This window comes from Bifidobacterium stellenboschense (genome assembly GCF_000741785.1).
Lineage (GTDB): Bacteria > Actinomycetota > Actinomycetes > Actinomycetales > Bifidobacteriaceae > Bifidobacterium > Bifidobacterium stellenboschense.
This window is the reverse complement of the sequence record NZ_JGZP01000011.1, coordinates 109,210-154,584: the sequence shown is the minus strand read 5'-3', so window position 1 is coordinate 154,584 and position 45,375 is coordinate 109,210. Positions and strand designations below refer to the sequence as shown.

Annotated in this window: 30 protein-coding genes and 1 pseudogene (1 of these 31 only partly in view); 11 read left to right on the top strand and 20 right to left on the bottom strand. The window is 65.8% G+C overall.

Annotated features, from left to right (window positions below; all coding sequences use genetic code 11):
* On the top strand, positions 1-1,804 hold a 1,804-nt coding region (locus tag BSTEL_RS12320; RefSeq protein WP_034527789.1), incomplete at its 5' end, for a WD40 repeat domain-containing protein.
* A 247-nt stretch (positions 1,805-2,051) separates the two neighbouring features.
* Here the strand turns inward: BSTEL_RS12320 and BSTEL_RS04900 are convergent.
* The 3 genes from BSTEL_RS04900 to BSTEL_RS11405 all read right to left on the bottom strand — a co-directional run bounded on the left by BSTEL_RS04900 (position 2,052) and on the right by BSTEL_RS11405 (position 6,195).
* The gene (locus BSTEL_RS04900; RefSeq protein ID WP_034527787.1) at positions 2,052-4,073 is read right to left on the bottom strand and encodes a zinc ribbon domain-containing protein; all 2,022 of its coding nucleotides are present in this window, start codon (positions 4,071-4,073) and stop codon (positions 2,052-2,054) included.
* A gap of 27 nt (positions 4,074-4,100) precedes the next feature.
* On the bottom strand, positions 4,101-4,763 hold the full coding sequence (locus BSTEL_RS04895; protein ID WP_162178979.1) for a zinc ribbon domain-containing protein: 663 nt from the start codon (positions 4,761-4,763) through the stop codon (positions 4,101-4,103).
* An 82-nt stretch (positions 4,764-4,845) separates the two neighbouring features.
* Positions 4,846-6,195, bottom strand: a complete 1,350-nt coding sequence (locus tag BSTEL_RS11405) for a zinc ribbon domain-containing protein (protein ID WP_156963168.1) — start codon at positions 6,193-6,195, stop codon at positions 4,846-4,848.
* Between the two features lie 146 nt (positions 6,196-6,341).
* Here BSTEL_RS11405 and BSTEL_RS04885 point away from each other — a divergent pair, with 146 nt between their 5' ends.
* Positions 6,342-8,198: a tubulin-like doman-containing protein gene (locus tag BSTEL_RS04885; RefSeq protein WP_034527783.1), complete on the top strand. Its 1,857-nt coding sequence runs from the start codon at positions 6,342-6,344 to the stop codon at positions 8,196-8,198.
* Between the two features lie 25 nt (positions 8,199-8,223).
* Here BSTEL_RS04885 and BSTEL_RS04880 read toward each other — a convergent pair whose 3' ends face one another.
* Both BSTEL_RS04880 and BSTEL_RS12100 read right to left on the bottom strand, forming a co-directional pair.
* Positions 8,224-9,465: a zinc ribbon domain-containing protein gene (locus BSTEL_RS04880; protein WP_034527781.1), complete on the bottom strand. Its 1,242-nt coding sequence runs from the start codon at positions 9,463-9,465 to the stop codon at positions 8,224-8,226.
* Positions 9,466-9,500: 35 nt separating this feature from the next.
* Entirely contained in the window at positions 9,501-10,007 is a 507-nt protein-coding gene (locus BSTEL_RS12100; protein ID WP_034527779.1) for a hypothetical protein, read from the bottom strand.
* Positions 10,008-10,239: 232 nt separating this feature from the next.
* Here BSTEL_RS12100 and BSTEL_RS04870 point away from each other — a divergent pair, with 232 nt between their 5' ends.
* Positions 10,240-11,397 (top strand): zinc ribbon domain-containing protein, encoded by a 1,158-nt coding sequence (locus BSTEL_RS04870; protein WP_156963167.1) that lies wholly within the window; start codon positions 10,240-10,242, stop codon positions 11,395-11,397.
* Between the two features lie 31 nt (positions 11,398-11,428).
* Positions 11,429-12,469 (top strand): hypothetical protein, encoded by a 1,041-nt coding sequence (locus tag BSTEL_RS04865; RefSeq protein ID WP_034527775.1) that lies wholly within the window; start codon positions 11,429-11,431, stop codon positions 12,467-12,469.
* Between the two features lie 28 nt (positions 12,470-12,497).
* Here BSTEL_RS04865 and BSTEL_RS11400 read toward each other — a convergent pair whose 3' ends face one another.
* The 13 genes from BSTEL_RS11400 to BSTEL_RS04805 all read right to left on the bottom strand — a co-directional run bounded on the left by BSTEL_RS11400 (position 12,498) and on the right by BSTEL_RS04805 (position 32,260).
* Positions 12,498-14,354 carry a tetratricopeptide repeat protein gene (locus BSTEL_RS11400; protein ID WP_051922856.1) on the bottom strand — a complete coding sequence of 619 codons (1,857 nt, stop codon included), beginning with the start codon at positions 14,352-14,354 and terminating at the stop codon, positions 12,498-12,500.
* Positions 14,355-14,429: 75 nt separating this feature from the next.
* Positions 14,430-14,960 (bottom strand): hypothetical protein, encoded by a 531-nt coding sequence (locus BSTEL_RS04855; RefSeq protein ID WP_156963166.1) that lies wholly within the window; start codon positions 14,958-14,960, stop codon positions 14,430-14,432.
* A 395-nt stretch (positions 14,961-15,355) separates the two neighbouring features.
* Positions 15,356-18,262 (bottom strand): GAP1-N2 domain-containing protein, encoded by a 2,907-nt coding sequence (locus BSTEL_RS04850; RefSeq protein ID WP_034527772.1) that lies wholly within the window; start codon positions 18,260-18,262, stop codon positions 15,356-15,358.
* A 36-nt stretch (positions 18,263-18,298) separates the two neighbouring features.
* Positions 18,299-19,495, bottom strand: a complete 1,197-nt coding sequence (locus BSTEL_RS04845) for a P-loop NTPase family protein (protein WP_034527771.1) — start codon at positions 19,493-19,495, stop codon at positions 18,299-18,301.
* A gap of 50 nt (positions 19,496-19,545) precedes the next feature.
* Positions 19,546-22,680, bottom strand: coding sequence for a zinc ribbon domain-containing protein (locus BSTEL_RS04840; RefSeq protein WP_034527770.1), 3,135 nt, complete (start codon positions 22,678-22,680; stop codon positions 19,546-19,548).
* A gap of 6 nt (positions 22,681-22,686) precedes the next feature.
* On the bottom strand, positions 22,687-24,831 hold the full coding sequence (locus BSTEL_RS04835; RefSeq protein WP_051922855.1) for an Hsp70 family protein: 2,145 nt from the start codon (positions 24,829-24,831) through the stop codon (positions 22,687-22,689).
* A gap of 32 nt (positions 24,832-24,863) precedes the next feature.
* Complete coding sequence (locus tag BSTEL_RS04830) at positions 24,864-26,522, bottom strand: Hsp70 family protein (RefSeq protein ID WP_034527769.1); 1,659 nt, start codon at positions 26,520-26,522, stop codon at positions 24,864-24,866.
* Between the two features lie 123 nt (positions 26,523-26,645).
* Positions 26,646-27,638: a hypothetical protein gene (locus tag BSTEL_RS12095; RefSeq protein WP_156963165.1), complete on the bottom strand. Its 993-nt coding sequence runs from the start codon at positions 27,636-27,638 to the stop codon at positions 26,646-26,648.
* A 30-nt stretch (positions 27,639-27,668) separates the two neighbouring features.
* Positions 27,669-29,873 carry a TRAFAC clade GTPase domain-containing protein gene (locus BSTEL_RS12715; protein WP_034527765.1) on the bottom strand — a complete coding sequence of 735 codons (2,205 nt, stop codon included), beginning with the start codon at positions 29,871-29,873 and terminating at the stop codon, positions 27,669-27,671.
* A gap of 48 nt (positions 29,874-29,921) precedes the next feature.
* The gene (locus BSTEL_RS04815; RefSeq protein ID WP_034527763.1) at positions 29,922-30,221 is read right to left on the bottom strand and encodes a hypothetical protein; all 300 of its coding nucleotides are present in this window, start codon (positions 30,219-30,221) and stop codon (positions 29,922-29,924) included.
* Positions 30,222-30,261: 40 nt separating this feature from the next.
* Positions 30,262-30,411, bottom strand: coding sequence for a hypothetical protein (locus BSTEL_RS12090; protein WP_156963164.1), 150 nt, complete (start codon positions 30,409-30,411; stop codon positions 30,262-30,264).
* Positions 30,412-30,612: 201 nt separating this feature from the next.
* On the bottom strand, positions 30,613-31,557 hold the full coding sequence (locus tag BSTEL_RS04810) for a hypothetical protein (RefSeq protein ID WP_156963163.1): 945 nt from the start codon (positions 31,555-31,557) through the stop codon (positions 30,613-30,615).
* A gap of 385 nt (positions 31,558-31,942) precedes the next feature.
* The gene (locus BSTEL_RS04805) at positions 31,943-32,260 is read right to left on the bottom strand and encodes a hypothetical protein (protein WP_156963162.1); all 318 of its coding nucleotides are present in this window, start codon (positions 32,258-32,260) and stop codon (positions 31,943-31,945) included.
* Between BSTEL_RS04805 and BSTEL_RS12710 the strand changes: the two genes are divergently transcribed.
* The 3 genes from BSTEL_RS12710 to BSTEL_RS04790 all read left to right on the top strand — a co-directional run bounded on the left by BSTEL_RS12710 (position 32,238) and on the right by BSTEL_RS04790 (position 36,040).
* Complete coding sequence (locus tag BSTEL_RS12710; RefSeq protein WP_238567629.1) at positions 32,238-33,230, top strand: hypothetical protein; 993 nt, start codon at positions 32,238-32,240, stop codon at positions 33,228-33,230. The two genes, BSTEL_RS04805 and BSTEL_RS12710, sit on opposite strands and share 23 nt — an antisense overlap.
* A 58-nt stretch (positions 33,231-33,288) precedes the next feature.
* Complete coding sequence (locus tag BSTEL_RS04795) at positions 33,289-34,320, top strand: PPK2 family polyphosphate kinase (protein WP_034527758.1); 1,032 nt, start codon at positions 33,289-33,291, stop codon at positions 34,318-34,320.
* Between the two features lie 124 nt (positions 34,321-34,444).
* Positions 34,445-36,040, top strand: a complete 1,596-nt coding sequence (locus BSTEL_RS04790) for a hypothetical protein (RefSeq protein WP_162178978.1) — start codon at positions 34,445-34,447, stop codon at positions 36,038-36,040.
* Positions 36,041-36,148: 108 nt separating this feature from the next.
* On the opposite strand, the gene BSTEL_RS04785 is transcribed toward BSTEL_RS04790, so the two are convergent.
* Positions 36,149-36,790, bottom strand: coding sequence for a hypothetical protein (locus tag BSTEL_RS04785; protein ID WP_034527754.1), 642 nt, complete (start codon positions 36,788-36,790; stop codon positions 36,149-36,151).
* Between the two features lie 423 nt (positions 36,791-37,213).
* Complete coding sequence (locus BSTEL_RS04780) at positions 37,214-37,927, bottom strand: helix-turn-helix domain-containing protein (protein ID WP_051922854.1); 714 nt, start codon at positions 37,925-37,927, stop codon at positions 37,214-37,216.
* 2,081 nt (positions 37,928-40,008) lie between these two features.
* Between BSTEL_RS04780 and BSTEL_RS04775 the strand changes: the two genes are divergently transcribed.
* The 4 genes and pseudogenes from BSTEL_RS04775 to mtrB all read left to right on the top strand — a co-directional run.
* On the top strand, positions 40,009-42,579 hold the full coding sequence (locus BSTEL_RS04775) for a DEAD/DEAH box helicase (protein WP_034527881.1): 2,571 nt from the start codon (positions 40,009-40,011) through the stop codon (positions 42,577-42,579).
* Positions 42,576-43,958, top strand: a complete 1,383-nt coding sequence (locus BSTEL_RS04770) for a replication-associated recombination protein A (protein ID WP_034527752.1) — start codon at positions 42,576-42,578, stop codon at positions 43,956-43,958. Before BSTEL_RS04775 ends, BSTEL_RS04770 begins: the two co-directional genes overlap by 4 nt.
* A gap of 130 nt (positions 43,959-44,088) precedes the next feature.
* A pseudogene (gene mtrA, locus BSTEL_RS04765) lies at positions 44,089-44,801 on the top strand (MtrAB system response regulator MtrA); the annotation flags it as partial.
* A gap of 23 nt (positions 44,802-44,824) precedes the next feature.
* A protein-coding gene (mtrB, locus tag BSTEL_RS04760) for an MtrAB system histidine kinase MtrB (protein WP_084686112.1) crosses the window boundary here: on the top strand, positions 44,825-45,375 show its start. The gene runs 1,216 nt beyond the window's last position; 551 of the gene's 1,767 nt are visible here — the first part of the coding sequence; the start codon lies at positions 44,825-44,827; its stop codon lies off the right edge, out of view.

Sequence of the window (45,375 nt, the reverse complement as noted above, 5' to 3'; positions counted from 1 at the left end):
ATCCGTCGCCGCCCGCTACCTCACGCAATCCATCCGCCGCGGCGTCATCCTGCGCGTGCTCGCCGTGCTCGCCGCGATCGCGATCGTCTGCGCCGGCGTGAGCGGCGCGACGTTCGCGACCCGCATGCGCCAGATCGACGAGGCCAACGCCCAGGCGAACGAGGAATCACGGCGATGGGACGCCCTGCGCGACGCGCTCGACGACGACCCGTACACGGCGATGAGGACCGTGCTCGCCCAACCGCACGACACGGCCACGATGCGCGGAAGCATGTATGTCGCCACAATGCGCATGGTGCTCGCCACGCATGTGCCCGACGACCACGGGGACGCCACGGACCAGCGGTTCGCCGGATACGACTTCCCGGACGCACTCGACACGCGCACGCCCGACGCGCTCGCCGACGCGGGCGTAGGCGCCGCATCTGACGGCAAGACGCGCGGATACGCCGTCTCACCCGACGGGCTCGAAGTCGCCGCACTGGGCGGCACCGACGTGCGCATCCTCGACGCGCGACGCGGCGGCACGATGATGACGCTCACCGGCGCGGACCTTACGGAGACCACGTCGATGGCATGGAGCGAGGACGGGTCGGCGCTCGCCGTACGCTCCTCCGACGGGAAGGCGACCGTGTGGAAGGTGCGCGCGAGCACGACGGTCGTCAGGGACACCGGATCATGGTTCATGGACGGCGCCGCACTGGGCGGTACGGGTGCCGGTTCCGCTGCGGGCGCGGGTGGGACGAGCGGCAACGGGAGCCGCGCCGCGCTGCTCGCGCGCGACGGGCGTGTCACGCTCGTCGACACGGCGAAAGGCCGCGTGGTCTCGGACGCCACGCGCGTGCCGGTCGACGTGGGCGTCGCCATCGCAACCGCCCCGGACGCCGCCGACACCGCGGTCGTCGCCGGCACGAAGGACGGGAGCACCGTGCTGTACCGGGTCACGTTCGATGATGGTGCGGATGGTGCCGGTGGTGGTTCCGGTGACGTGGGGAAGACGACCCGGATCGACGTGCCCGACGGCTGCGCGCCGGGTGCGCTCGCCGTGCTGCCCGGCGGCCGCGAGATCGCCATCGGATGCGGCGCGCAGGTCGACGTGATCGGCGTGCGCGGCGGCGGACCGTCGCGCACGATCGTCAACGATGCGGGCGCGGAGGTGACCGCCCTGCGCGCGGACGGCGAGGGACGCCTGTTCGTCGGATTCGACGGCGGCACGCTCGCCGTCGTGGAGGCGGGGGCGTCCACGCTGATCCTGCCGGGCGCCGCCGCCTCGGATGTGGGCAGCATCGGTATCTGCCTGGGCGGCACCGCGCGCGCCATCGCCGTGTCCGGAAGCAAGGCGCTGTTCGTCGGCGACGGCACGCCCGCACAGCTCTGCTCGCGCGGCATCTCCCGTTCGAAGACCGGCGACGGCGGGGCGAACGGCGTGGACGCCGCACGCCGCGACGATGACCCGTGGACGATGCACATCGGCATGACCGATTTCGCGTCGCTCACCGACGCGCACCAATCGCGCGCCGTCGCCGCCGCGCCGGACGGGAACGCATTCGCCGCGGGACTGGCCGACGGGTCGGTCATGTTCGCCCGCTACGACATGCAGACCGGCCCCCTCGTACGCGAGATTCCCGGCGAAGTGCGCGCCGTCGTGTACGCGCCCGACGGCAAGCGGGTCATCGCCGCCACGCGCGACGGGGTGATCTACACCGTCGCCGCGCCGGACGCGGGGGAGTACGAGGGCGTGACGCTGCGCGAGCAGGTGCAGGAGCGGCTGGACCGGGCGCGGAAGCTCGGGCTGACGCGGTAGTTCCCCGTGGTTCGTCGGGGCGAAACGATTCGGTCATACGGGGCATGGACGTTTCGCTCCGGTCGCCAGCAAGGCATGTGCAACCGCCAGCGAAGTTGAGTGGCGGGTATTTCCTCCCATCCAACCTGGAAACCGGGATGATGCCGGTTGAGTGGAAGGCGGTTTCTTCCACTCAGGTTGGAAAGCCCATATGACCATGCCTGCACAGATCGGGCACGCCACAATCGGAGAGGACCCTATCGTTGCCTTATCGGACGCATTTCGCGCCGCACTGGGTACAGAACGCCATCTCCCGCTTCAGCTTCGCGCCGCACTGACCGCAGAATTTGTAATCGCGTGACGTGGTTGACTTCGGAACGGGTGCAGCTGCGGGTTGAGGCAGGGGGACGGGCGGCATCTGCGATTGCGGCGTGAACGGTGTCGTGTTCCCGGACGTGCTCGAAGTCGCATTGTCAGGCGCGGCGGCGGATACGGGAGCTGGCACACGCATGGGTACGGATGCGGGGGCTGGTGCGGGCAGGGGTGCGGATGCAGGCACTGGAGAGGCAGGGACCGCCGGGGATGCGGCAGGATTCGCGGATGCCTCGGGATTCGCGGGTGCGGCGGGTGTGGCAGACGTGGCCGGCGCGGCGGATGCCGCGGGAGTCTTCCTGGGTTGCATGGTCGTGTTTTCGGACCGCGCCTGCGCCGTCATGGTCTGCCACGTCGGCGCCGTGGTCGCCGCGGGCGTCGCATTGCCGCCGAGCGCGCCGAACAGGCGTTTCGCCGTGGTCGTCCCCGCGTCGAACCACAGATCGTTGTACAGCAGGTACAGTCTGCCGAGGAAGGTGCGTGACTGCTGGTAGACGGCGGCCTTATAGTCCTCCGTGATCGGGGCGTCCCGATTCGCGCTGAGCATGCCGGGCCGCAGCAGCCATTCGTACGAGTAGTCGGCGATGGTGAGCGGCAGGTTCAGCGCCTCGTCCTGGAACGTCGGCGTGTATTTGCCGTGTTCCGACTCATACCGGTCGCGGAAGAACCGGTACATGTCGTCGTCGTTGGACAGCAACGTCGCTATGCTGCGTGAACTGGCGTCGTAGGCCATCGACAGTACGGCGACCAAGGCCAGCATGGCCAGCGTGAACACGATCCATCCGATGAACCCGTGCATGTTCTCGGCGCGCAGGTCCGCAAGAATACCGTTCAACTGGTCGGCGGACATGTACCCGTACTCCTCGAGTATGGATCCGGTGCCGTAATCCGTGTACCTGTCCGGCAGGATGATCGATCCGGCCGTGTACCCGGCGTAGGAGCCGGATGGTTTGAATCCGAAATAGAGCACGCCGATGAGTCCGATCACCGGGGGAACGAATGCCGCGTACTTCCAACGCTGCTGGAACATCGGCAGCAGCGGATGCCATTCGCCGATGGTCCATTCCTGTGGCGTGAACGGTTTCGTCGGTTTCATGTGGTTTTCGGCGAGTGCGGAGGCGGTATCCGTCTCGGATGCCGGCGTCGTCGGCGATGCCTGATCCGCGTCGGCCGATGTCGGGGCCGCCGGCTGTACAGCGGATGCCGCCGGACCGGTGGATGTTTCGTTGGACGTCTCGCCGGTCGTCGCGTCGGGCGCCTTGGCGGTCGCGGGCGTCCGTGTCGGCACCGACAGATGGATCCGCACGACGGGCCCCTGCGACGGCAGCGGCACCGCATGCGTGTCGGGTTGCGCGGACTGCGGAGACGGTTGTGGTGGTTGCGGGGATGGAACCGGGCGAGTTGGTTGTGTCGCGGTCTGTGCGGTCTGCGTGGGTTGCGTGGTCTGGTTGCGGTTCGCCTGTTCGATGACATCCTGGACCCATGTCTTGAGCTGTTTCATCTGGTCGATGTGACGGACCACGCCGTCCACGTTCGCCCATCGGATGAATTCGAACGTGGCGCGCTGCGCCTGCTCGTCGATCTGGAGGTACGCGGTGAACTCGCCATTGCCGGTGGTGCGCAGGTGGAACGCGTAGTAGATCCATTGGACGCCGTCGTCGGTCTCCTTCGCGACCTGCAGATTGTCGCCGAGCGGGGACTCCTTCAGCAGCGGCTTGACGTCGCTCCACTTGGCCTGGCACGGGTAGGTGAACCTGTGTTCGATCAACGCCTGCTGCTCCTGATAGGTGCCGCGGCTGAACACGTTGCGGTTCAACGCGGTGTTCGCCTTGCGTTTCAGGATCTCCCATACGAGGCAGATGGCGAAGAGTCCGACGAAGATGAGCACGCCGAGGGCGGTGCTGCCGCTGTCATTCATGATGAACTCCTTTGCTGTTCGCGTCGATCAGGCGACGCGTGCGCCGCACCGCGTGCAGAACGTCATGTCGTGTTGCAGTTGCGCGCCGCATTGGCCGCAGAATTTGCGATCATGCGCTGGGGTCGTCGGCGACGGGCCGTGCGTCGCGGCGGTGGGCGTGGTGGGCGTGGAGGGCGGCAACGGTGCGGTCTTCGTCCGTGCGGCCTGCGGCGTCCAGCCCGGCAGAGGCGCCGGAGCGGCGTCCGCACGTGGGGATGCGGCAGGTTCCGGCAGCGGTACCGGTGCGGGAGGTCGTATCGGCGATGCCGTGGAGGTGGACTTCGGCCCAGCCGGAGACGGCGTTTCGGCAGTGGCAGGACCGTTCGATCGCGAGCGGTCCCCGTCGCGCGCCGCGGTCGCCTTGGCGAGTTCCGCTTCGAGTTCGGCGATCTTCTTGTGGCGGTCGTCCTCCATGCTTTTGCCGAAGACGAGCATGCCGATACCGGCGAGCCATGCGGCGCCGGTTCCGATCCACAGCCACACGTAGACCGTGTTCGCATACTCGTATCCCACGTATGACAGCACCGTGCCCACGATGGCCGCGCCGAGCGCGGCGAACGCGCTTTTGTACGTGTTCTCGCCACGCGCCTTGTCGAGCTCCTCGCGGATGGTGTTGACGCCGCGCACCGGCTTGCCGTCATCGTCCGTCATCATTCCTCCTTCGTCGTGGATGCTCCGGGATGTACTGTCGGAACGGATATGTCGCGCATCAGGCCGGTCGGGATACGAGATCTCAGCCGAGATCCTCGAGCGTGGGCGGGATCTTCTCGGTCAACGGGTCGCGCACGTCGCGATGCTCGTCGGAGTATTTGAGCTGCACGCCGATGATGTGGTCCGCGTAGACGATCTCCTTGATGTAGTACACGTAGCCGCCCTTGTAGTAGCTCACGTAGATCGACGGGTCCGCGTTGAGGTCGTAGGTGATCGGTACGCCTGCGTCCGCCTCCAGCCGCGCCATCTCGCCCGCCGCGGAGCCGGTCGTGTTGGCGGAGCGCCACGTGGTGATCGTCACGCCCGAACCGGCGAACGTGAACCCGGTGCCGTCGGACGTGGTGCCGGTCTTGCGGAAGTTGTCCGGCACGCTGATCGCGTAGCGGCCCGCCGCGTTCTCGTAGCGTTTCAACGTGGAGGAGGGCGCGGTGTCCGCGTCGTTGGCGGTCGAGTCGCCGGAATCGTCCGAGTCGCCGCCGCGGTTGCGGTAGATGTAGCGGATGATGAGCAGGGACGGGTCGTCGTTCGCCTCGTCGACGATGTCCGTCACGGAACGCTTGCACATGTCCGGCGTGTACGTGACCTTCACCTTCGAGCCGCTCGCGGTGACCGTGCGGGCGCGCTTGCCGGAGAAGTCGAACGTGTTGTCCGCCATCGTCTCGCCGCTGGCGTCCTTGAGCGTGATGCGCGCCTTCGGATCGTCGAAGCGCGTGGACGAGCCGTCCGAACACGTGGAGGTGACGAGGATCGTCACGACGAGGTCGTTGCCGGAGCGCTCCACCGACACGACCTGCATGTCCGGCGTGGAGTCGCACGAGGCGTCCGTCGTCCCGCCGGAGCCGGAGCCGGAACCGGACGTACTGCCGGTCCCGTCCGACGAGGACGACGCGGTGGACACCGGCGACGAATGGGCATCGCGGTACATCGACACGCCGAAGACGACGCCGACGGCGAGCAGGATCGCGGCGACGGCGGCACCGATCGCGACGAGCATCTTCTGGCCGTTGCTCCACGGCTGCTTCGCGACGGTCGCCGCCGGCATCGGCGGACGGATCGGCTGCGAGGATTGCGGCTGCGACAAGGTCGTCGGCGACGGCGACATGGCCGGCTGCGGCGCGGGATAGACGTACCGGTCCCCGTTCGGGACGGTGGACGCCGTCGGCGATGGAGCGGGCACGTAGTGGTTCCGCGCGCCGTCGACCACCGTGGCGTCCGCGTCCGTGCCGACCGGCTGCGTCGGCTGGCCGCACTCCGTGCAGAACCGGTTGCCCGCTGCGATCGTCGCCCCACATCTCGAACAGATCACGAATCCGCCCTCCTCCGCGAGTTTTCCTCTGGATTCCAGTATAGGCGGCTGCGGGCGTTCGCACATGGTCCGGACGATGGTACGATTGGCGTGTTTCCGGCCAATGGGCCGCTCCGTTTTCTTGCGATGACGCACGTCGCGCCACGGTATGCCACGTTGCGTCAAGTGGTCCGCCGTCGGAGCGACGCGGGGATCGGAAAGGAGCCGCGATAATGACGTTCGACTCGCTGGATGTGTCCGGCGGAGGCGTGTTCGACGTTTTCGACGGGACGATGAAATACGTTCACGACGATTCCGTGACGTTGGCCATCGGATTGGGGGACGCGGGCACCTGGGCGTTGCGTTCGCTCAAACGGGAGATGTTCCTGCGGTTCCGCTCTCCGGGTCCGTTCGACCGCACGCGGTTCCTCGCCGTCACCGCCGACTGGTTCATGCAGGGCGGTGCAAGCTCGCCCATGGCCTTGCGCGAATATGACACCGATGACCCGGAGGGGAGCGAATACTTGGACATCGGGATCAGCGAGTACTTCCCCGAGTGGTTCCGCGATGACCGCGCCCGTTACGAACGTGACCCACGGTTCCGGGATTGGCTTGACTTCGATGACATGGCGGCCCGGTTGGACGGTCTGTCGTACGAGTCCACCGACGGGAGCCGTCGGATGGGCCGGTTCCTCATGATTCTCGCGGCCGAGGGGTTCGTGCGGCATGTGCAACGGGTCGTCGCCTCGGCGATGCGTGGTCTCGACGCCTCGACGCCGATCAGGGTGATCGTGGTCGCCGGGCTCGACGAGGGCACCGGCTCGGGCGTGCTGATGGACGCCTGCCATCTGGTCCGCAAGGCTCTGGAGGCGTATCCGCGGGTGGAATCGCACGGGTTCCTGCTCGTGCACGAGCCCGATGTGAGGCATCTTCACGAGGCGGGAGCGTGCCGGGTCGATGCGGAGCGGACGCTGTGGGAGATGCTCGACCGCATGCGCGACGATGGCCGTCACACGGCGTGGCGGCAGGCGTACTCCGAAGGCGGTTCGCTGGCCGTGGATACGACGATGCCTCCGTTCGACCGGTGCCATCTGGTCGTGCGGAGCGGCGTCGACGAATGGAGCCGGGTGCTCCGTCCCTCTGCGCCGTACGATCGTCTGGCGGATTGCCTGATCGACATGCTGATACGGGATGACGGCGGCGGAAGCGACGCGGGCGCCGATGATCCGGCCGTGGACGTGATGACGGTCGCCGACGTGATGCTGCCGTATTCGATGATGCTCTCGGATCTGCTGGAACGGCCGGTCGCCATGTTGGACGATCTGAGCGAGGGGAAGGGCATGCCCGCCGAGGAATACCGGCGGTTCCAGAAGACGATCGGCATCGACCCCGACCATCGCCCGGATCGCGAGGCCACGGTCATCCATCTCGGAGAGCTCGGCGATTTCGTTCTCCCCGAGGTCCGGCTGCCCGGAGACGCCGACATGTTCCTTGGGGCGGCGGGTGAGCTTTCCCAGACGTTCAAGGAGTATCGGAAGAACGTCCACGAATGGTCCGAGGTCCTGGACAAGAGAGGGACACTCGATTCGACGTGGCCGTACGATGCGGCCCGACGCATCGTCGCCGGCACGCCGGTCGACGATGCCGCCGTCGCCCACGACCTGCTGTGGGCGCTCGCCCGGGGTGAAGGCGACGACGAGGGCAAGCCGAGCATCGACGAACTGACGGTGTACCGGCGCTTCTGCCGGTTCGCGAGGAACCGTTTCCCCGGAATCGTCGGTTTGGCCGTGACGGATCTGCTCGCCGGCGACGGATGGGAGAGCCGTCCCGCCGAGGATGCGGCGGACGACCTCCTGCATGGGCTGATGGAACAGGCCACGGTGGATGTCGCGGAGGATTCCGGCGACGATGACGGTCGCGGCGTCGGTTCCGAAGCGCGATGGCGGACGGTCGTCACCTTGCCGGCCGGCGACCCGGCGCTCATGGAAACTACGCGACAGCTCGCCGCCACGATGCCGGGCGTCACCATCCGCGTCGATTCCATGCCCGACCGCCTCCGTGTCACACGGTTCATGCCGGTCGCCGTCTGAGTCCGGTTCCCGCGGATGGGCCGGCTCAGCGGACCTTCGTGCCGCATTGGCCGCAGAACTTCGCGTTCGGCGGCAGCTGCGCGCCGCAGCTCGTGCAGAACCGTCTGCCGGTCTGCGGCATGGCTGCGGCGGGTGACGGGGCGGATGGGGCCGATGGCATGGGAACGGGGGCGGCGGCAGGGCTCGCGCTCGGCGTGGTCGCCGCGCTCGCCGGCGAACGACCCAGCGTCGCGTCGAGACGCGCCTTGAGCGCGTCATGCAGGCGACGCGAGTGGGAATCGGATGAGGATGCCGATTGGGATGTCGATGCGGTCGATACGGGAGACGCCGATGTGGCGTCGTCGTTGCCGCCGTCATTGCGGTGCAGCCATCGGTGGACGGTGTCCAACAGCTCACGGGCTCGTTCATCCACCAGCTCCGCCGTCGCCTGTGGATCGAGATCGCACATCACCGTTCCGATGCCGGAAAACAGATACGGTCGGCATGGGCCGAACCGTTCCACACCGCTCCACGTGGCCGTCAGTTCCTGCTCCGTCATGGTATCGAGGGGGAACAGGAGTTTCGGGCCGGGGGCGTCGTGTTCGACGCCGCCGATTACGAACAGGTTGACGTCGCCGAATCCCTCGGCGTTGTATGGTTTCTGGTACATGTCGTAGCCGACTTGTCGCCATGAAGTCAGTTCACGGACGAGCTCCGGCGACATCAGTCCCAGATCATAGCCGTCCTTCGCCGAATCGTTATGAGTCGTGGGTTCATGCGTACGTTCGAAACCTGGCACGTACCATGGCGCCACCACGCTGCCCATGCCGATCGCCGCGGCCGCTCCCACGGTTGCGACGCCGTTGTCGAACAGGGCGTTGACGATGGCGAAATCCGGATGTCGTTTCGACCATATCAGCGTTTCATGCAGACATTCGACGCGCAGCAACTTCGTCGCTTCGCCTCCGGCTGCGATGCACATCATGGCGGAACCCTGCGGGCCCTCGAAGAGACTCCAGTACAATAGTTCGCCGGCGAGTTCGCCGGTCATATCCGTGTTCAGGCAGCCGGAGTCGGAGTGTCTTGAAGATTTGAAGTTGAGGTCCGGGAATATGCCGTCGAGCGTGGTGAGCAATTGCTCCGCCGGCGCCTGCGAATAAAAGATGATTCCCGGTGCTGCGGACAGTAGGTTATACACCCCTTTGGTCATGTCGTTGTCGTCGAACGGGCCTCCGAATCGTGTGACCGGAGCGCTGCTTGTGTCGTTGAACAGGCTGAGATCGACCATGGTGTCTTCCTTTCCCTGGCGGTCGATGTACGGAATCAACGGTTCGCGTCCGCGGCGGCGACGAGCGGATCCTTGCGGTGCTCCAGCACGTTGATGAACTCGTCGCCGTTGATTTCCCACGCGTCGTTCGCATGCCGGAACACCTGGTCGATGAGTTCGGCCGGCGGGACGTACGCGCCGCAGTACAGGCTGCTGGTGCTGTTGACCGTCCCCGTGGTCGGATCCATCTGGAACGCGAAGTGGATGCGGTTGTAGTTCGCCGCCGTGAGGAAGATCATCGCGTCCGCGAGACGGTCCGTGTCGTCGACGGGGACCTGCCTGACGACCGACAGCGATCCTTCGGGGACCTCCGGCTGGTTGGTGACGCAGATCGCCTCGGACGTGATGTCGAAGTTGATGCGCGCCCTCTTGATGGAGGTGGCCCGCGAGAAATTCCATTCCAACGTGATCACGCCCGTATCGGGGTTCGTCTCGTACGTGAAATTCCGCGAATCGAGATACGCGGTGACCGCGTGGAACAGGTCGGGACTGTAGTTCGCCATGATGCTCTCCTTCGCCGATGGGTGATGCGGCCGCCGCGACGTCGCGGTGCCAGGGAAAAAGGAGGGGCCGAATGGCCGGAACGTATCTTTCACCCTAGCACCATGAGGCCGTTCGTTCCGTGTTCGACATGGGACATGTCGCGTCGATGCCGCAAACGGAGACGAAAGGCGGTATCATCGGAATCATTCATGGCAGTCGCCATCCCCTTCTCGAAGACGCATGCATGGACGCATGCGGGACGACTACGGCCGGCATGCGTCGGCGACGGGAGGAACCGACATGGTGGGATTGTCTGATGGAAAGCGCGCGGTGGATGTCTACGACTATCTTGAACCGGCGAGCGACGACGATCCGAAGGTCGGACTGCGTAGACATATCAGGGATGCTCAGAGAACGGTCATGGTCTACTACTCGTCGACTCTGACATCCGCGCAGTTGCTGCCCTTGGTCGATTCGCTGATCGAGGAGGATCTGACGCGGAGCAGGTATATGGTCGAAGGCATCGTGGCAAGCGGGAGCGCCGAAGTGGCGTGGATGCTGTTCGATGGTCCGGCGGGGTCCGCTTTGATGATTCTGCCCAGCAAGGATCCGCAGGCGACATTGAGATTCCTGTGCCGAGGCGCCGCGGACGTCTTTTCGCAGCATGATCTGCATTTCAGCAGTCCAAGGACCGTTATGGCCGACCGTGACGCATGCGAGATCATGCGCGCAGGAGGCCTCGTCGCGCCATGGGAGGTGCCGGGCTACGGGCAGCTCGTACAACACGTGGAAGGCGTGGAGGAGTATCCGGTGATCGACCTGATGCCGGCAGGCTTCCTCTGCGCCATGGGAGGCTGGGAACGCGGCTCATACGGATGCTACACCACCGTGATCGGCGAGGGGGACGCGGCGCAGACGGTCATGTTCGGCGATCAGGGTCTCGAATCGATGGGATTGCCGTCGCCGGTGATGTCGATGCCGGTGGAGATCACCGATCGCGACTCCTACGTCGCACGGTACGGCGGCGACCACGTCATCAATGGCGGCTACCACATCGTATGGGCGGATGCCGGCGACGGGGAGGGAATCGTGCAGTTCGCGCTGCCGGTGCCGAGAAGCTGCTTCGCCCCAGGACAGTCGCGGGACCAGTACCGCCGGATCGTCGAGGACATCGTGCAACGGTTTCTGGCCGATGGGCGCAACGGATTCCGGACGGATTCGCAGGTGTTCTCCGCTACGGTTCCGGCGCCCCAGCCCGTCTCGCAGCCGACGGCGTCGCCTCAGCCCACGGCATCGCCGCAACGTGCGAACCGGCGGAACGTCGCCGAAAAGGTCGTCTGCCCGCGATGCGGCGGCAGGATTCCCGCGAACCGCCGATTCTGCACGCAATGCGGCGCGAAACTGCGCTGACGGATGAGCCGATACGGAGAGGAGAGGCACGATGACGACGTTCGAGGGAAGGACGCTCGATCAGGACACGCTGATGGAGGCCATACGACTCGCCTCTAACGACAAGGCGAGCGCCCAATGGCTGACGCACGTCGCGGACAACGGCAAGCTGGCGGTGATCGCAGCGCAGCTGGCGGGGTTTGATACTGATACCGCCAACCGTTACCTTGACGCCACTACACGGCTCAGACGTTGGGGCGGACAGATCGGCCCGGCGATATCGATGGTGCCGGCCTCGTATGCCGAGCTGATGTACGGAATAGTGGAGAGCTCCATCGGCGACACATTCCGTTACGCGTTGGGGCAGCGCGATCCGGTCGAGTACGTCGCCGAATCGAAGCGTCTCGCGGACCGGTATCTGCGGGAACTGCCCGGAGCCGTCGACCTCACCGCGCTCGCGCACGCCGTTCAGATGGCGGGGCCGGACGACTATGGCACGTGTCTGGTGGGCAGGTCGATGCTGGATTCCGTGTTCCTCGCCGCATCGGCCACGGGGGCGACGGGGCAGACATCCACGCGGCGACAGGCGGCTGCCGCCTCTTCCGCGCCTTCATCGACGTCGGCCTCCGCAACATCCGAGCAATCCTCCTTCGCCGATTTCATGAACCGGCTCAAGATTTTCAATACCGCGGAGGCGCTCGGCGAACAGATGATGCTGTATTTCGGTGTCGTGGCTGCTGCCTTCGTGTTCGCCGTCGCCCCGCTGCTCTGGGATTGGGTCGCGCCGGACGGCGGTCCCATCGCCGATTTCGCCAAGATCAGCGCAATCGGCGCGGTCATCGGGGCCGTGATCGGCGTGGTCGTGCTCGCCGTGATGTGCGCCGCATCGGGTAAGCCGTTGAAGACGCCTAACTGGACGATTGCAATCGGCTATATTGTGTGTATGGGTGGCACCATATATGCAGGTATGCAGATGAGCGAGCGCCTCATCACCGTGACGACATTCATTCAGTCCGCCGGCGTCATGGTCGCCGCCGGCTTCGTCGTGTGCGCCCTGATCGACGGTCTCGTCTCCATGGTCGCCACCGACTAGCCGTCGGCGACCATGGAGACAAGACTCACTACGCCGCAAGATGCGGATACCGTTTCAGCAGGGGCTTCAGCTTATGATCCTGCACATACTTCACATTGTGTTGCGTATCGGGTTCGGGGGTCAATGCGATCGACTGATGGTACCAGTATGCGGCCCATGCGGCATTCTTCTTCGCGGCTTTGCCGTGTTCGTATGCCCATTGTCCGAGTGCGCCTTGACGTTCGTCGGTCGTCCATCCTTTTGCGTTCCGGTGCTTGAGGTACATGTCGCCCAGCTGGCAGGCTGCAAGGCATGGTGACAGTCCCTTGCCTTGCTCGGTCGCCAGCCGGTACCAATGCGCCGCCTGCTCGTAGTCCTTTTCGACGCCTTCTCCCTTCTCGTATCTCACGCCGAGACCGAACATGGCGCCGGCGTCCCCTTGCTCCGCCGCCTTTCGGCACCAATAGGCGGATTGCCCGTCGTCGATATGGTGCAGCGCGTCGGCGAGCAGCACCTGTGCCGTGCGGTCGCCCTGCTCCGCCGCCCGACGGTACCATGATCTGGCCTGTTCCTCGTCCTTGGGTGTTCCCACGCCGTACATGTAACAGTCGCCTACTTTGATCTGGGCTTTGACGTGGCCGGCTTCGCCGGCTTTGCGATACCATGCGGCGGCGGCCTTGAAATCCTTGTCCTTACGGGCTTGTTCGCCGCGTCGATACCATTCCTCCGGAGTCTCACGGCTCGCAGTGGGCTGGGCTTCGCGTGGTTCCGACGCGTGCGGGCGTGACGTGGAATAGGCCGACGGCTGCCAGCCCGACGGCTGCGGGGTCTTCGGCTTCGGCGCGGGCCGCTGCTGGCTGCCCGGCTTCGGCCAGGGGCGTGGTGTTTCGGCGACCTTCGGTGCGGAGCCCTCAGATGCCGATGCGGCTTCCGGCGTGTGCCCGTCGAACCGCCACTGCGACGGCGTGCAGGCGATGTCGTGGGCCTGGCAGTACCACAGCAGGTATCCCGCGGCGGTACTGGCGCTGACGAGTGTGCCGGCCGTGCCGGAGGCGTCGCGCAGCATGCGGATGAAGTGCGGCGCCTGGTTGGTGCTTTCCATCGTCTTCGTGTAGGCGCACGCCTCGCCGGCGTCCTCCAGCACCCGCATCATCGCCAGATACCGCAGGTACTCGTCATAGTCCGCCTTCGAACGTTCGCTGGCGAACGTCCTGTCGATGCAGCAGCGGAACAGCTTCGTGCGCGCCTCGGTCAGCGTATCGTGCTTGCGCGGCATCGCCTCGAACCGTTCGCGGGCGTCGCCGCGCAGTTCGAACGCCGACTTGTACCAGCAGGTCCGCGGGCTGCCGCCGAGGAACGTGTACAGGTCCTCCACGCCGCAGACGGCGAGGGACGAACGGATTCTCTCGTACATGGTGAAGGAACGGGGTTTCGGCGGTTCGACCGGTACAAGGGCGTCGGATGGCGTGGCCGTCCGACGAATGTCGATATGCTTCCGCCGGATGAACGCGCGTACGGAGATCGGTGTCGGCGCATAGCCGGTTTCGTCGGCGATCTTGCCGGCGATGAGACCGATTTCGGGGTCGGCGATGAATCCTTTGCTGGCGAAATTGCCCACATGCTTCGTCATCGCCTCATCGACGATGCCGCGCGCTTCATCGAACTGCCGTTCGCGTTTCGCCTGCGTGTCCAGTGCCGCTTCGGCATGCTGCAGCAGGTCGAGTCTGCGTTTGCCCGCCAACGCCTTGCGGGGGTTGTTGATGGCCCGGGCGTTTTCGAGCTGCTTGTCGCGAATCGCCCGACGAATCGGTTCCATCACTTCCGGATCGGCATCGCTCGTACCGGACAGATCGTCGTCCGGATCGAAGATGCCGAGCAGCAGATAGTAGTTCGTCGATGCGTTCATGATCGATATGATCCTTCCCTATGTCGTGATGCGGCCCGTCGTGATGCCGTCGTTCCCGTGTTCTCCCGTCCGGTCCTACGGTCGGAAGCCGATGGAGGCGAGCTGGACCGCCGGCATGATGGCGCAGCCGAAGACGACGACCACGGCGACGATGACGTACAGCGCGATGCGTGCCCCTTTGCCGGTCGTCGGCCGTTCCGCCGCGGTCGCGAGCCATGCGGCGATGAGGAAGGCCAGTACGGCGAATACGGCGTACGCCCAGGCTATGGGTATCTGCGGCAGAAGCTGGTATCGCGGCGTGAAGAAATGGGAGGCGGTGAGGGGGATGGCATGCAGCTGCCCCATCATCAGCACGACGATCGACGAGCTGGCGAACATCACGGCGCCGCACGCCATGACCGCGGTGACGACCGCGCAGACAAGGCGGTCCGCGCCGGTCGTGGCTATGCGGCCCAGATACCGGCATGCCAGATATGTCACGAGATACGCGGTCGTGGCGCCGATTACGACGATTGCCATCATCGTCGGCGTGATGTGGATGCGCGCGTTCCCCGGTTGGAAGACCTGGAGGAGGATGATCGGGGAGAGCGAGCCCAGCATGCCCACGCCGACCGAGGCGATCGAGATCGGTTCGACCGGTTCGGTCGGTGTGGCTGTGCCGGGCTTCCCCGCCGAGGGCGTCGGGGATGATGAGCCTGATGGTGACGGGGTGGACGTATCGGGTTCGTTCCCCGTGGAATCGCCGGACGGTGAGGAGGAGGTAGGTCGCGACCAACCCGAACCGCCTGGCATCGGAGATACCGGTGAGCCACCAGACGGCGCGGACGAGGAAGATGGGCGTGTCCAGCCGCTCGGTGCCGGAGAACCTGCCGGTTGCGCGGCGCCGGAGCGTGTCCACCCGCCATGGCCGTCGCCGGTGGTGCCGCCCGAGCCGGTGGTGCTCCCGCCGTTCGATGAGGCCGAGCTGGAGCGTGTCCACCCAGAGGATCCGTTCGTCATGATCAATGCCTCCTTTTCCCGCCGAAGATGCCTTGGACCGCACCGAGGATGGACGGTCTGTGTCGCTGTTCCGTCGCCTCCAATGCGACGATGATGCCGTTGTAGAGCTCGTCGAACGACTGGTCGGGGAACCGGATCCCGTACGACCGTTCGTAGCGTGCGATGAGCTTGTCCATCTGCCGCTTGTCGTCGGCGCGTGCGAGCGTCTTCGACCGCACGCCGTTGCCGGCCAGCTCCTCGGCGATCGCGCGCGCCAGCTGGTCCGCGCGGTAGCGCACGCCCTGTGTGCCGTCGACGAATCCCGCGTCCACGGCGATGAGGAGCAGAATGTCGTCGGCGCGTGCGTGGGCGGCGGTTTCGCGCATCACGGCGCGGATGATCGTCGCCGTATGATCGCGGGGAACGACGATCGCCTGCAGGCTCCAGCCGGATCGTCCGGTCGGCACGCATGCCGCCACGTCCCGCGCGATGGCGCCCAGATACGCGTCCAGCTCGTTGCCGGCGGCTGCCAACGGCAGACCCGCGGCGGAGGCCTGGATACGTCGCAGCGCGACGTTCGCCGCGTTCTCGTCGGGGCGTTTCGTCGTGACCGAACGCGCGAGCGACGTGACGAGACGCCGGTATCCGACGAGTCGCATGCGCGGCGGGACGGGCGTGCCCAATTGGCCGCACAGTTGCCGTGTGCTGTCGCGCAGCCGGTCGTAGTCGTCGCCCGGCCGCGCGTCGAGCGGCATGCCCGCGTCCACGTCGGCGATCTGCCGTTCGTACCATGGTTTCGGCACGTTTGCGCCGAGCAGCCGGCTCGCCGCGACCATGCCGCGGTAGCGGGTGAACGGCGAGCCGTCACGCCCGGCCGCCGTCTCTATGATGCCGAGCAGCTGGTTCAGGTGCGCCTGCCTGTACGCGTCCGACAGGGCATCGCCGAAGGCCGGCGTGGCGAGCAGGTCGAGGAACCGGGACGGCGGCGTGTCCGCCGATCGCGCCTGCTCGCTCAACAGCAGGTCGGCCAGCCGATGGTATTCGGCGTCGCCGCATAGCGTCCGCAGGCAGCGAAGTCGCACGTCGTCGTCCTGCGCGAGATACCAGTCGCGCAGCATCGCATAACAGGCCGCGGCGGCCTGGCTCGGCAGGGCAGCCGGTTGCGGGGAGTCCACGAACCGTGCGTCCGCGCTGCCGGACAGCACGTCGATGAGGAACAGGAACCACGCCCACGGTATGGGCGCCAGCGCGCGCGCCGTGTCGTCCACGAGACGGGAGGCGTCCGCGTCGCCGTCATGGGCGATGATGACGCGGACGATCCGGTCCATCATCAGCGTGTTGCGGGTGCCGGCCGCCTGCACCATCATGCTCAACGGTCGTCCGAGCGGATCGTCGCCGCGCGTCGCCTGCGCGGCCGCGCGCACCGCGCCGGCGAACCACGCCGCCACGACATGCGCCGTCCACGGCATCGGCGTTCCCGGCGCGGCGCCGTCTCCCAGATCGATGTTCGGATTGTCGGCGAGACGTGCGAACAGTTCGGTGTCGAGGTCGCGGTGCGCCGCGGCGAACACGTTGGCGGCGATCGCGTGCCGCTGCTCGTAGGCGGTATGGTCCGGAGCGGACGTGGAGAACACGTCGACGATGAGATCGAGGCACCGTTGCGCCGCCGTCGCCGCATAATCGGAATCGCTTTCCGCGATGCCGCCGAGCGTGTTGGCGATGATGTCGAGCCGCCGCTCGTCGAAGGTCGTCGAGGCGATGTCGCGGAACATGCCGTCCGCGAACCGCCGCCACATGTCCGGGCGGCAATGGCGTTGCAGGAACGCGATCGCCGCGTCGATGGAGTCGGCGTCCATCCGCGCGAACGGCGTCATGCCGTTGACGAGCCGCAGCAGCGCGTACGCCGCGCCGAGCTGCGTGTCCGCGCCCGCATAATCGGTCTCGTCGAGGAACCGGTGGAACACGGTCAGCGAGTCGGGACTGTACTGCATGGCGCCCACGATGAACGTGCACAGCTCGTCGGCGGTGAGGGATTCGAGCACGCTGGCCTCCGGCGTGGGCTCGTCCGCGCCGAAGACCATGTGCGGCGGTTGCGGCGCGGAAGGGTCGAGGAGGTCGAACACGGCGCAGGATGCCGTGAGATCGGCGGACATGCCGTTGATGCCGTCCACGGCGCGCACGATGTCCGCGTTCGCGTAGGTGATGTCCTTCTCATAGGTGGAGAAGCCGTAGCCGAGGGCCTGACGGATGGGCAGCGCCATCTGGATCGCCGACACCCACATCGTGAAGTCGTCGGCGCTGCAGCGGATGACGATCCTGCGTGTGTACGGTTTGCCGGCGACGGTCGTATGCCGGCCGAGGAAGCGTCGCAGCATGTCGGTGAGGATCTGGGAACGCGGGACGCCGATGTTCGGCTCGTCCTGCGCGATGAACCGCCGTACGGCTTCGGCTGTGACGCCGTTGCGTTGCGGCTCCACCTCGGGCAACGGGTGCGGCGCCTGTGCGCTGCGCGCCAGATTCAGATCCATCGTCGTCCAGAACGTGGGGGACTGGATGTACTGGCATGGGTAGGCGTCCATGTCGGCGGTGCGGACCACGAGCGCGTGGTCGATGTAGTTGCCTCCGCGGATCACGCCCTCCGGGTAGTCGCGGCCGATGTACGTGGCCAACGCCAAGCGGTACAGGCCGTCCGGACCGTTCATGGGACCGAAATGGTTGCGGCTCGGGTAGAGTGCGAGTTCTTCGGGGGTGCTTGGCTGGGGCGGGAATTGCGGGCCACGTGGGGCGGCGTACTCCTGTGGGCCCAGATCGTTGCCGTCGGCCAGCCATCGCGCCATGCCGGGGGACTGGGAGTACACCTGGAAGCCCGACGTGTTCCCGGAGATGCCCCTGTTGCAGGAGGTGTAGATCCGCTGTTCCGCTTTCATCATGCGACCTTTCGCGTATACATGTGTGTCTGTCGGCTGCTACAGGGCCTTGTTGAGATGCAGCAGCCAGAACATCGCGTCCTCGATGCGTTTGGGAACCGGCACGGGGATGCGGCCTTGGGAATCCTTGTCGGGGCGGCGTCCGTAGGCGGAGAACGCGAAGCACCGGTTCGTCGCATAGGTCTGGTCGAGAAACGCGAGGAAATCGCCGTTGCCCCACTGTTCGAGCAGGCCTCGCATCTCGCCGTCCACCAGCCGGGAGTCGTTCTCGTCGAACACGCCCTGCAAGGCGTGGGGCGAAGGGCGCGACAGCGTGGAGCCGCGCACGAAGCCCATGTCCTCAAGCACGTCGAGCTTCGAGAACGACGCGGCCACGGGAATGGTGATGCGCTGGTTGTTGCGCAGCCCCTGCTGCTGGCGGATCAGCGTGGCCACGTTGCCGATCACGGTGGCCGGGTCGGCGGCCGGATCATAGCCGACCACCTTGGAGGAGGCGATGGCCGCCTGATCGGTGATGGATCCCAGCACCGTGCGGTTGTTGAGCGGGTCGAGCAGGAAGATGATGCCCGCCGAATGGCTGACATAGCGTGCCACGGAGGCGATGATGTCGGGGTTCTGCCAATCCTCGCCCGCGGAGTCGAAGAACACGAGCGTGAAGGTCCTGAGCCTGCCGAAGCGTTCGGTCTTCGTGAGCGTGGCGAGGATCGGACGTTTCTCGATCCTCAGGTTGTCGTAGGAGTGCGTCTGTCCGACCGGCTGGCCGTAGTTGTACAGCGGCGCCTCGAACCGTTCGCGGTATTGGCTCTGGTCGAGCGCCGTGGGCAGGGTGAACGTGGCGCCGAACGGGCGGACGAGCCGCTTCATCATCTCGTGGATGAGCACGCCCACATAGGTGCTTTTGCCCACGCCGCGCGTGCCGATCAGCGAGATGATCATCGGCTCCGCCGTGTCGATGTCGCTCGGCAGCTGGTTGTGGCATGCGGGGCAGACGCGCGCGCGGCTCATCTGATGGCATAGATCGCACTCGGCGACGTCGGGCATGACCGAACCGAACCGCGATGAGGCCGCGGAACGGAAATGATGGTGGCCCATATGGCTTGGCTCGCCCAGGTACCGGGCCATCTGCTCGTCGGGCTCCGTGCGGCAGCGGGCCCGAGACTGACATTCGAACTCCACATCGTCGAGGGCGTGCTCGGTGAAGCAGAACGGGCACAGGTAGCGTCTTCTCATGAACATGGGTCGTGGTCTCCTTCTTCGTTCGTGTGCATGATTCGTCGCCATCCTCGTCAGCCGATCCGCGGCATGACACCGGGGGCGACGGTGAGGCTGTTCGTCTCGTAGGCGTGTTCGTCGGTGAAGAACAGCCGGTAGAACACGCCTTTGGCGAGCAGGTTCGCCGGCAGGGGGAAGCTGTGGGAGCCGGCCGCGTCGATCGGCGGGATCTGCGCGATCGACACGCCCTGGGTGACGAACATCGGCAGGGCGCCCTGCTGGCCGCGCAGTTCGGTGGCGGGCAGCGGGCCGGAGGTTCTGATGTCGAGCTGGGCGCGGGACACGCGGCCGAATCCGAATCCGCCCTTGTGGGCCGTCACCTGATAGACGGCCTGCGCGCCCATGCCGGGCATCGGCACGCCGCCGCGATCCGTGGCCGCCCGGGCGGGCAGTGGTACGCCGGGCATGCCGCTGAAGCTGAACATGCGGCTGCTGCTCGCCGAATACGATGAGGAGGTGCCTTCGCCGATGAGCGCGAACAGGCTGAAGTAGTAGGTGGCGTGCGGGTCGAGGCCCCTGACCACGAGCGCCTGGGCCATGTCGTAGAGCGCCTTGGTCGCGCCCATCGTGGTCGCGCCCTTCTCCTGCGCGGAGGCGGGGAACCGGTCGGTGCGCCATGCGAGCAGCACGCGCGTGCAGTCCTTCGGCCAATCGAAGCGCACGATCGCGTCCGCGCCGGAGGCCTGGATGCGCGTGATCTCCACCGCCTTGCGCTTCGAGACGGTGGTCGTCTCGCCGATCACGCCCATGTCGTTCTTCGCGGTCACGGCGACGATGTGGTAGATCGCGTCGTCGGCGAGCCGGAACGTGCCGGTGTCGTCGCCGCGTGGCGTGACCGGCAGTGGAGATGCCTTGGAGGCGATCTCCCGCAACGGGACCATGTCGCCCTTGCGCCACGGGATGCGACCGCGTGTCGCGTAGAACCGGGCCTCGCCGCCTTCCGGAGCGTCCCATTCGAGCGAGAACACGTCGCCGGGCATGAGCTGCGCCATGAGGAAGTCAATGGGCTCGGCCGGCGCGGAGGGCGTCGTCGTGACCCGCACGCCCGAGGAATAGGCGGGCGTGCCGTCCGGCATACGGTATCCGACGAAGACCGTGTAGTGGACGGGCACGTCGTTCGCAAGCCCCCGGTCGTCCATGCCGGAATCGATGACGTTCGTCACGCGCACGCCGTCGCCCGGCCGGACCGGCGCCCGGTCGGGGCGGCGCCACACCTCGACCACGCCGCCGCGCGGCCTGCCCCATGCCATATGCACCGACGATTCGTCGGGCGTGACCTTGAGGTCGTCCACTTCGAACAGCACGGTCGTTGCAGGGGATGGGACGGCCGCGGACATGGTCGGTCCGACCTTCGCGGCCACCGCGTAGCAGTAGTCGACCGCCGGCTCGACGTCCGCATCCACGTAGGTGGTGGCCGTGGTCTCGGTGAGCGTCTCGCCGTCGCGGATGGTTAGCGGGCGCGAGCCGCGCTTGCGCACCAGCACATAGGAGGGCTGCGGGCCTGACGCCGGCCGCCACGAGACGACGATCCGCCGGCCGGCTCCGTCCGCCTTCGCCTGCACGGCGGCGACCGGTCGGGGCGTGAAGGCGGCGAGCGCCGTGTTGAGTTCCGGCAGGTCACGGCAGGCGTCGTAGGCGTCCAGAAGTTCCGGCAGCGTCTTCGGAGTCGGTGCCGAACGGGCCAGAAGCGCGGCGTTCCTGGCCTTCGCAAGGCCCGTGTCGATGGCGTTCCTCGCTTCGGGATCGGCGAAGCCGGGGCTTCGGCCGGCGATCTCCCGGTAGATGCGGTCGGCGTTGGCGAGCTCATGGGCGTCGATCGCGGCGTGGAGCCGTGTGCCGAGATCGCCGACGAGTCGGCGCGTGTTCGCGATGTCCGATTTCGTGCGCGTGACGTCCTGCAGTCCCGCCCATAGTCCGTCCGCCTGATCGAGTAGTCGTTCCGCCTCGTCGAAGCGCAGCGAGGCCGCTTCGCCGCGGGCCTCGTCGCATAGGGCCGTCGCCTTGGCGAGGTTGGTGTACGCGTAGCCGCAGTTGCCGCAGAAGCGTACGTCGGCGCGGTTCCGCTCATGGCACTGCGGGCAGGCGACTTCCACCTGGCCGCCGCAGTGGGCGCAGGTGGAGGTGCCGGGGGCGAGCAGCATGCCGCACCACGGGCAGGGTTCCGCCTTCGGCCCGGCGGCGGCCTCTTCCTGTTGGACTGGCGTATAGGCGATGTCATGGGTGCGGCACCACCAGATGAGATGGTCCTCGGCGTCGTCGCGGGTGATTGCGGCGCCGTGCGAGGTGCCGCCCTCCAGAATGCGGTCCACGTATTTGTCGGCCACGTCCTGCGGCAGGACGCCGGACGGCTGGAAGACCGTCGCCACCTCATCAAGCACCCGCTGCATGGCCGTGTAGGCGAGATAGTCGTCGTATGCGGCGCGGGAGGCATCGTCCTTGAACACCCTGCCGATGCACATCTTGTACAGGTTCTTGAGGGCGGTGGTGCGCGCGTCCTGCTTGGCGTTGTTCTTCGGGTCGTCGGCGGTCGCCTTCTTCAGCCACACCGCGGTGGACGTGGCCGCCGGGCGCATGTTGCCCGGGTCGAGCATCTGGTAGAGGTCACGGTAGCCGCAGGTGGCCAGTTCCGACTCAGCCTTGTTGAACGCCGTAAAGGATTTCGGTTTGGCGAGCTCACGTCCCTTGCGCGTCTCCTGTTCGCGGATCTCCATGGTGGAGGGGATGAGCTCACGCACCACGTTCTGCGGCACCGTGTATCCGTATCGTTCCTTGGCCTGGCCCGCGATGGTGGCGAGGTCATCCGGCGTCATGTAGCCTTTGATCGCGAACATGGTGATGATGGCGGTCACGTCGTGCTCGGCTCGGGCCCGGGCTTCGGCGTATTGCCGGGCGCGTTCGTCGCGGGACGCGAGGAACGCGGGTAGTTCGCGGTTGGCGCGGTTCAGCTCGTCGAGCCGTTGCTGCGCCTGCGCGCCCTCGCGGGGGTTGTTACGGAGCTTCGACCAGCGGGCCTCCTGCGCCTTGAACGCGTCGGTGAACGTCTTGGCGATGGCAGGGTCCTCGTCCGCGCGGCCGACGAGATCATGCTCGAAGTCGAACAGGTCGAGCAGCTGGTAGAAGTTGATGCCGTTGCCGTCATTGGATGTCATGTCGAATCACCTTCCGGAATGGCCGATGGCGGTGCCGGACGAGCCCGAGACGAGGCCGGTGGAGCCGCCGATGACGCGTGCGATGTTCGAGAAGCTGTCGCCCAGATGCCTCAGATCGGTGAGCCGGGCGAGGTCCTTCATCGAGGAGATGGCGTCGATGAAGGTTTCGTCGGCGCCGCCGAATCCCAATCCGATGGTGTCGATCCCCGCCTCGTTGCATTGCCGCGCCTGTCGGATCGCCGTGTCCTGGTCGTACCAGACGCCGTCGGTGAGGACGATGGCGTACTTCGGCCCGTCGTATCGGTCCAGTCCCCCGGCGAGGACGTCGGGGAACGGGGAGGCATCGTTCCCGAAGGACAGTTCCTCGGCGTCGAATCCGGCGGCGAGGTCGCGTATGCCCTGCCGGATGGCTCCGCCATCATCCGTGGGTTCGAGATAGGTCTTGGTCCTGTCGGCGAAGCCGATGAGGCCGACGTTGAGCGCCGCCACATCGATGGAGGCGATGAAATCCCGGCAGGCATCCATCGCCTGGCGGAAGGGATTCCCGCACATGCTGCCCGAGAAGTCGATTGCGAGATACACGGCGCCCGCGGGCGGCGCCTGCCTGTCGTTCTTCTTCGGGCTGCGTTCCAGCCAGCTCATGTCATCGGGGAGGGGTCTGCGTTCCATGTGGAGCTTCCGTCCGGTCTCGACCTGCGTGGCGGATACCTTGATCACGCCGTCGGCGTCATAGCGGTACGTCACGTCGATGAGCGTGCGGCCTCCATCCACATACGGGATGCCGGTGAACGCGTACAGTCCCGCCACGTCGTTGTCGAGCGGCGCCGGCTCCGAACCCTGCAGCAGGTAGACGTCGAGCTCGCCGCCGCGCCTCGGCACGGCCAGTTCGCGACGTTGCGTGTTGCGCGCGGGGATGGCGGCGTTCTTCGCGATGAGGATGTCGTTGACGTAGCGTTCGCGGTCCTCGGATTCGGCGATCATGCCGAGCGCGTGCGACGTCGCGTCGGTGATCTTCCTGCCGCCGATGAGCGGCAGCGCCTGGTTCCGGGCCTTGGTGCCGCCGATGGTGGGCGGCGTCGCATTGCCGGAGGCATCCTGGTTGGCGCGGATCGCCGCGCCGAGCGCCACCGCCTCGTCGACGTTCACGCCGGCCAGCGGCGGTTTGCCGGTCATGCGTTCGACGTATTCGTGCACTTGGGGCATGCGCGTCGAACCGCCCACGAGAATCACGCCGTCCACGTCGCTCCACCGTCTGGCCGGCGTGAAGCTCGCGAACAGACGGTCGATGATGTCGGCGGTGCGCATGAGCCGGTAGGAGGTCAGCTCATCGAACTCGCGTCGGGTGAGCGTATAGCGTCCTCGATGTCCGTGCCATGCCACGCTCACCGGGGCAGACGTGGCGTTGGTGAGGCGCTTCTTCGTCTTCTCGGCCGTCACGCCGATGATGTCGGCCTGTTCGGTGTCGTCCAGCGGATCCTCGCCGAACTCGTCCTCGAACCGGTCGGCGATCCACGTTGCCACGTCGTCGTCCCAGTCCTTCCCGCCGAGATAATGGTCGCCGTCCGAGCCGAGGATGCGGATCTCGCCGGCATCCACCCGGGCGAGCGTCACGTCGAACGTGCCGCCGCCCAGATCGTAGACGAGGATCGTCCGGTTCGCGCTCGACCCGCCCAGGCCATAGGCGAAGGCGGCGGCGGTCGGCTCGTTGAGCAGGCCGAGCACCGTGATGCCCGCCCGGCGTGCCGCGGCCAGGGTCGCCTCGCGTTCCGCGTTGCGGAAGTAGGCGGGCACGGTGACGACCGCAGCGTCGACGTGCTCACCGGACATCATCTCGGCCTGGCCGACGAGGCCTTTGAGCAGCATGGCCGACAGGTCGACCGGCGTGCATGGACGCCCGGGCAGGTCGAGCCTGAATCCGGGGTCGCCCATGACCCGTTTGAAGAACGACGCGGTGCCGGTCTCGCCCAGCTCCTGACGCTCCTTGGCGTCCTCGCCGAACAACTCCTCGCCGTCCTCCGTGACCGCCACGACCGAAGGCGTGACGGCATGCCCGTACCTGTTTGGGATGATGGTCGCCCGGCCCGTCGCCGGGTCGATGCGCGCCACCGCCGAATACGTGGTCCCCAAGTCGATGCCGACCCTGATGCCCATGTTGCGATTCCGTTCCTTCGCCGTGATGAATGTCAGAACACGAGTCCGGTGGAGACGCGCTTCCTGGCTTCCTCGATCTCCTCCTTGCTCAGCACGTTCTCCGACTTGAACACGGTGTCGATGTTGGTGCCGTTGTCGAGCGTCTGGCCGTGGAGGGAGATGGTGCCGTCCTCCTGCACGGCCAGCGTGATCTCCAGCGGGGTGTGCGCGGGCAGGCCGGCGGGCAGATTCATCTCGCAATCGCCGATTCTGCTGCTCGCGTCGACCGGCAGGTCGTCGGCCTTCTCCGGGGATTCGAACAGTTCGATGAGCACCTGCTCCTGGTTGGCGTCGACGGTGGCGAACCGCTGGGAGGCGTGCGCGGGCAGCTCGTCGTCCTTCTTCACGATGTTGAAGATGCGCGGCTCGCCGGTCTGGCTGTCGTTCGCCTTGATGCCGAAGCTCTTCGTGGAGACGGAGATGACCTTCGTGTCGGCGTTGAGGTTGGTGGGCAGCGTGGAGCCGCCGCCGATGGTCGGCAGCATGCGCGTCTCGCCGGTCGTGGTGTCGCGGGCCACGTCGTTGCCTTCGGCATCCTGCTCCTTGACCTCGGTGCTGTTGACCTCGCTCTGTTTGGTGGCCTGGATGATCGCGTAGATCGCCGCGCCCTTGGCGACCGCCTCATGCGGTTCGAAGATCTTGAACGGCACGCCGAACGTGTTCCCCACCATGTTCTGTACCTGAGGCATCATCGTCGAACCGCCGACGAGCAGGATCTCGTCGATGGCGACGCCCTGCGCCTTGGCCTCGTCGATCGCCTTCTGCGTGAGGTCCTTGGTGCGTTCGAGCAGCTCGCTGGTGATGTCGTCGAACTCGTCGCGCGTCACTTCGATCTTCGCGCGCTGTCCGTTGTAGTCCAGGAGCTTCTTGACGCTGGTCCTGTTCGACAGCGCCTGCTTGGTCTTCTCCGACTCGATCATCAGCTGCTGCATGAACTCCTCGTTGCCGTCCTCGTCGAACGGGTCGCCCGTGTAGCCGCTCTCGTCGAGGAACTTGTCGACCATGAGCGTGGAAAGCGCGTCGTCCCAATTCTTGCCGCCCAGATCATGGTCGCCTTCGGTGGTGATCACGCGGATCTCGCCGTTGGTGATCTTGAGTACGGTGATGTCGAACGTGCCGCCGCCCAGATCGTAGATGAGCACGTTCCTGTTGGAGTCGGCCTTGGTGACGCCGTAGCAGATGGCGGCGGCGGTCGGCTCCTCGATGATGGACAGTACGTTGAGCCCGGCCATCTCGCCCGCCTGCTTGGTGGCGGTGCGTTCGGTATCGCCGAAGTAGGCGGGGCAGGTGATGACGACGTCCTTGACCTCGTCGTCGGTCTGCTGTTGGGCTTGGCGGACGAGCTCGCGCAGGATGTAGGCGGAGACCTCGACGGGGGAGATCTGCCGTCCGTCGATGGTGGTGGCGACCTGCGATTTGCCGATGAGCCGCTTGACGAAGGATACGGTCCGGCCTGCGGATTCCTCGAGCACGGAGGTGTCCTTGGCCTCCTGGCCGACGATCACGGTGCCGTCCTCGCCCCACTGGACCACCGAAGGCGTGGTGTCCGAGTTGTTGTCCAGATTCTTGAGCACGGTCGGGCGGTCGCCCTCCTGATAGGCGATGCACGAGTAGGTCGTGCCCAGATCGATGCCATACACGTATTTCGACATGATGTCGTTCTCCTTATGGTGTTGTGCGGTTATGCGTGGTATGTCGCAGCGACGCTGCACGTATATATGCGCCGTCCACGCGGATTCCGGATGTCGGGATTCGGGCGGACGGTGTTCGGCGGGTCAGCCGATCGACGACGGGGTGTCAGGGGTTTCGGGGGCCGCGGGAGCGTCGGCGGGTCCGTCCGGAGTTTCGGCCGGTGGCGCCGGTTTGACGACCTTGTACATCACCACCTGCTCCTTGAGGAGCACGCGCGGGCGCTCGCCGGCCTCGTAGACGTAGCCGGGTGCCTTGGAACGTGCGATGGTGCGTGCCTTGGCGGGGTCGTCGGTGGTTTCGACGTCCTTCGGAAGGAACCTCTGGCGGGCCGCGTTGTAGCGGGAACCCGGTTCGCTGTCGACGCGCGCCACGTCGTAGTCGTCGAGGATCGCGCCGAGCATGTAGTCGATGTCCTCCAGCATGCTTTGCGCCTCGGCGTCGTCTTCGGGAAGCTCGCCCTTCATCGTGTTGATCTTGGCGAGCGCCGAGGCGATGTCCTGCAGCACCGGCTCCCTCAGATCGAGGGTCAGTCCGTCGCGCAGCTTGTTGAGTTCCGCATGCTGGCGGTCGATGACCTTCTCCTTGGCCTCGTCGTATTGCGACCGCTTCGAGAACGCCTCTGAGAGTCCGTCCAACGATTCACGCAATCCGTCGAGGCGCTTGCCCAGCGCTTCGAAGCGGGCGTCGAACGCGTCGAGACGGGCGTCGGCGTCGGCCAGCCGCCCGTCCAGACCATCGAAGCGGTCAGTCCAATCGGGAACGGTCGGTGCCGGTGAGACGGGGACTCCCGACTCACCGGACGGGGCGGGAATCTCTGATTGGACGGGGGCCTCGGTGGGTTCGGCCGCTGATTCGGATGGTTCGGGTTCTCGTTCGGGCGTTGGCTCCGTCGGCTCGACCGGCGCGGGCTGAGGAGTCGCAACCGTTTCGGTGGGTTGGGCCGGTGGGATAGCGGGGGCCGTCTCGGACACGACGGGGGAGACCGGCAGTGCGGGCTGTGCATCGGCCGTTGCCGGAACGGCCGATGCCTGCGGTCCGTCCGGGGGAACGGGCTGTGGAAGCTTGGATCCGAGCATGATGGATTCCTTTCGGTTTGGTGTGGTCGTCTATTGGTGCGGGTTGTCATGGTCGTTGCCGGTGCGCCGGGGCCGTGTCCGACGCGGTCTGGGCGACGGAACGGACGGTTGGCCCGTCCACGGGGCGGGTTCCTGCGGCATGGCCGGCCGCGGCACCTTGGGTTGCGCGTCTCGCCGGTCGGTGCCGGATCGAGCGCCGTTCGCGGGAAGCGGCTCGTTCGGGGCGGGGATGCCCTGGGAGGGCGTCGCTCCGGTACCCGCCCGGTGGTAGGGGCGGGTACGTTGCGGTCTGAAGCTCCGTCGTGCTGGCTGAGGGGCGGGCTGCTGCGCAGGTTGTATCGGTTGTGCCTGTGGCATCGGCACGGGACTCGCCTGTTGCCGTCGTGCCGGCTGCGGTGGGGGAGTCGGCACGACGGCGGGGTGCGCGGGCCTCGATACGGGTTCCGGTGCCGAGGGAATGGGCGTGGGGGGCGGAACCGGCGCAGGACCCGGCCGGGTGAATGGAACAGGTGCAGGTACCGGGGATGTCGTCGCCGCACCGGCATGCCCCTGCGGGGCCTTGCGTTCCCGCTTGGCGCGTTCCCTGTCCGCCTTGGCCTGTTCCTGCGCGATGCGGTCGCGTTCGCGCTGCGCCGCCTCGGCGGGGATGCCCTCGAACCGTCCGATGCCGGGCGTGAACACCGGCAACTTCGTCTTCGGGAACTCGTGGATGGCGAGCGCCTTGGCGAGGGCGGGGTCGCTGAGCGAGACGATCCAATCGATGACGTCGTCCACGCCGCGCGGCATGAACCGTCCCTCGCCGGCCGTGTGCCCGATGGCGCTCGCCGCGAAGAACCGGGAGACGGCGAACTGCTGCTGGATCATGTCGACCACGTCGCCCATGTCCATGTCGACGAGGAACTGGCGGCACAGGAAATCCATCGTGTCGAGGTCGTTCGCGCATCGCTCCGGCTCCGCCTGACGGAACCGTGCGATCGCGGGCGCGTCGAGACGCTCGTCGAGGAGCGGCGCCGCGTCGACCTTGTTGATGACGACGGCCAACGGCGTCGTCAGACGTTTGCCGCGGTTCCTCGCCAGATTCGCGTCGATGTCGTTGCGCAGCGCGTTCATCACGTCGCCGAGCGGGGAGGCGCTGATCGAGCCGGCGTCCGTGCCGCGCAGGCCGGATGCGACGCGGGCCTTCACCTGGGGAATGGCCAGAGGGTCGATGACCAGCACGATGCCCTCGCAGTGCGCATACTGGTTCTGCTGTTCGTTCTCGTCGCCGCGGACGAACGTCTCGCCGGCGATGTCGAGCAGCTGCACGAGACGCGACGGTCTGAGACCGCCCCCGTCGAGATAGAAGCTCATCGAGAACGCGCTGGCGCGTTGCCCGTCGGTCTCGACGGCGGTCTTGTCGACGAAGCCGCGCTCGCTGTCGGCCACCATCGTGGCGAACCGCTGCTTGCGCGCCTCGTCGTAGAAGCGCGTGGTGAGGCCATGCTCGCCGGCGCGGCGCGTGATCAGTGACACGGCGTACGCGTTGATGAGCGAGGTCTTGCCGCTTGAGGCGCCGCCCACCACGGGGATGCAGATGGTGCGGCTGCCGGCGGAGCGGATGATCTCGTCATGACCGGCGGCGAGGCAGTACGGGCACAGGGCGGTGAGCTTGCGGCGCGGTTTGCGGCGGTCGAGGATGCTTGACGGCAGTCTCTGGCCGCATCGGCAGGTGTGGTGGAGGATGCCGTAGCGTCCGGGGAACAGGTCGCGGTGCTTGGCGCCACAGTTCGGGCACTGGTAGACGGGGCGGGCGAACCGTTTGTGGCAGTAGTCGCAGACGTTGGAGATGCGCAGGATGGCGAGGAAGAGCGTGTCGGTCAGCCATGTGGCCGCGCATAATGCCGATCCGACGAGCTCGTAGCACAGGAAGGCGATGGTCTGCGGCAGCAGCATGCCGACGCAGTAGATGACGCTCGTGACCACCATGCCGAGACAGCACGCCAGCCAGTACACGTACCGGCAGGCCGTCCATCCGGCGCGTACGATCATGCTGTCGAACGTCGTGCCCTCGGACACTTCGACAGCGGCGCGCGTCATATCGTCGATGTTCGTGCGCGCCTTGTCCGTAGTGGACCTGATGACCCGCGAAATGTCGGCGAAACCCGGGCCGAACAGGTACGAGACCTTCGCCGGGTCGTCGGGTCTGCGCGGCTTCGGCGGTCTCGCGGGCTTCGTGGTCCCCTTCTTCTTCCCCATATGCATGAGCCTTTCCCGATGATGCGTCGATACGGCGGCGCCGTCGCATCACACGGCGAGCGCCACGGCGAGTGCGCCGAGCGCGATCCAGAACGCGGTGACGGCGAGCCCGATGGCGAGCCCCCTGCCTTTGCCGTACACGTCGCGCAGCGTCTCGTAGTAGCCGACGATGCCGCCGTACGCGCCTTTGACGAGTCCGATGACGAGCATCGTCCCCAATGCGACGGCGGTGAGGACGCCGATGACCGTCAGCATCATCGGCAGGATCTTGATGAGGAAGACCACCAGATAGTAGATGACGACGAGCACCAGAACGATGACCGCGAGTACGATGAACAAATCCTCCATCCGATGGCCTTCCCCTTGGAATCGGCGGTATCGCGACGCGTCAGAACTCGCGGCCGCAGTACGGGCAGGCGGCGGTGTTCGTGTGGCTGTTGAGCGAGTAGCTGCTGTAGCAGCGTGCGCCGCAGCTGGGGCAGTCGCGCACCATGCTGCTGTCCGCGCCGTATTCGCCGGGCTTGTAATAGGTGTACATGGCATGATGGTTTCCCTCCGTCCGGCCCGAACATCGCACGGTCGTCGTACGTCGGGCGACTGCCGCATGGTTTCGGGCGCAATGGTTTCGACATTGAAAAAGAGGGGAGGCGAGTGCCTCGAAAACAGTTCTCATCGTATCACCGCCGGGTCGCGGCGGTGCGGTACGACTTGCGTGGGACGTACGATTCGTGCGGGCGGTTCACTCCGTGCGATTCGTGTGGTCCACGCGGTTCTCGGAGATCCTCTCGCGCAGGCCGTCGGCGACCAGCAGCAGCGCGTCCTTGATCATGATGTTCGTCAGCAGCATGCGCGAAACGTGCTCGTTCGGCAGGAACAGCCGCATCCGCGCCTTCGGGTCGTTCCACGAGGCGTCGGCGGGGAACACGCGTCCCGCGTCGCCGAACACCCACGCCGGTTGCGCGACGTGGCGTTTGAACTCGGAGATCGCCTCGTTCGAGTCGAGCATCACGGTCGCGGCGAGCCCGTGCAGCATGGTCGAGATGAGGTCGACGTCCACGCACGTCCGGCGTGATCCCGCCGACCGCGACACCACGACGACCGGTTTGCGGCGTTCCGGCGACAGCAGCAGGTCGGCGAGTTCGCGCGCCTCCGCCTTCGTGCGGATCACATGCGCCGGATGCCGTCTGCGCAGTTCCTCCAGATCGTAGGAGCGCGTCTCGTCGGACCGTTCGACGAACCGTCGGACGGCGTCTTCGGACGGCGCGGCGGACGGTCCGGTGGCGGCATCGTCGTCGCGCCGCAGCAGGTCGGCGATCAGCCGGCCGCGATGCGCCGCGGTGTCCAGATAGTAGAGCGTCGTCGCCGCCGGCGGCGCGGGGTAGAGCCGCGCCGCCCCGTTGTAGACGCCGGGTGTGCCGTGGCCGTCCGCGGCCAGAGCCGCGTTGAACGTCTCGTCCGCGCCATCGACGGTCCTGCCGGCTCCGTCGAGCAGCACGACGTCCAACGCGCCGCCCGTCAGCGCCGCGATCGCCTCGACGTCGTTCCACGCGTCGTGCGCGTTCCCCCGCGCGGTGACGACGAGCACCGGCCTCGTGCGTGAGCCGGACAGCACGTAGCGTGCGAGCCGTCGCGTGTCCTCGCCGTCGGTCACCCGCTGCGGGCGGGATGAGGGGAGAGCCAACATCGTTCGATCCTTCCTCAGCGCGCGAAACCGTCGCACGCCGTTCGTCGATATCCGTCGGCGGGGATATGTCGCGAAACGGGCGCATCCGGATGCGAAAAACTGAAAAGCGCATCTGCATACAAGAAGAAGGAGATGGGCGAGTGCCCTGAACAAGCCGTATCGTACCACATGCACGCATCCCGACCGGGAATTGTCCGGGGGGGGGGCTTCGCTCGCGCGGTCGGACGGTTTTCGTCTCCCGATCCGTGGCCGTCGCGGCATATACTGGAATGAGTTTCGAGGCAGTGGCCTCCGCTCGCATGTGGTTCGGGGGAGTGGAGGCCGTCGAGCCGCATCGCAGCGGTCGCCGCGGATGTCAAGGAGAACGGAGAAGAATCATGGTCTGTCAGCAATGCGGATTCTCGAATCCGGCGGGATGCCGGTTCTGTACGGAATGCGGAGCGCCGCTCGCCGCCGCGCCGGTCAACGACGCGACGGTGCTCGACGGCGGCGCGAACCGCACCGTGCCGTATGGGGCGGGGACGGGCGTCGCGCCGTCGCCGGCGATGCCGCCACGACCGTCCGTCCCGCCGCGCCCGGCGGCGAACGACGCGATGGCGTCCTCGTCATCCACATCCGCCGCCAGTCCGCAGATGCCGGCGGCGCGGCCCCTGCGCCCGAACGCGTCCGGATCGTCGGGCATGAGCTCGGAGACGAAAGTCACGCTCGCCGTGCTGTCCCCGATACTGATCGGTCTGCTGATCCTGCTCCTGATGTACGTCATCTCCGTGTCACAGGGAAACAAGCCGTTCCAGTTCGGCACGCAGGCGCAATCGTCGTCGGACACGTCGGCGTCCTCAGAATCCACCACGACGGGCTCCGACGATTCCTGGCCCGATACGGAAGGCAGGAACCTCGCCTGCGACGCGGAACCGGACATGAAGGTCGTCTCCGTCGAAAGCGTCGGCAACGATCTGGTCGTCACCGTGCTCGTCACGCCGTCCGACGACTGCGAATCCGGTACGACCACCACGCTCGACGACGATTCGACGCGCGTCACGCTGCGCGATTCGAGCGGCGACACGGTCGCCGACGCCGTGTTCGACTTCTCGTCCGACATGCAGACGATCCCCGCGAAGGGCAAGCGGATCAAGCTCTCGTATGCGCCCACGCAGTTCTACCGTCCCGCCACCGAACTGGAGCGGACGTTCCAGGACGATCCCGCCGAGCTCATCGTCAAATACGTCTACGCGGCGTCCGCCGGTTCCGGCGCGTCCACGTCGACCGGACCATCCTCCCGGTCCGGGGCGCTCGGCGGCGAAAGCGCCTCCGACGACGAGGCCGAACAGGACGCGTGCAACGCTCTGCAATGGCAGGTCGCGCAGGACAAATCCAAGGCGTCCGCGTTCATGAGCACGTACACGACGCAGTTGTCGAGCAAACGGCAGGGCATGGTCATCGACGGCAAGACGTGGAGCTGCCGCGACATCCTCGCCCATTTCATCACGCTGCGCGACAAGCATCCGAACGTGCTGCTCATCTGGTCCGGCGACTGGCCGACCTACGACGCGAACCCGACGAAATACTACGTGATCATCTCCGGCGAGAGTTTCGGATCGACCGATGACGCGTGGAACTGGTGCCATTCCAACGGATACGGGCAGGTCGACTGCCTGCCGGTCAACCTGGAATGAGCGCGGCGCGGGTGCGGCGGCCTTCTGCGGACGTGCGCGGCGGCGTACAATCGGACGCATGGCCAAGGACGACATCAAGGACGACAGGAAGACCGGCAAGGGCGGCGGCAAGTCGGCGCGCAAACGCGTCGACAAGGCGCTCGACGCGGCCGAGGCGCGCATCGGCGCTATCGAGGAGAGCGACACCGTGGCGGAACGCCTCGCCAACGCCGCCAAATCAAGCGAGCTGCTGAGCGCCGTCTGGTCGCTGCCTCCCGCGCAGCGGCTCATGTTCCATCATGGAGTGGATGTGGGGGAGATGGCCGCGTCCGGCGCGGGGGAGACGCCCGGATTCGACGGCGACAAGTACGACGGCGAACGGTTCATCGACCTGAGCTCGTCGGGCATCGCCCGCTACCAGCGGCTCATGTACGCGAACGGCGTGAAGGGCTCACCCAGACGGCTGCTCATCGTGCTGCAGGGCATGGACGCCTCCGGCAAGGGCGGCATCGTGCGCCACGTGTTCCGTCAGGGTGACCCGATGGGCATCCACTACCACGGGTTCGGTAAACCCACCGAGGAGGAGGCGTCCCATGGGTTCCTGTGGCGCGTGGAACGCGAACTGCCCCAACCCGGATGGATCGGCGTGTTCGACCGGTCGCATTACGAGGACATCGTCATGCCGCACGTGTACGGCACGTTTCCCGAAAGCGTGTGGCGGGAACGCTACGATCTGGTCAACGCGTTCGAGCGCAGTCTCGTCGCCTCCGGATGCGCGGTCATCAAGATCTTCCTCGTCTCCAGCCGCGAGGAGCAGCGGCGGCACTTCCTCGCACGCCTCGACGATCCCACCAAATACTGGAAGTTCGACATCTCCGACCTGGACGCGCGGGACCGTTGGGACGACTACATGGACGCATGGCAGGAAGTGTTCGAGAAGACCAGCACCACGTTCGCCCCGTGGTATCTCGTCCCCGCCGACAACCGCTGGTATTCGAGGGCCGTCGTCTCGGAGCTGCTACGCACCACGCTGCGCAACATGAACATGTCCTGGCCTCCGCTGGAACCGGAGATCGACCCCGACGAGGCCCGACGACGCCTCGCCGCCTAGCCGCCTAGCCGACCAACGAGAAAGAACCATCATGACCGCGAACGAATCCGGCACATGCCGTCCATCTGCCATCCGCCGCCCTGCGGCCGCCGGTGCATCGATCGCAACGATCGCCGTATGTCTTTTGGCGATGCTGACGGCATCTCCCGCGGCCTACGCGGCGGAACCCGCGCTTACGCAACAGCACACGTTGAGCGTAGAAGGGTCATATCTGTATGGTGACGCATACGGCACCGGCGAGGCGGTGGGTGTCAACCAGCATGGCGGCATCCATGTATACCGCACCGACGGGTCCGCGGACTTCCTCGCGCCGAACAACGGCATGGTGTTCCCCGTCGTGCTCTCCAGTGACAACAAGACCCTCTACACGACCGATTCCGTAGGATCGGCGCTGTTCGGCTTCGACATGAAGACCGGTGACGTCAAGACCTACGGCAATGTCGACATGTGGAACGCCAAGGAGGTTCGCACGTCCCCCGACAACGGGTCGCTGGCGGTGCTGTCGTATGAGCTGGATTCCGATTTGGGCGATGAGTACAATCTGCAAGCCTCAAGCAACATGCAGATATACGATCCCGCAACGCAGCAGGTGACGGCGGCATGTGACATCGGCGCCGCGACGGGCACGTTGGCGTCCAACGACCGCAAACGCATCCACGTCATACTCAACGGGACGAAGCCCGTGCTGAAGACGGTGGACGCGTCGACCTGTTCGACGGCGGGAACCCATGACATCGTCATCGGCGGCGTCGACGCCACCCAGTTCGTCGACCCGCTGCACGTGGCGGACGACGGGTCGATCATCGCCTACGTAAGTCCGTTGTCCATGCACGGCACGCACGACGATTCGATTTCGAAAGTCACCCATTACGCCCGCATCGATCCGGAAAGCGGCAAAGGGGAGCTGTTCTTCGACCATCCGTACAGGAAACTGGCGGATGCCGAACACGCGCAGGCCTACATGCATATGCAGTCGGGCTCGCCGGACGATGATCTGCCGCACGAGTACTCCGACGACATGATGCTGACGATCACGGACGACTCGGGCAGGGCGGTGCGTAGCGAGAAGCTGTCCCGTGAATTGTATGACCAGGTGCAGGAGTACGTAAAGAACGATTACTACGACTTCGCCGAAATCACCAACGACGGCCGATACCTGTTCTTCGCCGGCTATGACAGAAAGGAGATCTTCTCCTACGATACCGAGAAAGACACGCTCACGACACTGAAGAAGAACTCCTCGCGTGAGGGCGTATACGCGTTGAGCGATGACGGGCGAGTGCTGCTGACGACTCATACCACCGATGGCGAAGGCTCTTTCAACCACTTCGGCATCACCGCGTATTCCACCGGCATCACGTCGAGCATCGAAGGTCCTTCCGCGGCCGGATCCGTGGGAAGGACCGTGGGCATCGGCATCACTGCCGGAGCCGTTCTGGTCGTCGTCGCGGCGGTTGCGTGGATCGTCATCCGCCGGAGACGGCAGGCGGGAAGCTCGTCGGCGTCTCCGACGGACGACGGTGGGCATCCGCCAGTTCCCTCGGTCACGCCCGACGGGATTCCGTCCGGAGCCGCGACGGTGGGCGTGACCATGAGTACGTCGCCGCCGGTTCCATTACCGACGCGTGTCGATTCCAAACCTTCCGTGCCGTTGCCGCCGAGAACGGGACACGGCGTCCCTCCCTCCGTTCCGCTACCGCCGCGTCCGGGGAACGACTGAACCGCCGGAGTTTGAGACAAGTTTCCCTCCCCATGCCATCACGGACGACGCCGATCCCCTCCCTCAGCGTGTCGCGCATCAGGGTCGTGCGGAGGAAAGGAGGGAGGGTCAGCTCTGTTCGGCGTCGTAGCGGTAGATGGTGCCGTTGGCGTCCGAGGCGATGATGATCTCACGCGGGGTGAGCGACAATACGTGCAGATTGTAGTCGTTGATGTCGGTGCCGCGGAAGTCGAGTTCGTGGCACCCGGTGTAGGAACCGTCATCCTCGTCGTCGACGGCATCGCACACGGAGAGATGGAGCGTGAGCGACGAGTCGATCTCGTCCTCCTCGATGTCGCCGTCGGCCACCAGGAAGTACAGGTCGCGTGTCAGCTCGCCGTAAGTCCCCAGTGTGTCGTCCGTCGTGTCGGCTGTCGCTTTGGTCCGGTAGTGGGTGCCGCTTGTGACATCGGAGAGCGTGCCATCGGATGTGATGTTCGCCATCCACTTGGGCCGGCACGACGATGTGTCGTAGTACGTGCGGAACGCCTTGTAGATCGTGCACTTGTCCTTGTCGGAGTCTTTGTTGGAGTAGTAGCCGACGACGCCCGCAGGCAGCTCCGGCAATGTGTTGTTCGATGATGTCGAGGGGTCGACCTTCGTCTTGTTGGTGAACGCGAACGCCACGATGACGCAGACGATCAGGAATCCCAGCAGCAGCGCGACGGCGACGTATTTCAGCGTGTCGGCGTTGTCCGTCGTCTTCGGCATGGCGGGCTGTCCATCGGATGTCGTGGTCGTGGACGTGGTTGTGGTCGTTGCCGGGAGTGGTACCGACGGCCGGGGTGCCGTGTACCGAGGCGGCTGCGGGGACTGAGCGGAGGAGCCTTGCGCGGTGGAAGCCGGTGCGGAGGGCCGTGGCGGCAACGGCGGCCGCCTTGACGGAATCACCGTCTGCGCGGTCCCCGTCTGCGCGGTGCCTGTCCGTGTGGTGCTCATCGGTGTGGCGCCTATCGGTGTGGTGCTCATCGGTGAGGTGTCTGTCGATTCGGTGTCTGTCGGCGTCAGTGGGCTGCCGCATCCCGTGCAGAACCGGCACTCGTTGGTGTTCCTCGTTCCGCATCGTCCGCAATACCGCATGATGTTTCCCTTCTTCCCCTCATCCGCTTCGATGATCGTCGATTGGCTATTTCTTCAGAGTATATCCGTCCGTTGCCATGCGGTTCCGCCGTTGGTTCCGATGCCGTTCGTGGGCGTGGATTCGTCGGGAAGATCCGCGGTCGGTATCAGCACGTTGTAGATGAGGAAGCCTTGGGAGAATGTCGTGTCGGGTTGCTTTCCCCTGCGTGACGACCGTTCGCGTTCATGGTCGATGATGCCCGTCGGCAGCGGAGACCATGGGGAGGCGAGGCGGTATCGGCGTCCCACGGAGGTGGCGGTCGTCGCCATGAGATGGCGAGACGTGCCGTCTCCCCATCGCAGGTGACGGTAGATTCCCGCCAATGTGGCGAGCCATCGATGGTCCCGTATGCCGTAGGACGCCTGTGTGAATGCGATGCATTGGTCGTCGCGGTCGGAAGCGTGGAACAGGTCGTCGAGGCGCGACGACAGGGAACGCCATGTCATGCCGTTGTCGATGAGCCGTTGGTCGATCGGCCGACGCAATTCGGCAAGAAGCCCGTGCAGTTCGTCCGTCGGAGACGGGTCGAACGGTGCCGACCGTTCGACCCTGACCGTGAATCCGGCTCGTTCCAAGCCTTTGGCGAGCAGGTCGGATCCCATGCTTCTTTCGCCGCGCAGCACCTTGGCGACCGACGACTTGTCGATGCCCATGTGTCTGGCCAGCTCGCTCGCGGTCCACCCCGTGTCGGCCATGATCGATTGCAGTATATCCGTCGTGTTCATCATCGCATCCCCTCGTATATTGCATCGTTCAGCGTGTTCCTCATAACCGCAACCAAAATGTTCATCATCGCATCCCCTCGTGTATTGCATCCCCTCGTGCGTATGGAGCGGCCTTGCCCCTGTAGCTATTCTATCCCTGTGTCTCGTAATTCGTTCCGTCACCGTGCCATTGGTTTGGTCAAGAGCCTGTTCCGCACTTTCGGGAAGCCGTTCGGATTGGGAATAGGGGAGGGAAAGAAGTGTTCCCATGTCAATGACGGGACTGTCTCGGAAAGTGTGTAACTGGCTTAAATTGCCGGCCATAGAGGCGGAACCTTCTCGGAAAGTGTGTAACCGGCTTTAATTGCCGGCCGTGGAACCACTCCAGACAACCAAAGACGGATGCTGCACTCCATTGAGAACTCGGACGGGCAATACGGTTGTACTGCGGTGTCTCATCGGACACTGGCTTGCCATTGGCCCAGCCAAGAGCGAAGAGCTTCACCGTCGACTCCGCAACCGGCGGACAACAGCCAGTTGCATGCTTCCTGAGGCAGTCCCCAATGACAGGGCGGTGTCCGATGGGACACCGTTGACCGGGACCGTCATCGGGAGGTGTGGGCATGAGGGCGTCCCGGGAGGCGGGCTTGTGGGGCGGGTCAACTGGAGTGTGACACGGCTCTGACACTCGTCTGAAGAGTGCGGGGCGAGGCGTGTATTGGATATGTGACAGAAGAGTGTGGTTGGCTTCGGAATGGGAGAGGAGGAGGAAATCGCGCCTGTGCCAGTGACAAGCCAGTGTCCGATGGGACACCGCTGAGCGGGTCGTCCCGGGAGTGGTGCAACTGGTTGGATAACTGGGTTGGGGTTGTGTGACGGGGCGCGCAATGGGGTGTGCGATCGGGCGGTTGGTTGGGATATGCGATTGGAATGCATGGCATGGGTTGTAATTTGGCTTGGAGTGCGGGGCCGGAGCGTGGACTGGTTTCGCCCGTTGATTGTGGGTCGAAGGAAAGGTGCCATGACGGGTATGGCACCATGACGAGGATGGGTATTGCATCACGACGAATGACGATCGCGTCTCACGATCGCGTCTCAACGAGCTTCGCTGTGATCTCGGGCGAATGAGTATGGCTTCATGTGACGAGGGCGGGTATTGCATCATGACGAATGACGATTGCGCCCTCAATGCAAGGTGACACTTCGGTCTGTGACGGTTCGATCAGTGACGATTCGATCAGTGACGGTTCGATCAGTGACGGTTCGATCAGTGACGGTTCGGTCTGTGACGGTTCGCCGGATAGTTGACCTGTGTTGACTGGGTGTTGACCTGAATGGACCGTATTGACTGTATTGACTGTATTGACCGTATTGACCGTATTGACTGTATTGACTGTATTGACCGTATTGACCGGGTGTTGACCTTGTATCTTGGTATCTTATCGGACACCGGCTTGCCATTGGCCTGGTCAAGAGCCGTAATGCTTCGGTCTGTAACGGTTTGATCTGTAATGGTTTGATCTGTAATGGTTTGATCTGTAATGGTTTGGCCCGTGGTGCCTTGGTCTGTAGCTGATCGGTCCGTTGGTCTCGGTCTGTAGCTGTTCGCCGGATTGTTGACTTGCATTGGCCGGGTATTGGCTTGAATGACTGTATTGACTGTATATATTGGCTGTATTGACCGGGGGCTGACCTCGTATCTTGGTGTCTTATCGGACACCTGCTTGCCATTGGACTGTTCAAGAGCGGGATGGCGCTGTCATCGCGTGGCCAGAGAGCAAAACAATGCCGGTTGTGGACTTTCGGTTTTGGAAGACGAACACCTTTTCGAGAGGCACCCCTTTGTGACCTCTTTCGTAAGATGCCCCTTTCGGAAAGCATCGGAACGACGCTCCGATTGCCGGATCGCGGTCATTCGGATCTGATGATCGGAGATGCGGTTCACGGCAGGTGCGCTCCTGCGGCTACACTCGTGAGACATGATCGACGAGAAGGAATACGACGATATGGAGCGCGACGACGCGACGCGCGATGAGAGGGGAGCTGAGATGCGGGCGACGGACGATGCGCCGCGCGACGGCGCGGGCGCGGACATGGACGCGGATATGACGTCCCGCTACGGGTCGCTGGGACGATTGGCCCCGGAATGGGACGGGAGCGAACGTGAGCGCAACCTCACGGACGATGACATCTACGAACGGTTCTTCGGATGGGTGGAGGACGTCAAGGGCATCGAACCATGGCCCCACCAGGAGGAGGCCATCATGGACCTGCTCGCCGGCGACCATGTGATCCTCAACACGCCCACCGGCTCCGGCAAGTCGCTGGTCGCGCTCGGCATGCACTTCGCCGCCCTGTGCACCGGACGGCGCTCCTACTACACGGCGCCCATCAAAGCGCTCGTCTCCGAGAAGTTCTTCGACCTCGTCGCGGTGTTCGGCCGCGACAACGTGGGCATGATCACCGGCGACAGCCACATCAACGCGGACGCGCCGATCATCTGCTGCACCGCGGAGATCCTCGCCAACCAGGCGCTGCGCGAGGGCGAGCACGCCGACATCGGCATGGTCGCGATGGACGAGTTCCACTACTACGGCGATCCGGAGCGCGGATGGGCGTGGCAGGTGCCGCTGCTCACCCTGCCGCAGACCCGCTTCCTGCTCATGAGCGCGACGCTCGGCAACGTCGACGCGATCGCGAACAAGCTCGAAGAGCTCAACGACGTGCCCGACGTGGACGTGATCGCCGACGCGCCGCGCCCCGTGCCGCTGAGCTACGAGTACACGCTCGACCCGTTGGAGAAAACCGTCGAACTCGCGTTCAGGAACGGGGAGACCCCCATCTACGTCGTCCACTTCTCGCAGGACGCCGCCCTGGAGACCGCGCAGGCGCTCGCCTCCACCGGTGTCTCTTCGAAGGAGCAGCGCGCCGCCATCGCCGAGGCGATCAAGGGAGTCAAGTTCACCACCGCGTTCGGCAAGATCCTCCAGCGACTCCTGCGCACCGGCGTCGGCATCCACCACGCGGGCATGCTCCCGCGCTACCGGCGTCTCGTCGAACAGCTCGCCCAGCAGGGCCTGCTGCCCGTCATCTGCGGCACCGACACGCTCGGCGTCGGCATCAACGTGCCCATTCACTCGGTCGTGCTCACCGCGCTCACCAAGTTCGACGGCACGAAGATGCGCCGGCTCAAGGCCCGTGAGTTCCACCAGATCGCCGGCCGCGCCGGCCGCATGGGCTTCGACACGGAGGGCCTCGTCGTCGCCGAGGCGCCCGAATACGAGATCGAGAACCAGAAGGCCATCGCCAAGGCGGGCGGCGACCCGAAGAAGCTCAAGAAGGTGAAGCGCAAGAAGGCGCCCGAAGGCTTCGTCACGTGGAACCAGAACACGTTCGACAAGCTCATCGACGCCGCGCCCGAAACGCTCGTGCCGCACCTGAAGATCACACATTCGATGGTGCTCAACGAGGTCGAGCAGGGCGGCGACGCCCGCGCGCGCATCGACGACCTCATCGACGACTCCGCGCAGACCCCCGACCAGAAGGAGAAGCTCCACCAGCGCGCCGACGAGATCTTCCAGACGCTGTTCGACACCGACGTGATCGAGGTGCTCGAAGGCCGCGACGGCGGCAAGGACTACGTGATGACGCTCGACGTGCCCGACGACTTCGCGCTCGACCAGCCGCTCTCGCCGTTCCTGCTCGCCGCGCTCGAACTCCTCGACCCCGAGTCGGACACGTACGCGCTCGACGTGATCTCCATGGTCGAGGCGACGCTCGACGACCCGAAGCAGGTGCTGCGCGCCCAGGAACGCGCCGCCCGCGACAAGGCCATGGCCGACATGAAGGCCGACGGCCTCGACTACGACGAGCGCATGGACCGCCTCCAGGAGATCACCTACCCCAAGCCCTTGGAGGACATGCTCGACGCGGCGTTCGACCAATACCGCCACGACGTGCCGTGGGCCAACGACTACTGGCTGAGCCCCAAGTCGGTGGTGCGCGACATGGTCGAGACCGCCTCCGACTTCACCGGCTACATCGCCCGCTACAACATCGCCCGCTCCGAAGGCACGCTGCTGCGCTACCTGTCCGACGCGTACCGTGCGCTCGCCCGCACCGTGCCGCCGGAGAAACGCGACGAGCAGCTGGACGACATCATCGCCTGGCTGCGCGTGCTCGTGCGCTCCATCGACTCCTCGCTCGTCGACGAATGGGAGAACGCGGGTGCCGACGGCTCCACCGACGCGTCCGAAGCGGCCGCGTCGCTCGCCGCGCCCGGCGCGCGCGACGCCGTCGTCGAGGACCGCCGCGGCCTCACCGTGCTCGTGCGCAACGCCCTGTTCCGCCGCGTCACGCTCATGGACCTCGACGATCCGGACACGCTCGGCGCGCTCGACAAGGACTGGGGCTACGGCGTGCACGAATGGGAGGACGCGCTCGACGACTACTACGACGAGCACGAATACGTGAACACCGACGCGAAGGCCCGTTCCGCCGACCTGTTCATGCTCGACACGAAGCATGAGAAGGACGAGCACTCGTGGAGGGTGCGCCAGATCATCGACGACTCCGACGGCGACCACGACTGGGCCATCGAAGGCGTCGTCGACCTCGACGCCACTCAGGAGAGCGGCGAGGTCGTCTTCTTCGACTACAAGGTCGGCAACGAATGACCGACAACGACCTGTTCGCCGCATCCGACGTGCCGGACGAGGTGACGCGTCCGCTCGCCGTGCGCATGCGGCCACGCACGCTTGACGAGGTGATCGGCCAATCCCACGTGCTGGGGGAGGGCTCGCCCCTGCGCCGCCTCGCCAACCCGGCGTCGAAGGGCTCGCTCACCGCCCCCAGCTCGATTATCATGTTCGGTCCTCCCGGCGTCGGCAAGACGACGCTCGCCACGATCGTCGCGCGCCAGTCCGGCCGCGTGTTCGAGGAGCTGTCCGCCGTGACGAGCGGCGTCAAGGACGTGCGCGCCGTGCTCGACCGCGCGCACGAACGGCTCGTCGCGAAAGGCGAGGAGACCGTCCTGTTCATCGACGAGGTGCACCGGTTCTCCAAATCCCAGCAGGACGCGCTCCTGCCGGCCGTCGAGAACCGCGACGTCACGTTCATCGGCGCGACCACCGAGAACCCGAGCTTCTCCGTCATCAAACCGTTGCTGAGCCGTTCCGTCGTCGTCAAGCTCGAATCGTTGGAACCCGCACAGCTCGACGACCTCGTGCGCCGCGCGCTCTCCTCCGAGCATGGGCTCAGAGGTGAGGTGCGTGCCAGCGACGAGGCGATCGCCGAGATCGTGCGTATGGCTGGCGGCGACGCGCGCAAGTCCCTCACCATCCTCGAGGCGGCGGCCGGTGCCGTTACCGGCGACAAGGCGCGCGAGAAGGGCCGGCGCCGCCCGATCATCACGCCCGACGTGGTCTCCACCGTGATGGACGTGGCCACCGTGCGCTACGACAAGGACGGCGACGACCATTACGACGTGATCTCCGCGTTCATCAAATCGATGCGCGGGTCCGACCCGGACGCCGCCGTGCACTACCTCGCGCGCATGATCCGCGCCGGCGAGGACCCGCGATTCATCGCGCGGCGCATCATGATCGCCGCCGCCGAGGAGGTCGGCATGGCCGCGCCGCAGATCCTTCAAGTGACCGTCGCCGCCGCGCAGGCCGTCGCGCTCGTCGGCATGCCCGAAGCGCGCATCATCCTCGCCGAGGCCGCCATCGCCGTCGCGACGGCGCCGAAGTCCAACGCCAGCTACACGGCCATCAACGAGGCGCTCGCGGACGTGGACGCCGGGCACATCGGCGCCGTGCCGCTGTATCTGAGGAACGCGCCCACCAAGTTGATGAAGGAGTGGGGCAACCACGAAGGGTACAAGTACGCGCACGACTGGCCGGGCGCGGTCGCCCCGCAGGAGTACCTGCCCGAGGATCTGCGCGGGACGCGCTACTACCGGCCGAACAACCGCGGTTATGAGCGCGAGGTGGGGGCGCGGCTCGCCCGCATCGAGCCGATCCTGCACGGCGGCGACGGGAACGACGGGCGGTGATGGAAGCCGACGATGGCATCGGTGAATGTCGGCGAACGCTGACAGGTAAGCGGTTACGGGGTACAATGAACCGGAACCACGACGGGACGGAAAGGAAGATGCAATGACGCAGGATGATATCGCCGGCAAGATGATCATGATCGTCGACGACGACCAGGCACTGGGCGAGATGCTCTCCATCGTGCTGGAGAACGAAGGCTTCCGCACCACGACCTGTCTGGACGGCCTGCGCGCCGTGGAGATGTTCCCCACCGTCGTCCCGGATCTCATCCTGCTCGACGTCATGCTGCCGGGTATCGACGGCACCGAGGTGGCCCGCCGCATCCGCGAGACCTCGTCGAACGTGCCGATCATCATGCTCACCGCCAAGTCCGACACCGTCGACGTGGTCGCCGGCCTCGAGGCCGGCGCCGACGACTACGTGCCCAAACCGTTCAAGGTCGCGGAGCTCATCGCCCGCATCCGAGCGCGGTTCCGCATCCGCGCCAAGCTCGCCGCCGCATCCGCCGCGGCGCCGACGAGACGGGCTCCGGCGAGGACCCGCAGCACATCGAACGCGGCGCGATCGTCATCGACCGCGCCGGGCACACCGCTACCAAGGACGGCGTCGACCTGGCGCTCACCCCCATGGAGTTCGAGCTGCTCGCCGTGCTCGCCGCCGGTTCGGGCGAGGCCATCAGCCGCTCCACGCTGCTCAAGAAGGTGTGGGGGTATGACGGCAACGGCGACACGCGTCTCGTGAACGTGCATATCCAGCGTCTGCGCGCCAAGGTCGAGGATGATCCGGAGAAGCCGCAGATCATCGTCACCGTGCGGGGCATCGGATACAAGTTCGTCACCCCGAGCCCGCTTTCCGGCCAGACGGCATGAGCGGGGGTGAGGCCGCCCGCCGCATCATCGCAGGCAGACGGTTCAGCTGGCGGCGTCTGCTGAAAAGCGGACGCGCCGAGGTACGTCGTTCGCTACAGGCGCGCACCGTCGCCCTAGTCGTGGCGGTCACGCTCGCCGTGGCGGTCGTGTTCTCCGTACTGTCGATGATCTCCGTCCGCTCCACGCTGCACGACCAGGTGTCCATGCAGGCGCGCAACGACTTCTCCACCATGGTCCAGCAGGCGCAGAACGGACTCGACTCGTCCGACGTGACCGATTCGGTGCAATACCAGCAGCTCGTCAACGACCTCGCCTCCTCACTGCAGAACGAGGGCGCCTCCAATCTCACCAGCGTGTACCTGTGGGGCAAGGACGACGAGAGCCGCTTCATCGTCCCCGTGTCCACCGACCCTACCTACGAGTCGCTCATCACCGACGACATGCGCGCCGCCGTGGACTCCGACACGCACAACCGCGTCTTCTACCAGCCCGTCTCCCTCGACGTCGCCGGGCGTACGGGCGTCCCCGGCGCGGTGCTCGGCACCAC

Coding starts and splice junctions, on each gene's coding strand:
- BSTEL_RS12090 (WP_156963164.1), bottom strand. CDS start 30,411: ATGTACACCTATTACAAGCCCGGCGAATACGGCGCGGACAGCAGCATG.
- BSTEL_RS04870 (WP_156963167.1), top strand. CDS start 10,240: ATGCGGGACGACTACGGCCGGCATGCGTCGGCGACGGGAGGAACCGAC.
- BSTEL_RS04770 (WP_034527752.1), top strand. CDS start 42,576: ATGACCGACAACGACCTGTTCGCCGCATCCGACGTGCCGGACGAGGTG.
- BSTEL_RS04780 (WP_051922854.1), bottom strand. CDS start 37,927: ATGATGAACACGACGGATATACTGCAATCGATCATGGCCGACACGGGG.
- BSTEL_RS04815 (WP_034527763.1), bottom strand. CDS start 30,221: ATGGAGGATTTGTTCATCGTACTCGCGGTCATCGTTCTGGTGCTCGTC.
- BSTEL_RS04850 (WP_034527772.1), bottom strand. CDS start 18,262: ATGATGAAAGCGGAACAGCGGATCTACACCTCCTGCAACAGGGGCATC.
- BSTEL_RS04795 (WP_034527758.1), top strand. CDS start 33,289: ATGGCCAAGGACGACATCAAGGACGACAGGAAGACCGGCAAGGGCGGC.
- BSTEL_RS04785 (WP_034527754.1), bottom strand. CDS start 36,790: ATGCCGAAGACGACGGACAACGCCGACACGCTGAAATACGTCGCCGTC.
- BSTEL_RS04900 (WP_034527787.1), bottom strand. CDS start 4,073: ATGAATGACAGCGGCAGCACCGCCCTCGGCGTGCTCATCTTCGTCGGA.
- BSTEL_RS12095 (WP_156963165.1), bottom strand. CDS start 27,638: ATGCTCGGATCCAAGCTTCCACAGCCCGTTCCCCCGGACGGACCGCAG.
- BSTEL_RS04830 (WP_034527769.1), bottom strand. CDS start 26,522: ATGTCGAAATACGTGTATGGCATCGATCTGGGCACGACCTACTCGTGC.
- BSTEL_RS04840 (WP_034527770.1), bottom strand. CDS start 22,680: ATGACATCCAATGACGGCAACGGCATCAACTTCTACCAGCTGCTCGAC.
- BSTEL_RS04845 (WP_034527771.1), bottom strand. CDS start 19,495: ATGTTCATGAGAAGACGCTACCTGTGCCCGTTCTGCTTCACCGAGCAC.
- BSTEL_RS12710 (WP_238567629.1), top strand. CDS start 32,238: ATGAGCTCGGAGACGAAAGTCACGCTCGCCGTGCTGTCCCCGATACTG.
- BSTEL_RS11400 (WP_051922856.1), bottom strand. CDS start 14,354: ATGAACGCATCGACGAACTACTATCTGCTGCTCGGCATCTTCGATCCG.
- BSTEL_RS04775 (WP_034527881.1), top strand. CDS start 40,009: ATGACGTCCCGCTACGGGTCGCTGGGACGATTGGCCCCGGAATGGGAC.
- BSTEL_RS04880 (WP_034527781.1), bottom strand. CDS start 9,465: ATGGTCGATCTCAGCCTGTTCAACGACACAAGCAGCGCTCCGGTCACA.
- BSTEL_RS12100 (WP_034527779.1), bottom strand. CDS start 10,007: ATGGCGAACTACAGTCCCGACCTGTTCCACGCGGTCACCGCGTATCTC.
- BSTEL_RS04885 (WP_034527783.1), top strand. CDS start 6,342: ATGACGTTCGACTCGCTGGATGTGTCCGGCGGAGGCGTGTTCGACGTT.
- BSTEL_RS04865 (WP_034527775.1), top strand. CDS start 11,429: ATGACGACGTTCGAGGGAAGGACGCTCGATCAGGACACGCTGATGGAG.
- BSTEL_RS04810 (WP_156963163.1), bottom strand. CDS start 31,557: ATGTTGGCTCTCCCCTCATCCCGCCCGCAGCGGGTGACCGACGGCGAG.
- BSTEL_RS04835 (WP_051922855.1), bottom strand. CDS start 24,831: ATGGGCATCAGGGTCGGCATCGACTTGGGGACCACGTATTCGGCGGTG.
- BSTEL_RS11405 (WP_156963168.1), bottom strand. CDS start 6,195: ATGTGCGAACGCCCGCAGCCGCCTATACTGGAATCCAGAGGAAAACTC.
- BSTEL_RS04895 (WP_162178979.1), bottom strand. CDS start 4,763: ATGACGGACGATGACGGCAAGCCGGTGCGCGGCGTCAACACCATCCGC.
- BSTEL_RS12715 (WP_034527765.1), bottom strand. CDS start 29,873: ATGGGGAAGAAGAAGGGGACCACGAAGCCCGCGAGACCGCCGAAGCCG.